The 57,671-nt window shown below is 43.5% G+C and carries 60 protein-coding genes and 2 riboswitches (1 of these 62 cut by a window edge); of the genes, 35 read left to right on the forward strand and 25 right to left on the reverse strand.

Features of this window, described 5'->3' with window-relative positions; translation table 11 throughout:
* Positions 1-519: 519 nt before the first annotated feature.
* The 7 genes from H0266_RS10770 (at position 520) to H0266_RS10800 (ending at position 9,188) form a co-directional block, all read left to right on the forward strand.
* Positions 520-1,032: a hypothetical protein gene (locus H0266_RS10770; RefSeq protein WP_181472393.1), complete on the forward strand. Its 513-nt coding sequence runs from the start codon at positions 520-522 to the stop codon at positions 1,030-1,032.
* A 1,415-nt stretch (positions 1,033-2,447) separates the two neighbouring features.
* Positions 2,448-3,380: a ParB/RepB/Spo0J family partition protein gene (locus H0266_RS10775; RefSeq protein WP_181472394.1), complete on the forward strand. Its 933-nt coding sequence runs from the start codon at positions 2,448-2,450 to the stop codon at positions 3,378-3,380.
* Positions 3,373-4,281, forward strand: a complete 909-nt coding sequence (locus H0266_RS10780) for a ParB/RepB/Spo0J family partition protein (protein WP_181472395.1) — start codon at positions 3,373-3,375, stop codon at positions 4,279-4,281. The genes H0266_RS10775 and H0266_RS10780 overlap by 8 nt, the downstream gene beginning before the upstream one ends.
* Before the next feature lie 92 nt (positions 4,282-4,373).
* Positions 4,374-5,546 carry a hypothetical protein gene (locus tag H0266_RS10785; protein WP_181472396.1) on the forward strand — a complete coding sequence of 391 codons (1,173 nt, stop codon included), beginning with the start codon at positions 4,374-4,376 and terminating at the stop codon, positions 5,544-5,546.
* 137 nt (positions 5,547-5,683) lie between these two features.
* A complete protein-coding gene (recD2, locus tag H0266_RS10790; protein ID WP_181472397.1) occupies positions 5,684-7,963 on the forward strand; it encodes an SF1B family DNA helicase RecD2 in 2,280 nt (759 codons plus the stop codon).
* Between the two features lie 148 nt (positions 7,964-8,111).
* Positions 8,112-8,264, forward strand: a complete 153-nt coding sequence (locus tag H0266_RS10795; RefSeq protein ID WP_181472398.1) for a hypothetical protein — start codon at positions 8,112-8,114, stop codon at positions 8,262-8,264.
* 72 nt (positions 8,265-8,336) lie between these two features.
* Positions 8,337-9,188 (forward strand): hypothetical protein, encoded by an 852-nt coding sequence (locus tag H0266_RS10800; protein WP_181472399.1) that lies wholly within the window; start codon positions 8,337-8,339, stop codon positions 9,186-9,188.
* Between the two features lie 117 nt (positions 9,189-9,305).
* Here the strand turns inward: H0266_RS10800 and H0266_RS10805 are convergent, their stop codons facing one another.
* From H0266_RS10805 to H0266_RS10815, 3 genes are all read right to left on the reverse strand, one after another.
* Entirely contained in the window at positions 9,306-9,509 is a 204-nt protein-coding gene (locus H0266_RS10805) for a hypothetical protein (RefSeq protein WP_181472400.1), read from the reverse strand.
* A gap of 415 nt (positions 9,510-9,924) precedes the next feature.
* On the reverse strand, positions 9,925-11,481 hold the full coding sequence (locus H0266_RS10810) for an LTA synthase family protein (protein WP_181472401.1): 1,557 nt from the start codon (positions 11,479-11,481) through the stop codon (positions 9,925-9,927).
* Positions 11,465-11,770, reverse strand: coding sequence for a hypothetical protein (locus tag H0266_RS10815; protein WP_181472402.1), 306 nt, complete (start codon positions 11,768-11,770; stop codon positions 11,465-11,467). The genes H0266_RS10810 and H0266_RS10815 overlap by 17 nt, the downstream gene beginning before the upstream one ends.
* 461 nt (positions 11,771-12,231) lie before the next feature.
* Here H0266_RS10815 and H0266_RS10820 point away from each other — a divergent pair, with 461 nt between their 5' ends.
* From H0266_RS10820 to H0266_RS10830, 3 genes are all read left to right on the forward strand, one after another.
* Positions 12,232-13,185: an LCP family glycopolymer transferase gene (locus H0266_RS10820; protein WP_181472403.1), complete on the forward strand. Its 954-nt coding sequence runs from the start codon at positions 12,232-12,234 to the stop codon at positions 13,183-13,185.
* A 493-nt stretch (positions 13,186-13,678) separates the two neighbouring features.
* The gene (locus H0266_RS10825) at positions 13,679-13,921 is read left to right on the forward strand and encodes a DUF6241 domain-containing protein (protein WP_181472404.1); all 243 of its coding nucleotides are present in this window, start codon (positions 13,679-13,681) and stop codon (positions 13,919-13,921) included.
* A 31-nt stretch (positions 13,922-13,952) separates the two neighbouring features.
* The gene (locus tag H0266_RS10830; protein WP_181472405.1) at positions 13,953-14,348 is read left to right on the forward strand and encodes an Imm50 family immunity protein; all 396 of its coding nucleotides are present in this window, start codon (positions 13,953-13,955) and stop codon (positions 14,346-14,348) included.
* A gap of 301 nt (positions 14,349-14,649) precedes the next feature.
* On the opposite strand, the gene H0266_RS10835 is transcribed toward H0266_RS10830, so the two are convergent.
* The gene (locus tag H0266_RS10835) at positions 14,650-15,780 is read right to left on the reverse strand and encodes a S8 family peptidase (RefSeq protein ID WP_181472841.1); all 1,131 of its coding nucleotides are present in this window, start codon (positions 15,778-15,780) and stop codon (positions 14,650-14,652) included.
* Between the two features lie 801 nt (positions 15,781-16,581).
* Here H0266_RS10835 and H0266_RS10840 point away from each other — a divergent pair.
* The gene (locus H0266_RS10840) at positions 16,582-16,923 is read left to right on the forward strand and encodes a hypothetical protein (protein WP_181472406.1); all 342 of its coding nucleotides are present in this window, start codon (positions 16,582-16,584) and stop codon (positions 16,921-16,923) included.
* A 245-nt stretch (positions 16,924-17,168) separates the two neighbouring features.
* Entirely contained in the window at positions 17,169-17,420 is a 252-nt protein-coding gene (locus H0266_RS10845) for a hypothetical protein (RefSeq protein WP_181472407.1), read from the forward strand.
* Positions 17,421-17,553: 133 nt separating this feature from the next.
* On the opposite strand, the gene H0266_RS10850 is transcribed toward H0266_RS10845, so the two are convergent.
* The 5 genes from H0266_RS10850 to H0266_RS10870 all read right to left on the reverse strand — a co-directional run bounded on the left by H0266_RS10850 (position 17,554) and on the right by H0266_RS10870 (position 23,825).
* A complete protein-coding gene (locus H0266_RS10850) occupies positions 17,554-19,053 on the reverse strand; it encodes a sodium:solute symporter family protein (protein ID WP_181472408.1) in 1,500 nt (499 codons plus the stop codon).
* Between the two features lie 93 nt (positions 19,054-19,146).
* On the reverse strand, positions 19,147-19,557 hold the full coding sequence (locus H0266_RS10855; protein WP_181472409.1) for a Zn-ribbon domain-containing OB-fold protein: 411 nt from the start codon (positions 19,555-19,557) through the stop codon (positions 19,147-19,149).
* Entirely contained in the window at positions 19,554-20,513 is a 960-nt protein-coding gene (locus H0266_RS10860) for a thiolase family protein (RefSeq protein WP_343063260.1), read from the reverse strand. Before H0266_RS10860 ends, H0266_RS10855 begins: the two co-directional genes overlap by 4 nt.
* Before the next feature lie 200 nt (positions 20,514-20,713).
* Positions 20,714-22,651, reverse strand: coding sequence for an acetoacetate--CoA ligase (locus H0266_RS10865; RefSeq protein ID WP_181472411.1), 1,938 nt, complete (start codon positions 22,649-22,651; stop codon positions 20,714-20,716).
* Between the two features lie 19 nt (positions 22,652-22,670).
* Entirely contained in the window at positions 22,671-23,825 is a 1,155-nt protein-coding gene (locus H0266_RS10870) for an acetyl-CoA C-acyltransferase (RefSeq protein ID WP_181472412.1), read from the reverse strand.
* Positions 23,826-23,897: 72 nt separating this feature from the next.
* Positions 23,898-24,005: riboswitch (SAM riboswitch) on the reverse strand.
* A gap of 73 nt (positions 24,006-24,078) precedes the next feature.
* Positions 24,079-24,182: riboswitch (SAM riboswitch) on the reverse strand.
* A gap of 228 nt (positions 24,183-24,410) precedes the next feature.
* Between H0266_RS10870 and H0266_RS10875 the strand changes: the two genes are divergently transcribed.
* Positions 24,411-25,451, forward strand: coding sequence for a lactonase family protein (locus tag H0266_RS10875; RefSeq protein ID WP_181472413.1), 1,041 nt, complete (start codon positions 24,411-24,413; stop codon positions 25,449-25,451).
* Between the two features lie 232 nt (positions 25,452-25,683).
* A complete protein-coding gene (locus tag H0266_RS10880; protein ID WP_181472414.1) occupies positions 25,684-25,881 on the forward strand; it encodes a cold-shock protein in 198 nt (65 codons plus the stop codon).
* A gap of 132 nt (positions 25,882-26,013) precedes the next feature.
* Here the strand turns inward: H0266_RS10880 and iadA are convergent, their stop codons facing one another.
* Both iadA and yfcC read right to left on the reverse strand, forming a co-directional pair.
* The gene (iadA, locus tag H0266_RS10885; RefSeq protein ID WP_181472415.1) at positions 26,014-27,177 is read right to left on the reverse strand and encodes a beta-aspartyl-peptidase; all 1,164 of its coding nucleotides are present in this window, start codon (positions 27,175-27,177) and stop codon (positions 26,014-26,016) included.
* A 15-nt stretch (positions 27,178-27,192) separates the two neighbouring features.
* Entirely contained in the window at positions 27,193-28,686 is a 1,494-nt protein-coding gene (gene yfcC, locus H0266_RS10890) for a putative basic amino acid antiporter YfcC (protein WP_181472416.1), read from the reverse strand.
* A 150-nt stretch (positions 28,687-28,836) separates the two neighbouring features.
* Between yfcC and H0266_RS10895 the strand changes: the two genes are divergently transcribed.
* From H0266_RS10895 to H0266_RS10915, 5 genes are all read left to right on the forward strand, one after another.
* Complete coding sequence (locus tag H0266_RS10895) at positions 28,837-30,825, forward strand: sigma 54-interacting transcriptional regulator (protein WP_181472417.1); 1,989 nt, start codon at positions 28,837-28,839, stop codon at positions 30,823-30,825.
* A gap of 237 nt (positions 30,826-31,062) precedes the next feature.
* On the forward strand, positions 31,063-31,260 hold the full coding sequence (locus tag H0266_RS10900) for a cold-shock protein (protein ID WP_181472418.1): 198 nt from the start codon (positions 31,063-31,065) through the stop codon (positions 31,258-31,260).
* 201 nt (positions 31,261-31,461) lie between these two features.
* Complete coding sequence (locus H0266_RS10905) at positions 31,462-32,238, forward strand: ion transporter (protein WP_181472419.1); 777 nt, start codon at positions 31,462-31,464, stop codon at positions 32,236-32,238.
* 623 nt (positions 32,239-32,861) lie between these two features.
* Positions 32,862-33,092 carry a hypothetical protein gene (locus H0266_RS10910; RefSeq protein ID WP_181472420.1) on the forward strand — a complete coding sequence of 77 codons (231 nt, stop codon included), beginning with the start codon at positions 32,862-32,864 and terminating at the stop codon, positions 33,090-33,092.
* Between the two features lie 319 nt (positions 33,093-33,411).
* Complete coding sequence (locus tag H0266_RS10915) at positions 33,412-33,609, forward strand: cold-shock protein (protein WP_181472421.1); 198 nt, start codon at positions 33,412-33,414, stop codon at positions 33,607-33,609.
* A 110-nt stretch (positions 33,610-33,719) separates the two neighbouring features.
* Here H0266_RS10915 and ymzB read toward each other — a convergent pair whose 3' ends face one another.
* Entirely contained in the window at positions 33,720-34,061 is a 342-nt protein-coding gene (gene ymzB / locus H0266_RS10920) for a protein YmzB (protein WP_246363863.1), read from the reverse strand.
* 203 nt (positions 34,062-34,264) lie between these two features.
* Here ymzB and H0266_RS10925 point away from each other — a divergent pair, with 203 nt between their 5' ends.
* A complete protein-coding gene (locus H0266_RS10925) occupies positions 34,265-34,948 on the forward strand; it encodes an LppM family (lipo)protein (RefSeq protein WP_181472423.1) in 684 nt (227 codons plus the stop codon).
* Between the two features lie 78 nt (positions 34,949-35,026).
* Here the strand turns inward: H0266_RS10925 and H0266_RS10930 are convergent, their stop codons facing one another.
* Complete coding sequence (locus tag H0266_RS10930) at positions 35,027-35,296, reverse strand: hypothetical protein (RefSeq protein WP_181472424.1); 270 nt, start codon at positions 35,294-35,296, stop codon at positions 35,027-35,029.
* Positions 35,297-35,579: 283 nt separating this feature from the next.
* Here H0266_RS10930 and H0266_RS10935 point away from each other — a divergent pair, with 283 nt between their 5' ends.
* Positions 35,580-36,386 carry a DUF4309 domain-containing protein gene (locus H0266_RS10935; RefSeq protein WP_181472425.1) on the forward strand — a complete coding sequence of 269 codons (807 nt, stop codon included), beginning with the start codon at positions 35,580-35,582 and terminating at the stop codon, positions 36,384-36,386.
* 228 nt (positions 36,387-36,614) lie between these two features.
* On the opposite strand, the gene H0266_RS10940 is transcribed toward H0266_RS10935, so the two are convergent.
* The 6 genes from H0266_RS10940 to H0266_RS10965 all read right to left on the reverse strand — a co-directional run bounded on the left by H0266_RS10940 (position 36,615) and on the right by H0266_RS10965 (position 43,510).
* Positions 36,615-37,916 (reverse strand): glycosyltransferase family 2 protein, encoded by a 1,302-nt coding sequence (locus tag H0266_RS10940; protein WP_181472426.1) that lies wholly within the window; start codon positions 37,914-37,916, stop codon positions 36,615-36,617.
* 178 nt (positions 37,917-38,094) lie between these two features.
* Entirely contained in the window at positions 38,095-40,038 is a 1,944-nt protein-coding gene (locus H0266_RS10945) for an ABC transporter permease (RefSeq protein ID WP_181472427.1), read from the reverse strand.
* Positions 40,028-40,789: an ABC transporter ATP-binding protein gene (locus H0266_RS10950; RefSeq protein ID WP_181472428.1), complete on the reverse strand. Its 762-nt coding sequence runs from the start codon at positions 40,787-40,789 to the stop codon at positions 40,028-40,030. The genes H0266_RS10945 and H0266_RS10950 overlap by 11 nt, the downstream gene beginning before the upstream one ends.
* Positions 40,790-40,888: 99 nt before the next feature.
* Entirely contained in the window at positions 40,889-41,893 is a 1,005-nt protein-coding gene (locus tag H0266_RS10955) for a sensor histidine kinase (RefSeq protein ID WP_181472429.1), read from the reverse strand.
* Positions 41,890-42,573, reverse strand: coding sequence for a response regulator transcription factor (locus H0266_RS10960; protein ID WP_181472430.1), 684 nt, complete (start codon positions 42,571-42,573; stop codon positions 41,890-41,892). Before H0266_RS10960 ends, H0266_RS10955 begins: the two co-directional genes overlap by 4 nt.
* A gap of 70 nt (positions 42,574-42,643) precedes the next feature.
* Positions 42,644-43,510, reverse strand: coding sequence for an alpha/beta hydrolase family protein (locus H0266_RS10965; protein ID WP_181472431.1), 867 nt, complete (start codon positions 43,508-43,510; stop codon positions 42,644-42,646).
* Between the two features lie 697 nt (positions 43,511-44,207).
* Here H0266_RS10965 and H0266_RS10970 point away from each other — a divergent pair.
* From H0266_RS10970 to H0266_RS11000, 7 genes are all read left to right on the forward strand, one after another.
* Entirely contained in the window at positions 44,208-44,981 is a 774-nt protein-coding gene (locus H0266_RS10970) for a transposase (protein WP_181472432.1), read from the forward strand.
* Between the two features lie 166 nt (positions 44,982-45,147).
* Positions 45,148-46,368, forward strand: a complete 1,221-nt coding sequence (locus tag H0266_RS10975; RefSeq protein WP_181472842.1) for a hemolysin family protein — start codon at positions 45,148-45,150, stop codon at positions 46,366-46,368.
* Between the two features lie 262 nt (positions 46,369-46,630).
* Complete coding sequence (locus H0266_RS10980; RefSeq protein WP_181472433.1) at positions 46,631-46,819, forward strand: hypothetical protein; 189 nt, start codon at positions 46,631-46,633, stop codon at positions 46,817-46,819.
* Positions 46,820-47,488: a DedA family protein gene (locus tag H0266_RS10985; protein WP_343063262.1), complete on the forward strand. Its 669-nt coding sequence runs from the start codon at positions 46,820-46,822 to the stop codon at positions 47,486-47,488.
* 8 nt (positions 47,489-47,496) lie between these two features.
* Positions 47,497-48,315, forward strand: coding sequence for an undecaprenyl-diphosphate phosphatase (locus tag H0266_RS10990; protein ID WP_181472844.1), 819 nt, complete (start codon positions 47,497-47,499; stop codon positions 48,313-48,315).
* 277 nt (positions 48,316-48,592) lie between these two features.
* Complete coding sequence (locus tag H0266_RS10995) at positions 48,593-49,285, forward strand: coiled-coil domain-containing protein (protein ID WP_181472434.1); 693 nt, start codon at positions 48,593-48,595, stop codon at positions 49,283-49,285.
* A 239-nt stretch (positions 49,286-49,524) separates the two neighbouring features.
* The gene (locus H0266_RS11000; RefSeq protein ID WP_181472435.1) at positions 49,525-49,677 is read left to right on the forward strand and encodes a hypothetical protein; all 153 of its coding nucleotides are present in this window, start codon (positions 49,525-49,527) and stop codon (positions 49,675-49,677) included.
* Positions 49,678-49,808: 131 nt separating this feature from the next.
* Here H0266_RS11000 and H0266_RS11005 read toward each other — a convergent pair whose 3' ends face one another.
* Positions 49,809-50,315, reverse strand: a complete 507-nt coding sequence (locus H0266_RS11005; RefSeq protein WP_181472845.1) for a DoxX family membrane protein — start codon at positions 50,313-50,315, stop codon at positions 49,809-49,811.
* Between the two features lie 273 nt (positions 50,316-50,588).
* Between H0266_RS11005 and H0266_RS11010 the strand changes: the two genes are divergently transcribed.
* From H0266_RS11010 to H0266_RS11040, 7 genes are all read left to right on the forward strand, one after another.
* Positions 50,589-50,972, forward strand: coding sequence for a hypothetical protein (locus H0266_RS11010; protein ID WP_181472436.1), 384 nt, complete (start codon positions 50,589-50,591; stop codon positions 50,970-50,972).
* A gap of 77 nt (positions 50,973-51,049) precedes the next feature.
* Positions 51,050-51,505: a hypothetical protein gene (locus H0266_RS11015; RefSeq protein ID WP_181472437.1), complete on the forward strand. Its 456-nt coding sequence runs from the start codon at positions 51,050-51,052 to the stop codon at positions 51,503-51,505.
* A gap of 23 nt (positions 51,506-51,528) precedes the next feature.
* Positions 51,529-51,780, forward strand: coding sequence for a hypothetical protein (locus H0266_RS11020; RefSeq protein ID WP_181472438.1), 252 nt, complete (start codon positions 51,529-51,531; stop codon positions 51,778-51,780).
* Between the two features lie 41 nt (positions 51,781-51,821).
* Entirely contained in the window at positions 51,822-52,058 is a 237-nt protein-coding gene (locus H0266_RS11025; RefSeq protein WP_181472439.1) for a DUF3953 domain-containing protein, read from the forward strand.
* A gap of 75 nt (positions 52,059-52,133) precedes the next feature.
* Positions 52,134-52,340, forward strand: coding sequence for a hypothetical protein (locus H0266_RS11030; protein WP_181472440.1), 207 nt, complete (start codon positions 52,134-52,136; stop codon positions 52,338-52,340).
* Between the two features lie 46 nt (positions 52,341-52,386).
* Positions 52,387-52,920 carry a hypothetical protein gene (locus tag H0266_RS11035; RefSeq protein WP_181472441.1) on the forward strand — a complete coding sequence of 178 codons (534 nt, stop codon included), beginning with the start codon at positions 52,387-52,389 and terminating at the stop codon, positions 52,918-52,920.
* Between the two features lie 122 nt (positions 52,921-53,042).
* Positions 53,043-53,891: an SDR family oxidoreductase gene (locus tag H0266_RS11040; protein WP_181472442.1), complete on the forward strand. Its 849-nt coding sequence runs from the start codon at positions 53,043-53,045 to the stop codon at positions 53,889-53,891.
* Positions 53,892-53,957: 66 nt separating this feature from the next.
* On the opposite strand, the gene H0266_RS11045 is transcribed toward H0266_RS11040, so the two are convergent.
* The 5 genes from H0266_RS11045 to H0266_RS11065 form a co-directional block, all read right to left on the reverse strand.
* On the reverse strand, positions 53,958-54,629 hold the full coding sequence (locus H0266_RS11045; protein WP_181472443.1) for a hypothetical protein: 672 nt from the start codon (positions 54,627-54,629) through the stop codon (positions 53,958-53,960).
* Positions 54,630-54,775: 146 nt separating this feature from the next.
* Entirely contained in the window at positions 54,776-55,276 is a 501-nt protein-coding gene (locus H0266_RS11050) for a hypothetical protein (protein WP_181472444.1), read from the reverse strand.
* Positions 55,277-55,458: 182 nt separating this feature from the next.
* The gene (ulaA, locus tag H0266_RS11055) at positions 55,459-56,823 is read right to left on the reverse strand and encodes a PTS ascorbate transporter subunit IIC (RefSeq protein WP_181472445.1); all 1,365 of its coding nucleotides are present in this window, start codon (positions 56,821-56,823) and stop codon (positions 55,459-55,461) included.
* Positions 56,824-56,857: 34 nt separating this feature from the next.
* On the reverse strand, positions 56,858-57,124 hold the full coding sequence (locus tag H0266_RS11060; RefSeq protein WP_181472446.1) for a PTS sugar transporter subunit IIB: 267 nt from the start codon (positions 57,122-57,124) through the stop codon (positions 56,858-56,860).
* Positions 57,125-57,137: 13 nt separating this feature from the next.
* A protein-coding gene (locus H0266_RS11065) for a BglG family transcription antiterminator (RefSeq protein ID WP_181472447.1) crosses the window boundary here: on the reverse strand, positions 57,138-57,671 show its end. The gene runs 1,578 nt beyond the window's last position; the window shows 534 of its 2,112 coding nt (coding positions 1,579-2,112); its start codon lies beyond the right edge, outside the window — the gene reads right to left on this strand; it ends in the stop codon at positions 57,138-57,140.

Consider the following 57,671-nt stretch of genomic DNA (forward strand, 5'->3'; position numbering starts at 1 on the left):
GAAAAAAGAGAGCGAGGGAGATTGGTGTTTCAGGTGTAGCTCCCGGTTGTTATGAGCGTTTTCACGAGTAATAATAGGACACGATCTCGAAAACCGTTAAGGGAATTCAATGAAAAAAGAAGTAGAAATCATTGCTAGAAGCCCTTTAGCCAGAAGCTGGCTAGTTTCCATACCGTGTTGAAGAAGCCCTCGTGCTTTTTGGGTAGCCCACACTCCTGTTGGTCAAACAAAGTACTAAGGTGGACGGGCTGTTTCTACCTCCTCTTTAATCACTTCCGATCCGGAATCGGTGCTCAGATAGTCTAAAAAGGACGAAAATGACAACGAGGTTCTATTAAATAACATGTCGTTTTTGCGAGTGATTGTTTGCAAAGCATCCAGCTACTCAACTACCCCCCATAGTTAGAATATGTTTATCACTGATACAATACATGTCTTACTACTCCTAAGGGAAAAAATATACATTTGGCAAAGTCTTCGATCTTGTATAAAATGACTTAATAATAGGAGTTGATTACCATGAAACCTAAATACTATGATGGAACAGTAATTGGAGAAACTTTAAACCTATACAGAGATTACAATATTATTGAAAGCTACTTAATAAACGTGATTGAGGAAAAGCCAATAGGTGCTCGAGATTTATTAGAATTTGAAAGTAAGGAATTATATAATGCAGAAGATTTGTTGCTTGCAGTTATTAGCGAAATGGGTGGGCACAATGGACATTACCACACAGTGATAGCATCAACAGAGTTGGATGACTTTCTACACAAAAAACTTAGTACTCATGAGATTGTCCAGTTTATTGAGGATGTTATTCGTGATGATGAAACGAACGATAGTTCTACTAACACAATCTCTATGGATATAGCAATACAATCTGCGATTTCAGATTTAAGAGCATTTAAAAAAGAAATGACAGGCGCTATCACCTCATTAAGTGGAATAGAAGATGAAATCGTTCCATTTATTCATTTTGATAATATTATTAAGGAGTTAAGTGATTTATATATGGAAATAAATCATTAATCCAGTGAAAATTTAATACTATTGAATGATAAGTGACAGTCTCTACTTTTAAAAGCCTGTTCCCACCTAGCTAACTATTCAGACAGGTGAGAACAGGCTTTTAAAGTTTAAAGATATATACCCTCATTAAATGAAGCAGTGTAGTTATAAACAATTTAGAAGTAGTCGCAGATGTTTTCCGCGTTGTTCTCTGCGAATGTGAGTGTACCAATTAAGAAATGGATAGAAAAAATATCATTTACAATCATTAGGTTATCGAGGAAAGAATTGGAGATTTCAAGAACTACTCAAACGAAGGGCATAATGAACTGGAAGTTGTGTCTTTCTTCAAGAATCATCATGAACTACAAAATCATTCATATCAAATGTCTTGATGTTGATGGGGGCGTACCACGGACTTACACATAACTTCCGTTCGTTTAACAAGAATGTCTGTTTTTCTCGCATCGTGCAGACGATGAATAAAACGAAGTCAACTCAGCCGGCAAACTTTATATTTGTAAGAAAACGCCGGGTTTTTTATCGTTACAATCACATCTTATGTGGTTTGCATCTGGGTTGAATGGTAGTAAATTAAAATTTAATTAAGAAGGCTTACGTCTGTCATTTAAGTGCCTGCCCCTACAATGTTGAACCATTAGCTTTGTGGTGCAGGCACTTTCATTACCGAAGCTCCAAGTACGGAAATATGAGTAAAAGTAGGAAAGACACTAACATGAAGAAGAGAGACACTGGTAGATCAGGAAAGACACTAACATGAAGAAGAGAGACACTAGTAGATCAGGAAAGACACTAACATGAAGAAGAGAGACACTAGTAGATCAGGAAAGACACTAACATGAAGAAGAGAGACACTAGTAGATCAGGAAAGACACTAACATGAAGAAGAGAAACACTAGTACATTAGGAAATACACTAAGCCAGTAACAGAAAGTTAGTTTACTGCATGAAAAGTATGTAAGAAATTAGATACCACTCCGAGAAAGTTGAATCTCTTCACACTCCTTCGTAAAGTTCCACTTCATTTTCCCTAATGTTATTTACCCCATACAAGTAGAGGCTTGCTCTACATAGATTATCACCTTCTCTATTTACACCAGACCATTCATACTATTACCCTCAAAAGATTGTTTGGATATTATCCTTACACTTACTAATACTCATACCAGCTAATATTATACTCTCGTTATTATTAGCTTTCCCAAATTAGAAGTGTGTTTAGAAGTATAGAGATAACCGTTGTTCTTTTAGTCTTTACTCAGTATATGTGGTTTTTTAACAGGTTATACCATTAATAGAATATGTATGATTTAGGTCCATGATTTACTTGTATGCAATAAATCTTATGTGCGATATCCTAAATTTGTTTCGTCATTCTAGTAAACAAAACATTAAAGATACTCAGGGGTGATAGGATGTATAGATCATACTTAGTATGGGTTGAGATTTCACATGTGAAACCAAATAAGCTCAATCCAAGAAAAGACAATTCAAGAGAGACAGAACAAATTCAGGACATTCTTCAGTCAAAGGGATGGGAAGAAGGATTAACTGGATATCAAGACACTGATGGCTCATATATTCTCTTAAGTGGTCATAGAAGACTACATGCAGCGAAAGAACTAGGATACGAGACTGTTCCAGTGTACGTTGTGGAACGGCCAGAGAATCAGCAAGAAGAGGTAGAAAGAATCGCGGATTTACAGAGTGCACACGTTGAGTGGACGAGGTATGAGTGGGCTAAATTTGCATATGAATCGTGGATCCATTGGGGAAGACCTCCTTTTAAGGACTTTAAGAAAATCATTCATATGAACGAAGATACACTCCAACGTTATATTGAAGTGTTTGAATACTTCCCTCAGCCAACACTAGAGAAATATGTAGAGGGTGGAAAGGCAAGCTTTGATAGCTTCATAAGTTTGAAGAGGTGGATGAGTCGTTTTCAATTAAATAGACCTGAACTCTTTAATCGACTGTCCAAAGATATGGTTATGGATTCTGTGATAGACAAGCTAATTCACAAGCGTGCAAAAAACAAAGCTTTGTATAATGATGATTTTATTGTCGTCGCTGATGATTCACAGGTGATGGATTTCTTGAAAAATAGAAAAAAGACACTTAGTGAAGCGCAATTGGAAGTTGGCACAGAAACAGGCATTCTTTCAAAAAATAAAAAAATAGAAAAAAGACTAGGTAATATCATTCGTGATGTTCCTTATATTAAGCCGAAGGACCAAAAAGAAGAAAAGTATCTTAGACAAGTCGTCCATGAATTGGAAGAGAAAATAAGTTTGGCTAAGAAACGCATTGAACAAAGTAAAGGAGGCGAAATTAACCATGGATAACAATAGTTCAAACCACAAGTGGGTTGAAGTTTATAATGTTGTGCCAAATCCATTAAACCCTCGTAAAGACCATTCCGTAAAAAGCGAGGAATTACAAAAGATCATTAGTAACAGGGGATGGGAAGAAGGAGTTACAGCATACAAGCAGAATCAAGTGTATGTGATTCTGAGTGGCCACAGGAGATGGTATGCAGCTAGAGAGATGGGGATCAAACAAATACCCCTGTTCATTGTTGAGCGTCCCAAATCTAAACAAGAAGAAGTGGAACGTATTGCTGCATTGCAACAAGCTAAAGTAGATTGGACTGTTTATGAATGGGCTAAGTTTACTTATGAATGCTGGCTTCACTACGGTAAACCCCCAGTTTGGAAATTAGCTGAGGTAGTTAGCTTCAGAAAATTAACTCTTCAAAGGTACCTCCGCATTATACAATACTTTGATCGTGAAGAAATTGAAGAAGGGTTAGAAGATCGCCAACTCAGTATTGATACTCTAACTGAGATAATAACTTGGATGAAGAAATGTAAAAAATATAATCCGCAGTTGACTGAAAGGTTAGGAGAATCATACATTCGACAAATCATGGTCAAAAAAGCCTTAAACAAAAAAGTCTCTAGAAACACTTTGTCCGGGGATTTCTTTGTTGAGAATGCAACAGAAGATCAATTAATGGACTTCCTTGTCATTGCAGCTAAGAGTTTAGTCCAAGCACAGTCAGAAATTCAACAACAGGGTAAAGAAGAAAGTCTATCTTTCAATACAGTCACGAGAAAGATGAAGTATATGGTTAAAGACCTTAACAATATACATCCTAAATCACAGAAAGATTGGGAGAACTACGAAAAGACTGTATTGAATTTAGAAAGTGTCCTACAAGAAGCGAAAGCAAATATGAAATAATCTTCTTTTTCTTTAAATGACTTTTACTAAATTGCTCTACTATGATGATGGATGAGGAAGTTTATACTCAAACAAGAAGGTGGTGATGTGAAATGACTATTACTAAAGAAAATTTACAGCATATCCAATTAGCGGAGCCTCTACAGCATTTATCAATTAGTGAGTTAAATGAGTTACTAGAAGACTATTACTCTCTTAAAGTCAAAGATGTTATTGAGAAATATAAGCTTTCAATTTCCCCTTCTTCCCTATACAATATTCTTCCTCCGCATGTGACAAGGTTTAGGTGTACTTATTGTGGTAAACAAATGTTACAAAAGAGGAAGACTAAATCCTCTTCACCTTTCGCAATTGATAAAGCACCTGTATGTCCAGTGTGTGCCTACGAGAATAGTAAGCGATGCAAGTGTTCTAAGTGTCTAGAAATTAGTAGGCAGCTTCAAATAGAAGAGAAAAGGATCAAAACACAATTAATCAATGCTGTACACTCATCGCCGATCCCTGTAGAAGAATTTGAACTTACCTTGACAACAAAGTATTATCTGGCTGTGCTATTGAGATTGGGACTAAGTGAAGATATGAGCATTATATATCCAGTTCACTCATATCAACAAAAATTATCTCCTACACCAGAGTTGAATAGGGAGGTGCTTATTTATTTAATTAATGAGAGAGTTATAACACCTGATCCTTCTTCTGAAATTCAAGCTTTTAGTAAAGAAAACTTCCCACGAAATTTCTATATCCATCAAGTACACTATCAATTAAATATTAGTCCCCCCGATGGAAATAAATCTGAAATGTACAAGAGGTTACTGTATCCTGAAAGAGAAATTTTTCTAGCAGATATTGATTGGAGCTATGACATGTGGATTAGAGTGGCTAAAGGAGAAGTATTAGAGTTCCTGGATTTTCAACTAAAGAAGTTGAACTTCGTCTTAAATTCGGGAGATAAAACTCATAAAGTCATTGAGAATCTACTTGAAAGTTATTCCACTGGGCAAATATGTTCTCTAATATATAGTGCTGTCAACAATGCTTCTCGGAGATATCAAGAAGGATCAATACCTAAGAAGCGAGCTGCCAACAGTGTTGTTACTTTAATGGAAAGCTATGGGGGAAAGGACGAAACTCAAAGTTGGGAAGTTCGCTCCTTTAGTAGGAATTATAATCTTACTGAATCTTCTATGAGTGAAGTTTTATTCAATAGTATCCTTAGAATTGGAGACTTGGGATTTCATATTCCACCATCGCGTAACCTATAAAGGCAGGGGGATTCCTATGCTTCTATTTTCATTACACAGGTAATACCAAGCGTAAATTGTGAACATAATTCAGTTCATAAAATTGGGAAGGAGTGCAAATATGAAAGAAAAAAACACAACATCAACCGACTATGTAATTGGAAAAGTTACTAGATATATATACAAACTTCAATAATCCTATGTCCCCCTATGTTATCTGTGAAGTACAAATACAAGAGACAAATATCAATACAGAGGGAGATAGTATAAGAGTGATTTTAAATATTGCTCCACCTGAAAAACAAACGCATGTATATAAATTTTTCGGATCTGTACAGGTAAACCGTAAGTATGGAGTCAACCTCAAATGTGACATGTATATCCGTAACATTCCAATTGATTCCACGAATGTAGTAGATTTCTTAAGTTCAGGCCTGTTTCATGGTGTTAGAAGAAAGAGAGCTGAAAAAATTGTTGAAACGTTAGGGGAAGATTGCTTAATTCAAATAGTTAATGCTCCAGAAGTTTTACGTGAAGTAAAGGGCATACCAGAAAAAACAGTTTTAAGTATCCAAGATACAATTATTAGAAATTTGGGAATGCAAAGCATTATTACAAAACTTTATGAATGGAATATCTCTCTAAAGCGAGCACAAAACATCTATAAGTTGTTTGGTGATGCATCAGTTCAAAAAATAACAGAAAACCCCTACGTCCTGGCTAATAATATATCAGGTATCGGCTTTCAAAAAGCAGATGAAATCGCTGATAAACTAAAAATACGTGGTGAGGACGGTCGTCGTATAAAGGGAGCAATTGAATATTGCCTTCACCAAATCTACGAAAGGTATGGAAGTACATTCGCGAAAAGAGACTATGTTATAAAAGTGGCTTCTCAAATATTATACAACCAAGATACTGTACATTACTCTTTAGACATTATAGAAGAAAACTTGAATGAGCTTGTAAATAAAGACGTACACAATATCGATGGTTTCATTACTGAGATTGGTCAAGTACGTCAAATGGATAACCGAATATACTTAGAAAAGTATTATCGATATGAAAAAGATATTGCAGAGAAACTTTCTTTATTGCATCATCATGGAGAAGAATTAGCGATTGAATCGGTTGAAGACTTGATCAAACGTTATAATAGAATGAAAGAAGACTTATCATTTCAATTATCTGAAGAACAAGATAAGTCTGTTCTTTTGTCGATGCTCAGTCATGTTGTTGTTATAACTGGAGGGCCTGGTACTGGGAAGAGCACAATTATTGAATCGATCTTGATGTTATATGATTTGATTCTTGACTTTGAAGACTTTGATGATTTTAAACGAAAAGTTATATTGTTAGCTCCAACTGGAAGGGCGGCAAAAAGAATGAAAGAGGTTACTGGGATCTCAGCCAATACAATTCATCACTTCATAAATTCACAGTCTCCAGATATACTTGAGAAATCTAGTCGATTATTTATTATTGACGAAATGTCGATGATGGATATAAGAACTATGAACCAATTTATGGATAAAGTTAAAAAGAATGATCGCATTATACTAGTTGGGGACAAAGAACAACTTCCTCCCATAAACGCTGGTAATGTTTTTGAGGATATTATCATATCCAATGTTTTTCCTACGGTCGAGTTAACAAGAGTATTTCGTCAAAGTCAACAATCAGCTATTAACGAGTTAGCAAGTACAATTCGAAATGGTTCCATTTCGAATAAAGTAATAAAGACTAGTCAGGATGTAAAGTGGCTTGATAGAAGCCGAAATGAAATTGTCAGTACAATATATACAGAGATTCTATCTAGACTTTCGCAAAACATACCATTTGATGACATTCAGATTATCGCCCCATCTCATAAGGGCGGGCAAGGGATTACATTTATCAACAAGGCTATACAAGAAAGTTTAGTTGACCAAAAGATACCGTCAGACAAAGACTTTATACCAACAGGTTTCTGTAATAACTTATACAACTTTTATATTGGGGATCGTGTGGTTCAATTGAAAAATAACAATGATAAAGAAGTGCTTAATGGTGAGTTAGGTAGAATTGTAGGTGTTGAAACACCAGTTGAACGTGTAGAAATTAATAATGAAACAAATGAAGAGGAAATCGTGTTAGGTCCACAGACGTTGGTAGTCCTATTTAATGAAAAAGAGATTTCATATTTCGAAGAAGAAATGGATGAGCTAGCTCTCGCATATTGTTTTTCAGTCCATAAATCTCAGGGCTCAGAGTTTCCACATGTAATGCTACCTATCTCGGGTGCACATAGGGTTATGATGAATCGTAATCTACTATATACAGCAATCACACGTGCCAAGAAGGAATTAACAATAATCGGAGAGTTAGAAGTTTTTATGCGCGGTATTGAAGAAAAATCAAAACCACGCTATACCTTTTTAAAGGAATTGCTGATTTAGTATAAGAAGCACTGGGGACCCTTAGTAAACTTGCTACCCATATAAATGATGCTTTACTATTCATCAGGTAAAGTATTGAATAAGCAAACAAGGATCTCTAAAAAACAGAAGAAAAGTTCATTATTTCTTTTTAATTGAGGAGAACTTTATGAGTCATAATGGACACGGGACGATTACATATAAGCACAACGTAGAAGAGACTTTACGGAGTGCGAATCTCTACACTTGGAAATTAAAATACTCTGATGATAAAAGGTTTTCTCTGTTGCTGAAGATGGGGCAATTGGTTGCAGCTAAATAATAATGAGGTTAAACTATAATTTGACAGAAACTAGACGTTTTTTGTTGTATTATTGATTACAGGAGGGGAAAAGTGACGAATCATTTAACAAAGGGGATAAGCTTTGCTTATTTTACAGGAGCCGTAATTGCTCTTTTTTCAAATGCGTTAAATTCCATATTCATCATTTTTGCAACTATTATTGCAACACTATTGGCTATTCCAGAACTGAAAAGGAAGAATAATGAAAAATTAAAACAATGGTGTGCAATTATTTCTGGTGTATTACTAATAATTCCATTTTTTATACTTAAGTTAGAAAGTGTGTCTAAATTGCTGCAACCTTTTTCAGATTCATTTACACTTTTGGGATTAGGGATTGTTGTGTACACAATTACTAAAAAACAAGAGCTAGAAGGAAGTTTGCACGAAGTAGCACAAAATCCATACGATAAGCAAGTAAACAACTATGCATACTTGCAAGCTCATATGGCTAAATATGAATATGAAGTTGCTTTTGAGATTAGCCGATATATTGAAAAGATTGGACAGTATGATAGGTCAGTACTTGGGTGGGGGAAAGTTCATAATGGGTGGGCTAACTTGTATGATTGTTTGGCTAATCACTATTATCCTGAACATAGACAACCATTCTATGATAGCTATCTAAATGAGAAATTTAAAGAATTTCTTGAAGTGTTTGGAAAGTCTTGTTCCAAATTTGGGGCTTTATCAAACCCTGATACTCACAAAGTTGTTGGCAGTATGGATATTTTTAATGTAGATCTTGATGTAATCTCGTTTTCTATTTTGCAAAATAATCATAGTCAAGAAAAGCTTGAAAGTGGAGTAAGTGACTTAAAAGAAGCATTAGAGATATGGAAAGAAATCAAAGAATCTACATATTCAAGCTATGAAAGGTATAATGTCGATGACGTTGTATGATTAAATGATAATGTGGACCGGTTCTCTTGTTTGGTTTTCAAACAAGAGAACCGGTCCTTTGTTAACTGGATTTCTCCAACAATACGTTCTCCTCATTCTCTTTAGGTGTAACCACACTTACACAACACCCATGATGACAAAGGCGGCAGCTGCACTGAAGAACATGGCGATAAAGATATTGCCAATCAAGTTGAGCGTTGTAAACGCGACATATAAGGAAGCGCCCGTAACGACGGCCGCGATAGCGCCGTATTGATTGGCGCGGTTCCAGAAATACCCGAGCGTGATGGGTGCGATATGATGGTGCCTGACCTCCGCCACGTTTAAGAATCTCGGGGACGGTTCCTGTACTTCCTAAGCATATAAATTATACATAATTGTTCTATATGTAAAGATTTGAACAATCGGAAGGTAGGTCTCTATAAAAAGAAGCAAAGTTCATTTTGTAATATCAACCAAAAGATCTAATTTTGCTTCATGATACACAGGGACGGGACTAGAAGAAGCACTAGAACCGTCCCTGCTCTTACGTCGCAATTAAATGTAACTCTTTCACCCTTCTCTGTAATAATTAAAAAATCTTGGACATTTCTATAATATGACTCGTATGAGCTAATAGATAATGAATGGTTATCGGCGTCATGAAACAAAAAAAACACCCCGATTATGGGCATTTTTTAACAATGTCCATAATTCGGGGTATAGCTCAGAAAGGTGACTCATCTCTTTTACACTTTTAGTCTTCCTTATTTGCTTCTTCTAACAATTCCACATAATCATCTTGTAGAATCCTCGTGTTGTAGAAGCTGGAATTTGCTTCTAATTCTTCAGAAACATGCTTTGTTCCGTATTTTTCTAGTAAGGTTTCACGATCTGAATAAAGGTTTGTTCCTAAGCCCAAGCGGTCTCCTTCAATAGTGACCCCTATACTTGATAGGATTGTAGGATAAAAATCCAGTGGAGAGAATATCCGGTTCTTATCATTGGTAAGAGGATCAACTTTTGAATTGATAAATGCGTTATATAAAGTCCTTTGATATCCTTCATCTAAATGTTTAGGGAAATATTCGCCACCTTGCATACTGAGATGATCCCCAATGATGACCAATGTTGTATTATCATAAAAATCTTGCTGTTTTAGCCAGTTTACAAAATCATCTACTTGTTTGGATGAGTAAGCGTACACATTTTCGTATTGGGTATCATAATTGTTTTTTGTTTCGCCCTCTACGTATCCGTCATGGGCATGTGTATTAGCTGTTAGAAAGGTGAAACTGAAAGGCTCTTCTTGCCCTGCTAACGTTGTGACTTCTTCTTTTGCCCATTTGAACAAGTCGCTGTCATCAAACCCCCACCACACTTGCTCATCTCTACTCATCTTTCCTTCTTTAATGGCCGTATGCACATCAAAAATTTTGTAACCTCCATGAGTTTCATATAGAGTTTTACGACCGCCAAACTTTGCATCAGAGCCGAACATAGCAGATAAGTTGTACTCTTCTTCACTTAATACGTCACCTAGAGTATAAGCACCACTAAGAAATTCACCAGTTGAATTATAATAGTTTTGACCTACAGGTATTTTTAAAGGGAGGCCGGATGTAGTCGCAACTAGCGATGCTACTGTCCACTCTGTACCTGGAAGAGGAAGTGCCCCGCCTATTTGATCATTATTAGAAAAGTTCGTGTTGTTTTGAGCTAAATCAGTTAATTCAGGGATTACATTATAATCCCATCCTCCGCCATTTTCTTGGTCAATAAAGGAGTTTTCCATAGATTCCAGATACAGAACAATCAAGTTCCTCTTTTCTTCTGGAAACGTAATCGATACATCCTCCCCATTTACATAATGATTCTCAATAAAAGGGGAATAATCCGTTAACCGATCAATATAATCATCTACTCCCAGCATCTTATATACAGAGAATAAACAAAGAATAGTGACCGAAAAAGCGTAAACGAATCTTAATTTTTTTAAAGGGAACAGATGTATACGAAAGAATTTCTTTCTGACGTTCACTGTGAGAATATTATCGGTCCTTGTGAATCGTATAACAGGGATTATTAATAGAGTGGATATGATCAAGAATGGTAAAAGCATATTTGTAATGGCAGTGATAATGACATCGTCAGAAGTTCCCTCGACCCCATTCCCCATATAAAATAGCATTTCATCAATGTTTTGGTCCGGAAAGCTCTCCGTTATATAATTTGTTAGACTGAATAAAAGCGAAGATAGAATCAATAGTAATACCGTTAAGAAAGTAATACTGCGTTTAATTATTTTTTTCATTCTTTGACTCAACTTTCATATTAAATGTGACATTCAACTCGATAAACCTGTATAGGGTTGCTACGATTATCGAAATGATTGTGGCTAAAACACTATATTTCATAGTGAATGCGATAGAGAATAAGAGACTCTTCGTATCTAATATGTAAACGAGAAGTGCGTAAAGTGCGGCATTGGTAATGAGAGAGAATAAAACGAATAGACTGAATGTTTCATACCACGTCGTTCTTTTCTGTTTTACTTTCGTATAGAAAAAAACCGAGATAATAGAAGGCATAATTAATGCCATAATTTCATTGAATAACATCTGATCACCCTTTAATGAAAGTGGAATAATGAATGGAAAGAGCAGTTCTATAAACTTTTATTTTATAAATGGAATAGGGCATAATCCTAACTTGTTAGACGAAGGGTAATGTAATACTCAAGGGGATTATTAAAACTATTCTATCTTTATGGTATGTTAAGATAATGTAAATTTCAAATTAAGCCAATGTAAATTTAATTCGGTGCCTGCCCCGCACTACGTTATAACAAAATACAGAATCGAAAAAAGCAAAGTCAATGATGTATCGTTGACTTTGCTTTTTTCGATGAGTTCTTTACTGGGCCCGAAACATGACTCGAATCATTGTGGGATTATTTGATATTATTTACATTAAATAGTAATGTGTAGGTAGTTTAGTGGTAATTAATGGATGTTATTTGCAAACTGCACAGTCACGACTACATAATTGGAGTGAAAAGCAAATGGGGCGTTTATTTGGATATCTAAAGGAGAAAAGCAGGTTCTGGAAAATACCGTTGATTGTATGTTCTCTTTTACTAGTAGTTGGGGGAGTTTATGCTTACAGTGTGTACAGTGATGCTAGAAGTATAGTGGATGAAGACATGAATCAAGAGGTTGCATCGATTGACCATGAAGTGACGAAAAAGAAGATAGAAAGAAAAGAACCCTTGAACATTCTATTGATGGGAGTCGATGAAAGAGACGATGACCAGGGACGGTCAGATGCGCTGATGGTTTTATCTGTAGATCCTAATCAAGCTCGTAGTCAACTCATCAGTATTCCTCGTGACACGAGGACAGAGCTGGTCGGGGATGCCCCTGAAGCAGGCAGACAGGATAAAATCAATCATGCTTATGCATTTGGTGGAACCGATATGGCCATTAACACTGTAGAGAGTTTATTAGACTTTGAGCTTGATTATTATGTCAAAATGAATATGGAAGGTCTTTCGGGAATGGTAGATGCTGTAGGGGGAATAACCGTAAATAATGAGCTAGATTGGTATGATACGGGGCATTATGAAAAGGGATTCCACTATGCAGAAGGGGAGTTGGAAATGAACGGTCCTCAAACAATGGGCTTCGTTCGTATGCGGTATCAAGATCCTGATGGGGATTTTGGCCGCAATGAACGCCAGCGGAAAGTGATCCAGGCTGTCATCAATAAGGGTGCCAGTATTAAATCTGTCCATAAAATTGGTGATATGATGGATGTTCTGGGTACCAATGTCACCACCAATATGAATTTCAGTACGATGCAGGATCTTATCATAAATTACCGAAGTGCTCGTGAAAATATGACAACTTACCAGATGTCGGGTACAGGAACGGAAATCGATGGTATATACTACCTGCAAGTATCAGATCAAGAGATCCGTGAAGTCAGTAAGATGATTGAAGATTATAGTTTCTAAACCGAATCTGCTTTTAAGATGGGACGGTTCTCTTGTTTGATTTCAAACAAGAGAACCGTCCCCATGTGAACTGCCTTTGTTAACTGGATTTCTCCAACAAAACATTCTCCTCATCCGCTTTCGATGTAACCACACTCACAACACCCATGATGATGAACGCCGCAGCTGCACTGAAGAACATGGCGATGAAGATGTTGCCGATACTTGTCGTGATGCCTAAGTACAGACTTTCGGTTCTGGATAAAATTCCCTGTAAGCGCGAGGGCGGTTCCGACGCATCCTATACATATATAATAACTATTCATATGAAATATTGAGCAATAGAAGGCGAAGTCTTTACAGTGGTTGAATAAATGAGTCGGATTAATCAGTGCTTAGCAATGAACTGAAATTTAAGTATGGCCTCATAGTGCACAGAGACTTCTTTAAATTGTAAGGGATACTTTCTTAAATCGTGTGCCTAAACCTTGCTGGAAATGTTAGATGTATAGTATTGGAACAAACTGACCGCTTGCTCGGAATACTGAAGTCAGTTGTAGAAACCGAAAATCATTACGAACATTTCGATTTTTACAAGGAATCGTTGGAAGCCTGGGACAAAGGTGACTTCACCAATGCTGTGACTGTTCACAATACACTCTGGGAGTGGCAAAACGGAGTAATCGGAAGGGCGATGGTACTTATGAGCGAAGAAGAAGAAGATTTCGAAGCGCATGGACGCTTCGAAAAGCACTAAGGAACATGATCCTTTCCGACTAAGATAGGGGATGATTATAATTTGGTACGAAAATCTCGACAAAAATAATTTTCTAATCAGACTATATGAAGAAGTTCCAAAAATCCTAAATGTTAGGTTTTCGAATGTGAGAATTGAAGATGAAGGACAAATGGTTTGTTTTTCATTTGATATGCCTAGATTTGCTGATAATCCACCTGCAAAATGGAAGGAATTAGAGGATAACACTGTGCATGTTGAAGTGTCATTTTCAGCAGTTGAAAAATTAACCTTAAAAGGTTTGAAAGAAGATTATATCGGAGATTTAGCTATTGATATAGATAACTCTGGTCTGGTTAATGCAAAAATAACTGGCACATTTGACCTGTCTATAATCGCAGAATACGGATTCATTGATTCTGTATCTGGCTATAAAAAATTAAATTAAAAAATAATACTACTATTAAGAAGCGCGTCGAGGGTTCTTATGCTTCCTCTGTTTCTAGTGTGTATATAGGCGTCGGAAACGGAAAATCTGCAGCTATTTGAAAGTCCCTCTCCCTGTTTATAGCCCCCCTTTAAAGATAGCTGACTAATATTCAAGGGGAGAGGAAGCACTGGTAAAATCCTGTGCTTTTTTAGGTGTATTTACTAAGAGGAAGCGCTAGAACCGTCCCACGCTTCTTTCAACGACATAATAAAAAGCATGAATTGTAATAGATACAGATTCATGCTTTTTACTAGATTCATTATCTTGTAGCCTCTAACACATCGATTACGCCATTACCATAATAGAAGGAATCACCAAGTGGTTTGGCTGTATCATTAAGCTTTTGACGAACCTCAGCGTTTGATAAGTTGGGGTTCTCTGCCAAGATAAGCGCTGCTGCACCAGCTACGTGAGGAGAAGCCATAGACGTACCATTATAGCTTGCATAGCTATTACCAGGAACGGAACTTAAGATATCAACACCTGGAGCCATGACTTCTAGTTCAGATCCTACGCTTGAAAATGAAGCGCGGTTGTTGTTGGAATCTACTGCACCGACGGCCATTGCAGAATCATATTTTGCAGGGTAACCGATCGTGTTAAAGACTAAGAACGATCCTTCATTACCAGCTGCCGCAACAACTAACACACCAGAGTTGTAAGCATTGTCAACTGCATCTTTGAGTGCAGCTGAACCAGTCCTGCCGCCCAAACTCATGTTGATTACATCCATATTGTTATCAACTGACCACTCAATTCCTTGAATGATGCCACTGTATGTTCCGCTACCAGCGCCATCTAGTACTTTTACAGCGTAAAGGTTAGCAGATTGTGCTACACCCAGAACACCAACGTTATTATCTAGTCCAGCAACTGTTCCTGCAACGTGCGTACCATGGCTGTTCCCATCATTGAATGGATCAGGCTCACCGGAAACGAAGCTTTCACCGCCGGTTACGTTAAGATCTTCATGGCTCGCGTCGATTCCTGTATCTAGAATTGCAACCTTAACACCAGAACCAGTGTTTCCAGTCGCATGAACTTGATCTGATTTGATGTGAGGGATGCCCCACGTTGTTGTTTGTCCAATCGCATGTGCCATTTGATCTTCTTCTACGTACGACACATTCGGGTTCTTCTTAAGAGCTTCAGCAGCTTTTTCAGGCAATGAAACCAGCATTGTGTCCATAAATTTATACTGATGCTTAACCTTTCCGCCTAACTTCTTGATGTTTTTAATTTGACCTTGTTTAATGTTTGTATCAAAACCAACGAGAAAGTCTTTCGGTCCTTTGTCTTGCGCTGGAGAGGCAGAAGGTGAAGAGAATCCAGCCAATAAGGATAGAACGAGAACCATGCTAAGAATAATACTGAGTTTTCTAAATGTCATTTTCATTTCTTTTCCTCCAATCATGATTTATAACAATCAAACTGTGTACTCGTGATGCTCATCTCCCGGGCCCAGGTTCACATGTCGGAAAAGTTCGACTATTACTTGTTTAATCGTAACATGGACAATAAGTTTATAATATTGGGAAATGTATGGTTCGGAATGAAGGTTAACGGTGTAAGAAATACAGCACTTTCCCAATAAACATCTTTGAAAAATAATGTTATTATGGAAGGTTGAAATGAAAAAAATGATTTGGTGATAAATATGACGAAGGTATTAACCAGAGGCTAGATTATAGTAAAAGTTTAAGGTAGAAAGGGGTGTAGTGATGGAAATGATAATTGAGCCTTATATAGGTGTAGGTCCATATTATGATAGTTGAAATAGCGAGACTATAGCCTTTGCCTTTTATGGTACAGGCTTATATTTTTCTAAATAGCCTTACAGGATATTCAATACAAGGAGAGAAACAATGGGAATTATCCGACTTTTTATAGATGTGGATGGAATAGTAGACTTTGTTGGATTTTCAAGGGATTACGTAGATTTACTTTTTGTAAGCGAAGATCTAACTATGGATTTGTATCGAAAGGTTTGTTTATCATAATACCTCAATATCTTGGGAATCAATAAACTAGATACAATCCGTTTTATATAATATTTTGAGTTATTTTAATAGATAGTCGCTTTATTCAGTTCCATAATAGACTACTGAAATAAGGTGGATTTTACCAATATATCTCCTCATCCTCCTGATGTTAGAATTTCTGATGGAATCTATTTGTGGGAGGTTATCAAGTGGAGTATTTATTTGCACTTGCAAGCATCTTAGCTGTTGTAGGCGTTTTTTTCGCAGGCAGCAGAATGTTCGACACGTTAGCGGAGGGTTCGTTTTCACAAGCGGACATTCAAAAAGCCCAGACAAAATTCTTTCTTACAGCAGCGATTGTGGAGGCACTTCCGATCTTCATTATTGCTGCAACCTATGCGAACCTTGTAGCTGGAGAGGTCACAGGTCTTCATATGTATATGTCGATTGTGATCATCGTCGTTTTTTGGCTGATCGGCCTGGCTAAACTGTTTGTAAAAGGACAAGAAGGCACTTCTAACGTGACCAAGGAAAATCAATCACAGGCATAAGCCGTTGTTTTCATATCCTTGGCCTTTATGAGCGGAATTCCTGTTGCTTCTATTATGATGTTACTGAATGCTTAATTGATGTGGGGACGGTTCCCTTGTTTGATTTCAAACAAGGGAACCGTCCCTTTGTTAAATCCTGCGCAAAAATGTTTCGAACGGTTGTGTGAAGTGAATGGAATATATAGAAATCACGAAAATGGCAGGTGGACTCACTCTTGGATGTCTGCCAAAAGGAGGATGATCGAATGGACAAGCAGGTGCGTGCATATTTCTATACAGAAAACGATGCAGAAAGCGCTAAGGCTGATTTAGAAAGTTACGGCATTGATGAAGAAAGGATTGAACCTTTTCAAAGTGATGAGGGCATTAATCTGAAGGAAGTCTTCAAACTGACAGATGAAGACAGGATTACGCATATGCTTTATTTCCGTGTTGATAATAAGTATATGACTGAGGTTAAGGAAACAATTAAAGCCCATAATGGTCAAATGGAATAGTGCAACGAATGCTTTTGTTGCTGAAATGACAAATACCCACTGATCTTTTATCAGTGGGTATTTCTTATGTAATACAGGGGGCGGTTCTCTTGTTTGATTTTCAAACAAGAGAACCGTCCCCATGTGAACTCCCTTAACTGGATTTCTCCAACAAAACATTCTCCTCATTCTCTTTAGCGGTCAACACACTCACCGCGCCCATGATGATGAACGCCGCAGCTGCACTGAAGAACATGGCGATGAAGATATTGCCGATCAAGTTGAGTGATGTAAAGGCGACATATAAGCTAGCTCCAGTAATCACTGCGGCTATAGCTCCATATTGGTTGGCGCGGTTCCAGAAATACCCGAGCGTGATTGGGGCGATGATGCCGGATATGATCGCTGAGAAGCTGAATTGGATCAAGAACGCGAGCGACTCTGGTCGTTCTAATGAGAAGTAGAGCGATAAGAGTCCTACGACGATAAGGGATCCTTTGGCCACTTTCAAAGACTTGTTGTCCAGTTCTTCTGCTGACATCTTTCTTGCGGTCAGGAGCGGCGCGACGACGCGGTACAAGTCGTTGCCGATACTTGTCGTAATCCCTAAGTACAGACTATCGGTACTGGATAAGATGGCTGAGATGATGCCGACGATCATGATGGCTGCGATAACACTCGGGAAGGCCTCGATCACATAGGTCGGAATCGCGGCGTCCGCACTTTGCAAGCTTGGGAACAGGACGCGGGCGGCGAGTCCACCGAGGACCATCAAGGTCGAAATGACGCATAGCACGAGCCCTGCGGATAAGGTGAAGGGAGCCAAATCTTCTTCTTTTTCAATCGAAAGGACTTTGTTCAACAGGTGAGGCATCAACACGAAACTGAATAGAAGAAACTGCACGGCCATGATGGCGAGTGCGCTGTTATAGGGACCGCTATTTGCGATGGCTGCAGTAAGGTTCGGGTCGATGGCGTTCAGGCGATCGGTCAACACACCGAATACGTTCCATCCTCCGCCGATCGTCCAGAAGAAGGAGACGACGATGAAAATAGAGGTGATCGCCATCAGGATGCCTTGGATGCCGTCGGTGATGATTTGGGCGAAGGCGCCGCCGAGACCGATATATAGAATCGTGATGGCCACCCCGATGATGATGCCCCAGAAATACGGGATGCCGATGACGGTTTCGAAAATGGTCGCAAGTCCGACATTTTGTCCGACGATATAATAGACATTGAATAAGATCAGAAGCGAGACGATGGCTTGCAAGGCTTTCGAGTTATAACGTTTGCCGAGCCACTCTGGAAGTGTCGACACGCGACCGAATTTTTTCCCGTAACGCCAGAACGTTTTGGCGAATAAAAGGAGTCCGACCCAGGAGACGCCGAAGCAGCCGAGGGTGTACCAGAGCACGGCGGTTCCGTGTTCGTAGGCGAGTCCGGGGACGCCGATGAACAGGTTGGCACTGGCGTAGGAAGTTGCGAAGCTGGCACCGACGAGCCAAGGACTCACTTTTCCGCGTGCGGTCGCGAAGCCTGCCATCGACTGGCTGTGTTTCCTCCCTTTTTTACCCACCCACGTCACAGCGGCAAAGTATAGGGCTAATAAAAAAACAACGGTCCAAAGTAATACGCTTGAGCTTGTCAGCATCTTATCGTTCTCCTTTCTTCGTTGAGTAAACATTTTTCCAAATGACTAATCCGAGTAACCAAAATAAAGCGACAGCGATGAAGTACGTCAAAATCATATCGTTTCCTCCTGTTTTTTGAAAAATGGCAAGGGATGCGGGCCGATGTGACGGATGTTGAGCTCGACGTTCATGTTATAGGCGATCTCGTCTTCCTCGATAAGTACATGTGTCAGTAGAGAAGGGCCTTCTTCAAGGGCAACCACACCGACGACATAGGGCGTAAGTTCCTGCCAAGCGGGATGGCCGGCACGATGGATGACGCTCCACGTTTTCAACTTGCCTTTTCCCGATGCACGCTTCCATGTTAGCGAGTTGTGAAAACAATGGGGGCAGTGGGCGCGAGGGTAGAAGATGGATCGCTCACACTGCTCACATTGTTGAAGACGGAACTCCCCGGCTTTTATGCCTTCCCAAAATGGCTCGCTGATGGGGGTGATCGTTGGTCCTGGTAATGATATGTTCATCGTTCTCCTCCTAACACGAGCGCCGTCGTCTCGCTTAATGTCGCTCCGTTCCCTGTCACAAGGGCTTTTCTGGCATTCGGGACTTGCCGGTTTCCGGCTTCGCCCCTCAGTTGATGGACCGCTTCGATGACATGCGACATGCCACCTGCCAAGTCTGCCTGCCCGAATCCGAGTTGGCCGCCATGGGTGTTCAATGGATAATCTCCGTTATGTCCGAAGGTGTGGTTTCGGACGAATTCCCCGAACTTGCCTGGCTTACATAGACCTGCACTCTCAAGCGTTGTCGCGACGACGCTCGTATAACAGTCATATAGTGAGAATAGGGCGATGTCTTCGACGTTCGTCTCGGCTTGCTCCAAGGCCCTTGGAATCGAAGAATAGAAGGGCAGGGACTCGAGTGCCGGTGCCTGACTGACCGCGCGGTGAGTGATTTTTTCACCGGCTCCTTTTAGGTAGACGGGTTTGTGCTTTCCGGTTGCTGCTTTGTCCGCTGACGTGACGACGACCGCGGCTCCCCCGGCGACCGGCATGACGATTTCGAGTAAGTGTAGCGGGTCGGTAATCATCGGGGACGCGAGAATATCTTCGACTTCGGCGGGCTTGTTATAAAAAATCGCATTCGGGTTGAGCTGGGCATTTTTCCGTGCCCAATACGCGATCGTTGCAAAATCTTCTTGGGTCGATCCGTACTCTTCCATGTGCTGTCTTTTTAAAAGCGCATAGGACGTGTTCGCGCCGGATGCCCCGAACGGCACGTCGAATTCGCGGATCGGATTGCGGTTCGGGGAGCGTAATGAATCGCCTTTTTCATGCTTGTTGGCTAAGACGCAGACGACGGTGTCGCACATGCCGGCCTGGATGGCGGCGGAGGCTCTCCAAATCATCCCCGCTCCAGAGGCTCCGCCGAGGTCGACCGTGTTGGACATGGTGGGATCAATTCCGAGATACTCGGACACCGTCGCCGGCACATGTTGCGGCGTTTCGCCGACTTGTGGTCCGACGAGGAGGCCGTCGACGTCGTCCTTCGAGATGCCGGCATCCTGAATCGCGAGACGGACGGATTCTGCGATTAAGCTCAATGTCGTTTGTCCGGTGGAATACCGGACGGGCTTCAGTTCACTGATGCCGATGATTGCCGATTGCGCTTGGGTGGCCATTACACGAACTCCCTTTCTGACAGCTCTCGAAACGCTTGTAAGCTTGCTGGGTTACGTAACGATGCTTCGTTTTTGACTTCCTTGCCTAACGCAGCGGTTTTGGCTGCTCCTTCGACTTTCTTCCCGTTGATCGTGTGGGGGATGGCCTCCACTTGATAAATCCGTTTCGGGACGTGCCGCGGCGACGCTTTCGCCCGGATTTGCTGTCGTATTTGTTTTGCTAAATCATCGGTAAGGTGTTCCGTGACAACACAAAGGACGATGTCTTCATCATGCTCTTTCGGCCACCCGAACACGACGGAATCCCTGATTTCTTCTATATAATCCACAACACCATAAATCTCAGCTGTGCCGATCCGGACCCCACCTGGATTCAGTGTCGTATCGGCGCGACCATAGATGATCATCGATTGATCGATGGTTTGTTCCGCTAAATCGCCGTGTGTCCAAATACCCGGCCTCTTGGAAAAGTAGCTCTTGCGGTAGCGTTCGTCTCCGCCTTCCCCGAAGAAGGTGAGCGGCATGCTCGGGAACGGCTGTGTACACACGAGGTCGCCTTTTTCTTCGTACACGGATGCCCCTCGCTCGTCTAAGACATCCACCGCCATGCCTAACGCTTTGCCTGAGATTTCGCCTCGCTTCAGCGGGTGAACGGGCGAGCCCATCACGAAACAGCCGATGATTTCGGTTCCTCCAGAAATCGATGTGAGGAACACGTCCGGTTTGATGGTCTGATACACCCAGTCGTACTGCTCGGCCGCGAGAGGAGCGCCGCACGATAACACGCTCTTTAACGCTTGGAGCGAGTGGCTGCTTTTCAAGTGGATCCCCGATTTCATCAACGTATCCAAATACTTCGGACTTGTCCCAAAATGAGTGATGCCGATTTCATCCGCCACGTCCCACAAATGGGTGAGGGCGTCCTTTCGTATGGGTGAGCCGTCGTACAACACGATGGCCGCTTCGCTCGCGAGCGCTGAGATGAGCCATGGATACATCATCCAGGCGGTGTTGGTGTACCAGAACAGCACGTCTCCCGGCTTGATATCACAGTGGAACTGATGCTCTTTCACATGTTGAAGCAGGGTCCCGCCGGTAGAATGGACGATCGCTTTCGGGAGTCCCGTCGTTCCGGAGGTGTATAAAATGTATAACGGATGATCAAATGGAACGGGCTGGAACGTCGGTTCTTCAGCTTCATTGTTGCAAAGATCGTTCCAAGAAAGAGCGTCTTTTGCGTAAGATTCGCCGCCGAGTGTGATGAGAGCGGAAAGGCCTTCAAGGTGCTCCGTCGTTTCCTTAATTTTATCTTCGATATCGAATGTCTTCTGTTTATATTGATAGGTGAGAGTCGCGATCAACACTTTCGGTTTCACCTGACCGATGCGGTCGACGATGCCTTTGGTGCCGAAGTCAGGGGAGCAGGACGTCCACGTCGCGCCGAGGGAGGTGGTCGCAAGTAAAGCGACGAGCCCCTCGATATCGTTCGTCGTGACGCCGGCGACACAATCACCTTGTTGGACGCCGAGTCGCTTCAACCCTTCTTGAGCTTTGGCGACGGATTGTCTGAGTTCGTGTAGAGTAATGCTCCGGCTGACGCCTGACTCATTCGCTTCATAGGCGACGGTTCGGTCAAGCGAGCCGCGGAGTAGGTTTTCGGCGAAATTCAACTGGGCTTCCGGGAACCACTGGCTGTCGGGCATCGAAGCACCGGGGATGTGTATGCGCTCGCCTTTATGTCCTATGATGCCGGCGTAGTCCCACACGGCTGACCAAAATTCCGACAGGTGAGAAACCGACCAGCGGTGGAACCGTTCATAAGGGAAAAGGGGCTGTCCGGTATAGTCAGCAAAAGCTTTCATGTGCGATTGTTCGATTCGTTCGTTTGACGGTTCCCAGATGGAAGGGGAACGCTTGGCTGTGATGGGTGCGGTCATTGGTATTGCCTCCTTTTCGTTATGTACGGGGTACTTCTATCAAAATCGCCATGCCTTGTCCGCCACCGCCGCAGAGGGAGGCGATTCCTTTGCCTCCGCCGCGTCGTTTCAGTTCATGGGCGAGGGTGAGGACGAGTCGGAATCCTGTGCCGCCGAGCGGATGGCCGAGCGCGATGGCGCCGCCGTTGACGTTCACACGGTCGTAATTTAGGTCGAGTTCCCGGCAGCTTGCGATGACGACACTGGCGAACGCTTCGTTGATTTCGAATAAATCGATATCGTCTGTCGTTAAGTCGTGTCGGTCTAATAGGGTTTGGATAGCCTGTGATGGTTTCGTTTGTAAACTAGGATCGGGTCCGGCGATCTCTGACCAACCGATCACTTCGGCGAGCGGATCCTGTCCGAGTTCGTCCGCTTTCTGTTGTGTGGTAACGATCCCGACGCTCGCCCCGTCCGTCATTTGCGACGCGTTTCCGGCAGTGATGGTGCCTTCGCTAGAAAAAGCTGGGGCGAGATGGGATAGCTTTTCTATTGTCGTTCCTTTGCGGATGCCTTCGTCTTCTTCCAAGATCCCTTGGATAGGAGCGATTTCAGGCTGCAGCCATCCTTTTTCCTGTGCAGTCGTGGCGCGTTGCTGGGAAAGGGTGGCGTATTCATCTTGTTCTTTACGAGTGATGTCGAAGGATTGGTTTTTCTCATCGGTCAGGGCTCCCATCGAGACATCGGATAGGGCGCACCATAACCCGTCGTTCAGGAGGGTGTCGGTTAGCTTGGTATGGCCGAGTCCTGAAGATGTTCTGACGGGAGCGGTATGAGGCGCGTTCGTCATCGAGTCGAATCCGCCGACGATGTATAAATCGCCTTCGTTCAGTTGAAGTCTACGGGAGGCATCGGCGATGGTCGCGATGCCGCCTAAACAGACGTTGTTCAGTGTGGTGGCGGGTGTCGCGATATCAACCCCTGCCTCATAAGCGACTTGTCTGGCTGGATTTTGACCGCCGCCGGCTTGGATGACTTGGGCAAGTAGGACGCCATCTGCTTGTTTGGCGGTTGGGTTTTTGTCGAGCAGCGCACTGAGCGCCTTGGATCCAAGTTCTGTTGCGGTGTGTTTTTTCAAGGAACCTTTCCACTTGCCAAACGGGGTACGGATGCCATCTAATAGTACGGTTTTCATGTATATAACACTCCTTTTGTTGAAATATAAAGAGCCCTCTTCATACGAAATAAGAAGAGGGCTCTAGGGCTCTTCTTATCTTCCAGGATCATCTCCTGCAGGAATTAGCACCTTATCAAGCGGTTGCTTGATGGTTGCCGGGCGTCAACGGGCCAGTCCCTCTGCCTCTCTGGATAAGAATTCATTATTTAGTTGGGAAAACAAGAAACCCTCTCTACTTTTGTTAAATAGAGAGGGTAAGAGACTCGAGATTCTCTTATCTTCCTGAGCTATGCTCAGTAGGATTTGGCACCTTGCTATCAATATAGCGGTTGCCGGGTTTCACAGGGCCACTCCCTCCACCTCTCTGGATAAGATGTTCATAACGTTTATTTGGTTATGTGCTATGTTAGCAAGGTGAAGGATCGGTGTCAATGGATTTTATGGAAAAGTCTGAATTTTTTGTGGGGACGGTTCTCGTGTTTGAAACCAAACACGAGAACCGTCCCCACAAAGACTTGTCGTGTGAATAGAGAAGGATGTTATGAGATAATGAACACAGCCTGCCGAACGGCACAATCATACTTTTCTAAAAGGAGCATTCAAATGGCAAAACGAATTGGATATGTAGGAACGTATACGAAACAAGATAGTAAAGGCGTGTATCAGTTTACACTGGATACGGACAAGAAAGCGTTGAGCGACGTGACATTAGCTGCTGAATTAAGTAACCCGACGTATGTGACGGTGAGTGATGATCGTCAACATTTATACGCGGTATCGAAAGAAGGGGAGAATGGTGGCGTTGCGGCTTTTTCCATTGATGAGGAAACGGGTGCTTTAACCAAATTGAATTCTCAATCTGCCGCAGGTTCGCCTCCGTGTCATGTAAGTGTCGACCATGAGACGAAAACGGTTGTAACGGCGAATTATCATACGACGAATATCGTGTCTTATCTGACGAATGAAGATGGATCTTTGAATCCAGCCCATTCTGTGGTGGAACACGAGGGGACGGGCCCTCATGAGCGACAAGAGAAACCTCACATGCATTACGCTGGGTTCACACCGGATGAAAAATATGTGATCGCGATCGACCTTGGAAGTGACCGTGTCATCACGTATGCTGCCGATCAAGGAGAGTTGACTCAAGTACAAGTGTTCAATACGGCTCCTGGCAGTGGCCCAAGACACATCACATTCCACCCGAACGAAAAGTACGCCTATGTGATGACAGAGTTGAGCTCAGAAGTCCTTGTGCTTCACTATGATGAGAAAGATGGTAGCTTTACACAACAGCAATCGATCAAAACGATTCCGGAAACGTTTACGGAAACGAATGATGGAAGTGCGATTCATATCTCTTCTGATGGCCAGTATGTCTATGCCGGTAACCGCGGGCATAACTCGATTGCCGTTTATAAAGTGGATCAAGATTCCGGTCAAATGACGTTTGTCGAGTGGACGTCGACAGAAGGGAACTGGCCACGTGATTTTGTACTGGATCCTTCTGAAGAATTTCTTATTGTGACAAACCAGAAATCAAACACGATGACATTGTTTGAACGCGACTTGACGACTGGGAAGCTGTCTCTTGTTCAATCGGATGTGCATGTTCCTGAACCCGTTTGTGTGAAATTTAAATAGAGCTTGGGCTTGCCGATCGTAGGGACGGTTCTCGTGTTTGGTTCCAGGGGACACAAAAAAGAATCACTAATTTAGAGCGAAAGTTTGACAGATAGGAAAAAACAGGGTATAGTAATAATTAATTATTCTTGTTCGTTTATGAATAGAGAAAAAAGTTTCGCAACTTTCACTTGAATTTCTAGAGCAAAAATAGTAATACATTGTGGAGCAAATCCACGCAGGAGGTAACATTATGTTACAAGGTACAGTTAAATGGTTCAACGCAGAAAAAGGTTTCGGATTTATTGAAGTAGAAGGTCAAGACGATGTATTCGTTCATTTCTCTGCTATTCAAGGTGAAGGTTTCAAAACTCTAGAAGAAAACGAAACAGTTTCTTTCGAAGTTGAAGAAGGAAGCCGTGGACCACAAGCAGCTAACGTTCAGCGCTAAGCTTTGCTTGATATAAAGAGGAGACTCCCGACTCGGGAGTCTCCTTTTTTGTGTGCAATTTGGCGTAGGGACGGTTCTCGTGTTTGATTTCAAACACGAGAACCGTCCCCACGAAAGAGCGCCTATGAAAGATTATTCGAATGTTCCGCGGACGATGGGGGTGTTGTGTTCGACCATTTTGGTTCCGCGTGCATAGACTGATTCGATTTCCAGTGTATCGGGATCAAGCAATACGAAGTCGGCGTCTGCGCCTTCTTCAATTCGGCCTTTTTGTTTCAGGCCGAGAACGGAAGAGGGATTTGCCGTGACGGTTTGGAGTGCATCTGTGAACGGGACGTGATGTTTGTGGACCGCTTCCACAAACGCTTCGTAAAGCGACTGGACGCGGCCGACTTTCATTCCGATGTAGCGGCCGTCCTGATCAAAATCAGGCAGGCTCCCCTGGGCATCAGACGTCATCGTGATCCGGTCGATCGGCACGCCGGCGTCAACCATCCGTTTGATGGCGAGCGGTGCTTTGACTTCCCCATCTTCAAGAAACTTCGGAATCGTACTCGTCGTGAAATCGACGTACCCGCCTTTCTTCGCGTATTCGATGCCGGCTGTGAATAGCTTCTCGTTCCGATTGATGTGCGTCGGGTAAAACTGGGTGATCGGAACATTGGTCGTGTCGACTACCGCATCAATCAAGTTTAAACCATCAGAACCGTCCCCGAGATGAATATTTACGACACCATTTTTGCCGGAAAGCATCCCGCCGATCCGGGATTCGGACGCGACGGTTGCGAGTTGGTCTATGGTAGGTTGCGAAGAACGGTGGTCGGCGATCGCGATTTCGCCCGTTCCGATGATCAAATCGATCAAGATCAGGTCGTCTTCGATTTTACCGGTCAGGGTGCGGACGGGAATCTGGTAGGACCCGGTGTGAATGTAGCAGCTGAGTCCTTCTTCGTTCAGCGCTTTGGCCTTCGCGTACAGGTTCGTCATGGTACGTGTTGTTCCGTCGGTTCCAATGACCCCGACGACGGTCGTGACGCCGCTCATCGTCGCATCCGTCAGTGTGAGTTCAGGAGTGCGGGAGCGGAAACCGCCTTCTCCGCCTCCTCCCGTAATATGAACGTGGCCGTCGATGAGTCCTGGAATCAGCCGTTTTCCGGCCGCATCGACCGTTTCGATCCAATCGACCGGCTCGATGTGATCGGCGATCTTCGCAATGCGCTGATCGGCTATCAGTACGTCCTTTTTCCCGAGCGATTCGGGCGCGTAGACGTCGGCGTTTTGTATGAGTGTAAGCATGATGTCATCCTCCTGTTAGCTAAAATTGATGAAGACGGCAAGGATAATGAAGAAACTCGCCAATCCGAAAAGAATCAGTTGGAACTTGATGATGAACTTGAACCACGTGCCCCAGTCAAGACGAGCGGCACCGAGCGTTCCCATAAGTGCGGCTGAGGTGGGAACGATGATGTTGGTCAGTCCGTCTCCAAGCTGAAAGGCAAGCACAGCGACTTGGCGCGTCACGCCTGCGATATCAGCAAGTGGCGCCATGAGTGGCATCGTGAGCGCTGCTTGTCCGGACCCGGATACGACAAAGAAGTTGAAGATCGACTGGAAGAAGAACATCAACCAGGCCGAGAATACTTCCGGGACGCCGTCCAGCAGCTGTCCGCCAGAATAAAGAATCGTGTTCAACACAGACGGCGAAGCAGGATCGTCGCCACCTAAGATGATGACGATCCCTTTCGCCATCCCGACGACAAGGGCCGCCGGCAGCAAATCTTTCGCCCCTTGAGCGAAGCCTTCTGCGATATCATTGACGCGCATTTGGTTCAATTTGAAGATGGCGCCGATTATTCCCGCGACGAGTCCAATCGTGAAGAACTGACTGGCGATTTCAGGGATGTAATACGCGTGCTCGACCACTCCCCAAATGATCCAGGCCACCCCGGCAGCGACGGTCAGGATCACGAGCGCATGTCCAGTGCGGAAATTCACGTCGAGGTCGGTATGCTTGAAGTCTTCTCTGAAATAATCATCCGATCCATACGATAGCGATTTTTCTGGATGCTTACGGATCTTCTGAGCGTAGCGCCACGTGAAATACGTACCGACAGCGGTGAAAACGAACCACATCGCCATACGGAAGGGTGTTCCGGAAAGCACAGGAACGTCTGACACACCTTGCGCGATGGCGACGCCGAACGGGTTCATCCATGATGTTCCGAAGCCGATTTGCGTGGCGACGTAGGTGATCATGATGCCGGTGATCGCATCATACCCGAGCGCAATGACGAGCGGGACGAGGATCATCGCGAAGGCGATCGCTTCTTCGCCCATGCCGAACACCGCGCCGCCTAACGAGAAGAGAAAGAACATGATCGGGATGATCAGCACTTCTTTTCCTTTCGTTTTATCGATGACCGCAAGGATTCCTTCTTCAATCGCTCTCGTGCGCATGATGATGCCGAAAGCTCCGCCGATGATCAGGATAAAGGCGATGACGCCGACAGCGGATCCCCATTTATCACCCGAGACGATTCCTTCAAACACATAGTTCAAGAAACCGACTCCGCCACCAGGCTCGAACAGACTTGTTCCCTCTGTCGCTTGGCCTTCTGTCGAGAAGCTTTCTGGAATCAGGACGGTCCGTGTTTCCTCGCTTCCGCCACTTTCATACGTGACTTCCTTCGTTTCGAACGTTCCGGCCGGGATGAGATACGTGAGTACCGCGGCCAACATGACAACAAAAAAGATGATGACGTACGTGTGGGGCATCTGGAACCCCGATTTTTTCTTTTCTTCCATTGCATTGTTCCTCCTTATGATTGTCCTTACCTATGTACATGCAAGAATCGTGCCAACTTTATTATTCTGAATTTTCTGGGGTTTTGGCGTTTATTTGGTTCTCATTGGTTGTTATAATGTAACCAATAAACGACGGAAAAGGGTGACGAGATGAATCATGATGTGACGTTGATTACAGGGACGGAGGAGACGAGGCAGGCCCTACATAACCAATTGACCGATTTGCTCGGCGGGACGCTTGAAATCCGGAGTTTTGCCGTAGATGAACAGATGCCATATAGAATCGAAGAAGGGTTGTTGATTTACTCTTCCAAGCTGGTAGAGATGGAGGCTGCTCATGTGAAGGGGAGTCGCTGCCATACGATTACGGCGGAACGGACGATCAATTTTGAAAAGATCGGCCGTCTATTCGAAATTCCTCAAGGGACGGAGGTGCTCTGTGTCAACGATACGAGGCAGATGGCGGAGGAAACGATTGATACGCTCCAAAAAATCGGCATGGATCATCTATCGTATACGAGCTACTACCCGGGAGCGAGGACGCGTTCGGGGTTCTCCACGGCCATCACCCCAGGAGAAATCGCGGTCGTGCCGCGCTCGGTGGCGAGTGTCGTCGATATCGGGGTCCGGTTAATCAATATTAGCACGCTCTTTGAAATTCTAGAGCATTTCCATTTGAAACAGCAGCTCGGCGGTATCCTATCCAGCCGCTACACCGCTAAGATCATTGAGCTCAGTCAAAAGCTCGCCGAAGTGAACAGGCAGACGGCTTCGATGAACGAACGGTTGATGCAGGTTGTCGACGGGGTGAATGAAGGCGTGATGGCCGTTGATTCTAGCGGAAAAGTGACTGTGTTCAACTCTTTGATGGAAACGTACACCGGCTACCGGTCGTCCTATGCCACGGGCAAAACGCTCGATCAAATATTTTCGGATGGTCGTTTAGTGCGCTTTTTGCAATCATCCACTGAGGAGGCGGAGTTGTTCACGTTGAACGGGTACTCCGTCATGGTCTACCGGTTTCAGTGGGACGCCGGGGAAGATCTGCTGCTCGTTTTTAAAAATACGGATGAGACGATTTCGATGGAAAAAGCCGCCCGGCGCCAATTGAGGGAAACGGGATATATTGCGAAATACGGGTTCGACGACATCATCGGAGAGAGTCATCCGATCGAGGAAGCGAAAGCGATTGCGTCGAAGTTAGCCCGGACGGAACTCCCGATTTTGATTGAGGGAGGCAGCGGGACGGGGAAAGAACTGTTCGCAAGCGCCATCCATAACGATTCCGCGCGTCGTCACGAACCTTTTCTGGCGGTGAATTGCAGCGCGCTTCCGGAAGACTTGCTTGAGAGTGAGCTATTCGGATATGAAGAAGGGGCGTTTACGGGCGCGAAAAAAGGTGGCAAGAAAGGACTGTTCGAGCAGGCGGACGGGGGCACGCTTTTCCTTGATGAAATAGGCGATATCAGCTTGAAGCTCCAGGCACGTCTGCTTCGAGTTATTCAAGAAATGGAAATCCGGAAAATCGGCGGCACGAAGAATGTCTCGGTCGATGTGCGCGTTTTAGCTGCGACGAATAAGGACTTGCGTGGATTGATTGCGACGGGCGATTTCCGGGAGGATCTTTATCATCGTCTCAGCGTTCTATTTTTGCAGATTCCTCCTTTAGTAGAACGAATCGATGATTTGGAGTTGCTGATCGACCACTTTCTGATGGAATCTCATCAGGCTGATAGGAAAATCAGTCCGCAGCTGATGGAGCGGCTTAAAGGCCATTCGTGGACCGGCAATGTGCGAGAGTTGCGCAATGTCCTGTCGTATTTGATTACGGTAGGAGAAGGAGAGTGGCTGACGCCGGATGACTTGGCGGGGCAGCCGTTATTCAGGAAGTCTGCCCCTGTGACGATGGTGGAGGAAGAGAAGCATCGCGCGATTTTGCGTATCATTTATGAATTGAACCGGGAATCCGGCGGAGCGAGCCGGAAGCGGATCAGTGAACGAAGCGAGGAGAGTGATCATCCCTTATCGGAACAGCAAACGAGAAAGGTCATTAAAGAACTGGAAGAGAAGGGGCTCGTCGTGGTGAAACGAGGGCGTGCGGGAACGGAACTGACGAAAGCTGGAATGAGGTATTTGTGACTTGCTCTGCGTGGGTGCTCTGCGTGGGGACGGTTCTCGTGTTTGGTTGAGGAGACCGGACAGAAGAACCGTCCCCATATCAAGTCATATGGTTGACGCATAGAAATAAAGGGCGTATAGTGGGGGTTAATTATTCTTGTTCGTTGATGAATAAACAAAGTTTCGCAACTTTCACTTGAATTTCTAGAGCAATAATAGTAATACAATGTGGGTTTATTCCACGCAGGAGGCAACATTATGGTACAAGGTACAGTTAAGTGGTTCAACGCAGAAAAAGGTTTCGGATTTATTGAAGTAGAAGGTCAAGACGATGTATTCGTTCATTTCTCTGCTATTCAAGGTGAAGGTTTCAAAACACTAGAAGAAAATGAAACAGTAGATTTCGAAATCGTTGAAGGCGACCGTGGCCCACAAGCCGCTAACGTTCAAAGATAAGTGATCTTCATGAAGAGAGACTTCCGACTCGGAAGTCTCTTTTTTTGTGGGGACGGTTCTCGTGTCGGGTTGCTAAACCCAAACAGAAGAACCGTCCCCACGCAGATGTTATAGAATATCCATTGACTAATAGGTAGGAATCCTATATAAAGAAGACGGTTCTATAAAACACACAGCATCAAGAGTTGAACTACATAAGGTGTGGAAAGCGGGGAAAATATCATCAAGCTACAACGAATAGTCGAAAATAAATGGTTTACTAGGTTCATTCTGGCGGTGATCCTCTTCAATGCCGTCCTGCTTGGTCTTGCGACAGATGAGCGGATTTATTCTCAGTATGAAGAGATCTTCGTCGCACTTGATATCATTGTGTTAGTCATTTTCACGATTGAAATTCTCATGAAGCTTGCGGTCTATCGATTCCGTTTCTTCCAGGATGGATGGAACATCTTTGATTTTGTGATCGTGTTCGGAACGCTTGTCTTATACAACAGTCATTTTATTGCGGTGCTTCGTATTTTGCGGGTTCTCCGAGTACTGAGGGCCATCTCTGTCGTCCCATCGTTACGCCGTTTGGTAAGGGCGTTGTTCATGGCAATCCCGGCAATCGGGTCAGTTACGGTGCTGATGGGGATCATCTTCTACATTTATGCCATTATCGGTACGAGTTTCTTCAGTGATTTGGCTCCTGAATACTTCGGAAACGTCGGGTTAAGTACGTTGACGTTGTTCCAAGTGTTTACGCTCGAAAGCTGGGCGAGCGGCGTCTTCCGTCCGATTTTCGCTGAAGTCACATGGTCTTGGATCTATTTCGTGTCGTTCATTACTATTTCCGCCTTCATCATCCTCAATCTCATCGTCGGGGAAATCGTCAACAACGCCCAGCAGATATCTGAGCATGCGGAAGAGGAAAGCAAGGATATGGAACAAATTAAGCAAGACTTGCAGGAATTGAAGCAAATGCTTCGAGATAAATAAGACGTAGGGACGGTTCTCCTGTTTGGCGTAACAACCAAACGCGAGAACCGTCCCTTTGTTTGACCTTAGTTTGCCTTCGTGAATAGAGTCTGGTGAAAACTGGAATACTAGCATGTAAATCGAATTTCTAAGATTCATATGATTTTCATGTGAAGGAAGCGAAGGGGTCGAATGAGATGAGGGATGTTTTCTGCTATTACAAGAAGTCTGTGACGTCAGTGGGGGGAAGCTCGCCTGTTGAGAGAATCGCTATCCAAGATAAAATCTTTGCTCATTACTGTATATCAAAAAAGCTCAGAATCGTAAAAAAGTTTAGTGATTTGGGTTATTTAGGCCCTCCTTTTCGACGAGAGGAATTAATGCAGATGAGGAAGTTAGTAGAGAAACCTACATGTCCAGCCGATTTGTTAGTCACGTACAGTGTTCTTGATGTTAGAAATGATATCGAGAGGAATAAAAATCTCCTCTTAGAAAATGTGAAGCGAATCGGAAACATATATTTTTATAAGCAAAACTTTACATTGGATTATGAACATTTTCGTTTTGTGTTAAAAGGACCAGAAACAGATTCTGTTCCTTTTCAAAAGGAAGGGTAGGGTCTAATGTAATCTAGTATTGAAACGGTGATAATGGCTTTGAAGTACAGGAGTTTCCGCGGAGATGTTTATTATCTGCAAAGTAAGAAGACGAAGAAAGGGAACACGACTTATTTTGCTTCGAAGAAGAAAACGGGTGCGGGAGCGGACATGGACGAGCTGCCTGATGGCTATGAAATCTATGAAGATCCTAGTGGAAAAGTATTTGTACGTAGGGAGTTAAAAGTGTTATTTCATGATGACGAAATTGATACTTAGGTGGGGTAGATGACTGGATGTACTTGGATAGCCCAAATGACTTAAGAAAACTCGTCAAAGAATATGTCTGTCATCTGGGACAGGAATCGTTTTATGATTTGATGTAGGGACGGTTCTCGTGTTTGATTTTCACAACTGAACACGAGAACCGTCCCAACGTTTGGTCGTATGGTTGACACATTACAATATGGGGCGTATAGTGGGAATTAATTATTCTTGTTCGTTGATGAATATGAAAAAAGTTTCGCAACTTTCACTTGAATTTCTAGAGCAATAATAGTAATACATTGTGGAGCAATTCCACGCAGGAGGTAACATTATGTTACAAGGTACAGTTAAATGGTTCAACGCAGAAAAAGGTTTCGGATTTATTGAAGTAGAAGGTCAAGACGATGTATTCGTTCACTTCTCTGCTATTCAAGGTGAAGGTTTCAAAACTCTAGAAGAAAACGAAACTGTTGACTTCGAAATCGTTGAAGGCGACCGTGGACCACAAGCAGCTAACGTTCAAAGATAAGCTGTTTTGTAAGAGGGACTTCCTAAATAGGGAGTCTCTTTTTTTATGCACAAATTTATCGTGGGGACGGTTCTCCTGTTTGTTTTCAAACAGGAGAACCGTCCCTTTGTTCACTCTTTCTCGATCGTGTAGGTTCCACGTTCTGTGTTTAGAGTGAAGCGGTCATTGAGGTGTTGGTACCTGGTCGAATCCTCCAGCGGTATTTCGTAATATGGAGAAGGAAGCGGTTGAGCATTTTGTGCGCCCGTTTGCGTTTGTCCTTGCCCGTGCAAGAATAATAAATGCATTGGCGTGTATTCGTCCAAACGCCGTGTATTCGACTCGTACGAGATTTCCTTCAGATTCATCGTTACCGTGTCCTCATCGCGCAGTTCATGCTTTTGAATACGAATGTTCTCACCCTGCCATTGTTGTAAGAGCTGGTTGAATTCTTCTATCGTCAAATCGGTCATGTTCATCCCTCCTGCGATTATCTTTTCCACTGGAGCGGTTATCATGCAACGGGCAGTCCATTTATATCCAACATTTTACTGATGAATGGTAAAATGGATAAAGGAGTTTTGGTTTGGAAACTGTGAACTTTTCATAGGAAAAAGGTTTACAACATATAGTTGAACTAGATGGAAGTTGCAGCTTCAGAGAGGTGTGTGTACCGATGCATAGAAAAGGACTAGCGTTGTCGATACTGCTATTATCGCTGCTATTGACGGCTTGCGTGGAAGGGGATTTCAAGTTAGAGGTCAATAAGGATGGAAGCGGAGAGCATACGGTGACGATCGGAATCGAGGAAAAGACGGTCGAGCAGTTCGGTAATCGTGCTGAGGGGATGGTAGATAATGCCACTACACAATTGGAGGAGCAGGGCTATAAAGTCGAACCATACGAAGAGGGCGGCTACATTGGTTTTCGGGCGATGAAGAGCTTTGAAGATATTCAAGAAATGGACATCCTCCCTGTTTCGGGAGATCTATCCGGAGCACAAGCAGCCTCGGCAATCGGAGGGTCACCGATAGATATGACGACAGAGCGCGGGCTTTTTACCAATACATATAAAGTCGAAGCGGAGGTCGACCTTTCAAATTCCGGAGTTCTTGGCGGAATGCAGGCGCTCGTTGCCGATCAGTTGGATTTGACGTTCACACTCGATCCCCCTTTGTCGCCTAAATCTCATAACGCGGATCGTGTGGAAGGTGATGTCTTGCAATGGGATATCCAGGAGGCGGGAACGACGAACGTGATGGTCGAAATGAGCGTGCCGAACGTTCGGAATATCGCAATACTCGTGGGAGTGCTTGCCGTAGTCTTAGGTGGCATCGGGTTTTGGCTGTTCAGAAAATAAAACGTGGAAAATAAAACATAGGGACGGTTCTCCTGTTGGGTTGTGAATCACAACCGAACAGGAGAACCGTCCCTATGTTCAAGATGTTTGAGATAAAGTCTTCAGCTCAAAGTGGTCGGCTACCGTATCGAAATCACGGACGACGTTGAACAAGTGCCAATCAGAGAAATTATTGGTACTTTCCCAAACATGAGGACCGATTGTGAAGGTATAGTATTCTCCTTCTGTAAATAAGCAGTGATGGGGTTCGTCCAATAGTTTCTTGAAGGCTTCTTCGTTCTTGGCATCGTTCAGTTGTATAGGTGTTGTGCTCATGATACTTTTCTTACATTTGGCTTTGATCTGCATAGTGAACACCTCTTTCTTTGAATGTGGTCTTGTATGATTATCTTATCCAAATAGTCAGACAATTATAACGAAAATACTAGATTCATATAAAAAACTCTCATTCTATCTGAGATGAGAGTTTTGGAACATGGGGACGGATCTCTTGTTTGATCACGAGACTCAAACAAGAGAACCGTCCCTATGTTTTGGTTAAAATGGAAGGATTAAACTTAACTATGTTAAACTATATCCGAATGTCTATCCTTAAACGGGTTGATGTTCAAATTATTGAAGGAGGTCGATCATGAGTCAACACACTTTATCATTCATCAGCAAGACAGCTCAATCAGCTATGCTCATCGTTATATTCGTCATAGCGATAGCGGCTCCGGTTCAAGCGGAATCTTTGCAATGGGAATCCAAGGACAACGTGGATCTGCAAAAGGAATGGACGATTACATTCAACGTTGAGATTGAAGATTCGGTGGAAAACAAGAGTCATTTTGAAATAAGGAGGGCGGACGGAAGCCTATTCCAGACTGAGGTTACATTTGAAGGGAACAAAGCTATCGTTACACCTGGTTCCTCAGGTTACTTACCAGAAACGACGTACGAACTACATATTAAAGAGGGCGTTACCTTTTCAAATGGAGAGCAGTATCAAGACGTTTTGACGATGCCATTCTCTACAAAGTCTGAATCATATTTTGACCAAGAATTAAAAGAATTGGTCTATCAAGGCAAGGTGAAAGATGTCCCTTACACAATCGGGGATTCGATCAACGATGTCATCGCGGACAGAGGGGAGCCTACCAATGAGTTCGGTTATTCAGGGTTGAAATATATCTCCTATCCTGATAATTATTGGTTCGGAACGAATTTCGGGGATACGACGTTGAGAGCGATTGGTGTTCCTCTTCAACAAGACCGCTACACGCTGGCCGATTTTGAGAAGGTATTCGGAGAAGCAACGGGGTATGGACCCCCAGGTGAAGGGAGCTCGAATTACTGGGCTTATTTCAATCTTCCAGGGTATAAATTGGTACTGCATATAGACGGTGATTATAGAACATCTCCAGTCAGTGACTTCATTTTAGCTGAAAGACAATAAAAACGTAGGGACGGTTCTTCTGTTTGAATGTAATCAAACAGAAGAACCGTCCCTTTGTTTACCTTTGTTTACCTTTGTTTTATAGATCGCAGGAATACCATGAGAATATGAATGCACAGCAGCACGATCATAAGGAAGAGAAACAGTCTAGAAAGAACCGTTCTTAAACTGAGTATTTTTGTATAAAGGTCAAAGTGCATTTTTAGGAAACGAAAACGCTCCTAAGAGTTACCCCCAGATTCTTTTAAGCTTAAACCATTCTTGAAGATAGCCCCACACAGACACAGGTGCCATGATAACTTGATAAAACAACACAAAGAACAAAAATCCATGTATGTTTTTTCTAACTCTTAAGTTCAAATCTTTGAAGACCTCTTTTTGATATTTGTATAAGATACTATAGCTGATAAGTGTTAAAGGTAATACAAGAAGTGTCATAGGGCCAACTATCCAATAAACTCCAAAGAAGGCTAGAATTACACCGGGCAACCAGAAAAAAGTGTAACAGAAATCCAAAAAGGGCATGATTAAGTTGATTCCGGTTAAATACTTTGTATAAACCATAGGTTGATCCCAAGGTTTAGTTTCCTTTAAAGCTTCAATCATTCCTCTTGCCCACCGGGAGCGTTGAGTAATAAATTCCTTCAAATTTGACGGCACTTCCGTGAAGGCGACAGCTAATGGTTCGAAGAAAACCTTTTGATCACTGTACAGCATGTTCCATGTCAGAACGATGTCTTCTCCAATAGCGTCTGGCCAACCTCCTAGTTCTTTTATTGTTTTAGTTTTATATAGACTGAATGCTCCTTGAGCAACGAGGGTACCCTGGAATAAGCCTTGTAATCTCTTAATGGAAGCAATTGCAAGGAAATAATCCCATTCCTGCATACGTGTTATTATCGTTTCTCTGCTGTTCCGAACTAATACAGACCCAGCGATAGCACAAACGTTTTCTGGAGATGTGATTATCCTGGCTACTAAGTACTTTACCGCTCTTGAGTGTAATAGCGTATCTGCATCGAGTGTAATGACGAATTCTGTCTCCACGTATTCCAGCCCTTTATTCAATGCGTTGAATTTCCCTGGATTTTCTTCTTGTACAACTTTTCCTGATAGGTCTAGTTCTTGCAACGTATTTTCTGCCTCTTCAGTTGTTTTATCTGATGATCCATTATCAACAATAATGACGCTAATATCTGGGGAGTATTTTTGACTCTTTATGTATGTCAGCGTATTGGCAATTTGACCTTGCTCGTTACGACAAGCCATTAAAATGGTTACAGGCTCTTCTAGGTATGCTTCTTTCAGAGGAGGTTGCTTGTCTGAGATTATGGAGATGATGAGAAAGGCGTTCATATAGCCTGGTATATAAGCAATCCCACTAATTATAAATATAGAAAAGGGTAGCGATACCACTTCTGCTAAATCTACAACCCAAGGAACAGATATGTATATTGCGAATGACGTCCATAATATAGCAAAAATATGGCCGACCCAAAACTTGGCCTGGACAGGTATGTAGTAGTTCATGTTTATTTCATTCCTTTTAAGTATTAAGTGGCATGTAACTTTGTGCCTATTAGGTAATACCCTACTTGATTCAACTCAACACATCATCAAAAAACGTAGGGACGGTTCTTCTGTTTGAATTTAATCAAACAGAAGAACCGTCCCTGCGTTTGGGCCAAACACGAGAACCGTCCCCATGTCAAAGCGCTTCTTTGATGATTTTCTTGTAATGGAGGACAGAGAGTAGGCCGAATATGGAATAGAGGGCGGTGTAAAGGCCCATGACGATGAACATCGGCGCCCAGAGCTCTGTTCCGAAGAAGAACCAGCCGGATTGCACGGCAAAGTAGCTGTGAAGCAATCCAACCAGCAAAGGAATCCCGAAGTTGAACAGTTGCTTGCCTTGAATTCCTCGCAATAGATCGCCACGCGTGAAGCCGAGCTTTCTTAAGATCGTATAGCTTCCTTTTTCATCTTCCCCTTCGTCCATTTGCTTAAAGTAAAGTACACACCCTGATGTAATCAAGAAAGTGAGGCCTAGAAAAGCGACGATGAACATGATCATTCCCATGTTTTGTTTTTGGGCATTGGAGGTGGCCCACTGCGAACCATTTGCCCGTCCCTCATCCAGTCCCATTTGAGTAAAGACCGCGTAAGCCTCTTCCTGCTTACTATCGTCCTCCAAGTTTACGCCTGTGTAGAGAGGGGGTGCTGTCTGCAGCTCGGAATCTAATTTTTGGCCGAGCTCTTTGAACAACGCCTCATCAACGACGGCAATCGGTAGCCCGCCTGCAACATAATAAGAGGACAATACATAATCTTTTTCAAGTCCCTTGTAATCAAGCGTGCGCCATTCTCCGTCCATGAGGATTTCAGACGTCCCCTCTTTTTGCAAAGAAATGAAGGATTGCATCAGGTCTGTATAACCCGTCAGCATCATTTCTTCCTTTTCCAGGTTCACACCGTCTACCACACCTTCATGAACGACGGGTAAACTCGTTTGTTCCGTGTTGAAGTTCAAGTCATCGATATTCGCATCCAGAATGTCTTGTACATCAAACTCTGCTTGATAGACTTGTATCTGTTTTTTTGAAAAAGCGATATCTTCCTCTTCTAAACGGTTCATGAACTCGCTCGCCATTGCAGGTTCCGTAATGGCAAAATCGTCCGGAACCGAGTTCTCAGCTGACTTTTCTGCAGAATAATAAGAGATGTAACTGAGCGACAGTAAACTGATCGCAAGGGCCGACACCGTGGTGATCACCGTCAGTAAAAAAGCGTTCGACTTCATCCGGAACATCACCGACGATAGTGACAACACTTCGTTGATATTCAAATAGCCCTTTTTCTTTTTACGAATCATATTGGAAACAAAACGCACCGACCCTTTATAAAGGAAATACGTACCGATGATGACGACAGCCAGGACGAAAACCATCGCGATAAACAACCCGTTGATCGTTGTGATCGTCCCTTCGAATAATTGGGAGGAAACATAGTAGCCTGAAGCAATCAAGGCAATGCCGAGAACCCCCATGACGTGCTCCCACACCGAAAGCTTCTTCACCTTTCCTTGTGATTTTGAAGTGACACGGAACAGGGCGAGTATCGATTGTTTTTGGATGAAAAGATAGTTGGTCCCCATAATCAATAGATAAATACCCGCAAACACAAGGAGCGTCTGTCCGAAAGCTTGATTCGAAAAGTTCAGGTTGGCCATTTCATCGACCCCGACAACTTGGAAGAAGCTCATCAGAATCAATTTTGATATAGCAAAACCGATGAAAATTCCGATTGCCAAGGAACCGAAATAGATGATCAGATTTTCGATACTCAGAATCCGGAAGATACGGTTCTTGGTCATCCCAATCAGCTGAAATAAGCCGATTTCCTTACTGCGGCGCTTCGTGAACAAGGCGTTCGCGTACAACAGGAATACCGCGACGATCGCAATTAGAAGGATCGAAGCGACTCGGACAGCGGCTTCCCCTTTGATGGAGCCGTCCTGACTCATCGACGGGTCGTACTGTAAGGTTACAAAAGAAAAGTAAAGAGCAACACTGAAAATAAGGGCGAATACATATAGGTAGTAGTTTTTCAGGTTCTTTTTCAAATTGCGGAAAATCAGTTGATTAATGCTCATAATGTACACCGCCGAGAACACCTTGCGTTTTCATGATGTCCTTCAAAAAGGTTTGCCGTGTTTGATTGCCCTTGTTCAACTGCGTGTAAATCTGTCCATCACGTATGAAAATGACACGGCTGCTGTAGCTGGCTGCGACAGGATCGTGGCTGACCATCGCAATCGTGGCCTCGCGCTTAGCGTTCATATCGTTCAATTTGTCGAGCAGGTCGGAAGCGGATTTGGAATCGAGTGCCCCCGTCGGTTCATCCGCAAAAATGATGCTTGGTTCGTGAATGAACGCTCTTGCTGCTGAGGTGCGTTGTTTTTGACCACCGGAAATTTCATTCGGATATTTATCTTGGATATCCGCGATTCCGAGCTCGTCCGCCACCGCCTTGAATTTTTCCTGCGCCTCTTTTTTCGATACCTTTGAAATCGATAAGGGCAGTAGAATATTTTCTTTTACCGTCAATGTATCGAGCAAGTTGTACTCTTGGAAGATGAAGCCGAGATGGTGCTTGCGGAACTCCGCGAGTTTTTTATCTTTTTGACTCGTGATCTCCTGCCCATCGATATGAATCGTGCCATGACTGACGTGGTCGATCGAAGACAGGACATTGAGCAACGTCGTTTTTCCAGACCCGGATGCCCCCATGATGGTGACGAATTCTCCCCGTTCAATCGAAAGATCGATGCCTTCCAAAACGTGTTGCTTCATGAATTTATTCCCGTAACTTTTATGAATTTTCTTCGCTTGCAGTAAGCTCATTTCATAACCCCCTTCGTTCTATGACTTCATTCTATTCGCTTTTGTCACGGTTTTCCTTCGATTCATCTAACAAAATGACGAAAGCATGTGACGGTTTTGTCACATGCTCCGAAGCTTCGTAAATTCATTCTGATTTGGAAAAATCAATGTGAAGGTGGTCCCTCCTCCAAGTTTTGATGCCACCTCGATTTGGATCTTCATCGCCTGTCTGATCCGGTCGGCTAAATATAATCCCATGCCTGTTGCGGCTGCATGCTGATGGTCGGTTGTAGAGGTGAACCCTTTTTCAAAAATCCGCGGAAGGTCTCGAGGATCGATGCCCCGGCCGTGATCTTTTATCAGCAGGTGGGTGCGTCCCGATTTTTCAAAACTTGTGAGGGTGATATCAGATTGCTCGCTATATTTAATGGCATTGGTCATCAATTGCCTGAGGATGAACGCGAGCCATTTCGCATCGGATAGCACCTGTTCTACTTGCAAGTCAATATCGAAGCCGATGCCTTTTTGCATACACCACGACCGCAAGGATTTGATTTCATCGACTAACAACGGTTCGAGCTCGACTTCTTCGATGTACAAGTCGTTCTCGATAAAGGGGATCCGCTTCTGATGGAGCTGCTGATCGAGGAGCAGGTCGATCCGCATCCATTCGAAGGTCAGTTGAGATTTCAACTTATAATCATCGATACGATCGATAATAAGACGCATGGCTGTCATCGGAGTTTTCACTTCATGAATCCAGGATAAAAGATCATCTTTTTCCTCTTCCAATAAGTTTTGGTTCCGTGACAGTTCCTGCTTCAATCGATCGATCTGTTCACGTACATTTGTTTCGACCACAGATTCGAACGGGCTGTCCGCTTCCGGGAAGGTGGTGAGATCCAGGTCATTATCCCGTTCTTTCATTTCAGCATAAAAGGGCGTTTCTTTTCGGTAGCGTATGAATAGAAAGATGACCATCAGGATGCATGATAAAAACACGTAGTATAGTGCAGACGAAAGGGAAACGGTTTGGTCGACTAGCGCTAGAAACAAGGAAAGGACTTGTAGCACGACGAAGAACACGATCCAGCTGATGCGTTCGAGCAAAAAGGTCCGGATCATGATTCTTCCCTCGCGACATACCCTTGACCGACTTTCGTTTCAATCGCATCTCCGAGACCGATATCGATGAGCTTTTTCCGGAGACGATTGACGTTCACGGTCAGCGTGTTGTCGCTGACGAAGCGCTCATCTTCCCAAAGGCGATGGATGATTTCTTCCCGGCTGACGATTTTACTTTTCTTTTCGATCAGCTGCTTGAGAATGAGCATTTCATTTTTGGTCAACTCGACGAAGCCTTCGTCATTCTTGACTCGATTGCGTTCGTAATCAATCGTTGCCCCGAGCCATGTTTGGAGTTCGCTTTTTTCCGTATTGTAATTGTAAACGCGCCTTAGAATCGCTTGTAACTTGGCGATCAATACATCAAAGTGAAACGGCTTTTGGACAAAATCATCGGCGCCGAGATTCATCGACATGACCATATCTGTCGGATGATCCCTGGATGATAAGAAGATGATCGGAACCTTGGAGTGTTCGCGGATCATCCGGCACCAGTGGAATCCATCAAATTTAGGCAGCTGGATATCAATGATGACAAGGTGAGGGTCCACAGAAGTGAACACGTCCATGACACGACTGAAATCCTCGATACCGTGGACATCATAAGACCACTGGGCAAGTCGCTCTTCCATCTCCTGGAACAACGTACGATCATCCTCAATCAATAATAAACGAAACATGTGCGACACCACCTTCTGTGGGGACGGTTCTCGTGTTTGGTTGTGCCAAACACGAGAACCGTCCCTTTGTTCAATCTATATACTTCTGGAACCATTGATGTACCTTCTCTTTATATTCTTCTGAATGATTGGAAAGATCATGGTCATCGTTTTCATATTCGATGTACTCATAATCTGCGTTTACTTCTGACAATTTCTCACTTAGTTTGCGTGCTCGTTCGACAGATACTCTCCAGTCGTTTTCCCCGTGCAGGATCAATGTAGGAACGTCGATTTCGTCAGGCCAATAAACAGCGGAGCGATCTTTGTAGGCTTCAGGGTTATCCGATGGCGCACCAATTAGATCGATCATCATCCTTTTCATACCTGCTCCTCTATTATCGAATCCCAATGTTAAATCTGTAGGGCCTGCCACGATGGCAGCGGCCTTCAGCTCCATCTCGTTTTTTATGGCTAAGTAGGTCATCATGCCGCCTCTCGATTTCCCGACCATGACCGTATTGTCTTCGTCAACGTTTGGAATTTCTTCCGCGACACGCGCAAGATTCAATACGTCGTTCACATCAGACCCACCATACTCTTCTTTTCCTTCGCCGCCGTCATTTCCACGGTACTGAGAAGCGAGCACAATGTATCCCTTGTTCGCCCAATAGGATAAGTAGGTGGCGAGGGTTTGATCATTAATCTTGCCTAATTCCTGATTCCCGCCTCTATTGTAAATGAGTAAAGGCAGTTCTTTGTCGACCTCTTTTGGCTTCACCATGTACCCGACGACTTCTAGCCCGTCACTCAAGTATGTAAATCTGTGCGTTTCAGTCGTTTCTGAATGGGTTGTTTGAGGGACGTCGATCTTTTCCTGACTGACAATGATGCTTTCTGCCCCTGCTTCACATCCTACCAACCATAATAACACGAGAACAAAAAATAGCTTTTTCATTATGTAGACCCCTTTCTTGCGTGGGGACGGTTCTCTTGTTTGGTTCCTATTCACAAACAGTGGAACCGTCCCTTTATGACATAAATCATTTGAATACGGAAGAGAATAAGAGTGAAGGGAGGAATCAGAATGGCTAAAGGAAATAAGAAACTTTCGAATAAGAACGCTCAACAGCACGACCGTAAAGAAGAGAAACAACCGAGAAAGAACAGGTCATAAATAAGTGGTGCAGGGGTTATCATGGGTTATCATGGGGACGGTTCTCTTGTTGAGTGAGGATGACCAAACAGGAGAACCGTCCCCATGTTCTCCCCACCAATGCCAAAAACCTTTAAAAGAGTATGAATGTAATGCCCTGCTACTCTGTACGAATATCCATTAAAAAAGTTTCAGCAAACACCGGCTTGCATGGATGTGATCATGTGGGGACGGTTCTCGTATCAAGAGAAACCTGGCTTTTCAATTATGATTTTAAATGGTTTGCGATGGGGGGGGATGACCATACAAAAGAACCGTCCCCACATCAAAACTTCTGTTTTCGTTATATAGGAGTGTGACAATTCGAGTGTTTTGTTAGGGAGAAGGTTGATTTCGTCTTGGTGGGGTTGTCTGAAAATACATAAAGCCCTTTTCGTATTTCTTCCCTTGTGCGTGTAAACTGTTCTCAAACTTGCTGAGTAGAGAGGTTGGGTGAGGTATGCCAAGGCATGCAAGGAGAAGAAGTACAAGCGGTATTTACCATGTCATTTTACGTGGAGCGAACCGGCAGGAGATTTTTCATAAGGAGAAGGATCGCATCCGCTTCCTATATACACTAAACCGGTATAGGACCGAGATCGGAATTCAGGTGCTGGCATGGTGTTTGATGGATAACCATGTCCATCTTTTGTTAAGAGAAAACGAACATAACCTTTCCGATCTGATGAAGCGGCTCGGGATCAGCTATGCGTCTTATTACAACTGGTCATACGGAACGAACGGTCATTTGTTTCAGGACCGTTTTAAAAGTGAAGTGGTCGAATCGTACGGCTATCTTGTGCGGGTTGTGCGCTATATTCACATGAACCCTGTAAAAGCGGGTCTTTCCCCTAAACCAGAGAAATATTGGTGGAGTAGTTGTGCGAATTATTACGGGCTCAGTAGGGAATCATCTGATTTGCTAGACCAGTCGATCGTACTCTCTTATTTTCCTTCAGAGAAAGAAAGTGCACAAACGAAACTCAAGCAATTTCACGAGCTTCAGTGTGATGATGAATGTTTACGCGCTTGGGCTGGTAGACGGTTAACGGATGAGCAGGCACGGATTGAAATTATAGAAGTGCTTGATGGGGTGCAGATTCCTCAAGTGAAAACGCTGGAGAAAAAGGAGCGAGATCCGCTAATCAGGATAATAAAAGAAATTGAAGGCCTGTCGCTCCGCCAAATAGCAAGGATTCTTGGTGTTTCTGTTTATATGGTTAGTCGAGCGTAGGGACGGTTCTCGTGTTTGGGGCAATGACCAAACACGAGAACCGTCCCCACGAACGCATGCACGAACGTATATGTTTCTCACATGCAATGGAGGGTATGGACAAGGTATAATGACAGTACTTGATAAAAAGTTCATGCTTTTACATAGTGTAGGGAGGAAAATTGTTTTGATCATTGCTATCATCTTTTTATTATTTGTTTCATTATTCTTCTCAGGAAGTGAGACGGCCTTGACGGCTGCGAACAAAATGAAGCTGCAGTCTAAGGCGAATAATCAAGATAAGAAAGCGGAAAAACTTTTAAACTTAGTATCAAAACCGAGTCAGTTCATCACGACGATTTTAATAGGAAATAACATTGCGAACATCCTGCTTCCGACGCTCGTGACGACGCTTGCGATCCAGTATGATTTCAGTGTGGGGCTTGCTTCTGCAATTTTAACGGTGACGATCATCATCTTCTCAGAGGTGATTCCGAAGTCTGTCGCTGCAACATTCCCTGACCGTATTTCACTGGCAGTCTATCCGGTTATTCGGTTTTTCGTCATTTTATTCAAGCCGATTACGCTCGCCTTAAACAAAATGACCGATATGATTACGAAAGCTCTTTCGAAAGGACAAGCGCAGGAGGCGTCAGTGTCGAAAGAAGAACTCAGGTTGATGGTCGATATTGCCGATTCAGAAGGGACATTCAATCCGGTTGAATCGGACCGCATTAAAGGCGTACTCGACTTTTACAATCTGAATGTGAAAGATGTTTTGAAAACACCGAGGGTCAATTTGAGCGCTTTACCGAGTGATGCGACGTATGAAGATGTCCGTGATGTGGTTCTTCAAAGCCCGTACACGAGGTATCCGGTCTACCATGAAGATATCGATGACATCGTCGGCGTGCTTCATTCGAAGTATTTGATTGCTTGGTCGACAGAGCCGGAAAAACCATTAAAAGAATTCTGTGACCTGGATCCCCTCATCGTTTACGAATTCCACTCTATCGAACGCGTCTTCCGCACGATGACGACCGAGAAAAAACACCTCGCGATTGTCCTCGATGAATATGGAGGAACAGAGGGGATTCTGACGCATGAGGACGTCATCGAAGCGATGATCGGGCTGGAAATTGATGATGAAACGGACCTCGAAACGAATCGACTCGTTGATGAGGTGACGGAAACGAAAATCATTTGTGATGGGAAGATTCCACTTCGCCAATTGAATTCGATTTTCGACACGGAAATCCCGGAAGAAGAAGATGTGCTCGCTGGATATATATTGAGTGAGCTCAACGATTTCCCGGACGTCGGGCAGACGATGGAACGGAACGATCTGACCTTTAAAATACTGCAAGTCGAAGGTCGTACAATTCGAAAAGTGGAGATCATTAAATAATTTGACGTGGGGACGGTTCTCGCGTTTGGTTTTTAAGACCAAACAGCAGAACCGTCCCCACATTTTATTTTTCTCAACCTGCTATCTTTTTGTGAAAAATTGGTATAATAAACGAGAAGGGAGGAGCGGAAGGATGCAACGAGAAAGAGTTGTGTTTACGAAGCTTTGAGTACGAAAGGGTTTATTCATATCGAACAAAATCACTCCAACTATCTCTGCCCCATCATGCATATTTCACATCAAACTAAAGGAGTGCAAACACATGAAAGTGCGCTGGGATAGAGAGATCACCGAGTATTATATTATGACGATGGTGATCATGATTTTGTTATTCGGGAGTATATATATGGCAGGATGGTTTACAGGTGTCCACTGGAGTGACTATATGATTCCGTTTTCTTGGGAAATGGTCAACGTGGACGAGTTGAAACAAATCATCTGGATGAAGTGAGTGAGAACAATCGAGGCTTATCCTACAGCCTCGGTTTCTTTTATGGAGGAAAATATGAACAATTGGATCACAGAAATTATGGAACAGTATGGGTATGTCGGAATTTTTGTCATGATGTGTTTAGAAAATCTTTTTCCCCCGATTCCATCTGAAGTCATCCTTCCGTTCGGCGGATTCATGACGACGACTTCTTCGCTCGAGTGGTATGCCGTCATAATCGTCGCGACAACGGGATCCCTGACCGGAGCGTTGGCGCTCTACATGGTGGGCATCTTGGTCGGTCGTGAAAAAATCGAGGGGTTTGTGCTTCGGTGGGGGCATATCCTCCGCATCCAATCCAGTGACCTTGCCCGCGCTGACGCCTGGTTTGAGCGCTATGGTTACTGGACCGTATTTTTGTGCCGGATGGTTCCATTATTACGCAGTTTGATCTCGATTCCTGCGGGGATGTGGAAGATGAACGTCACCCAGTTTGTCCTGCTGACGACAATTGGATCGCTGATTTGGAACACCACCCTTATCCTGATGGGGGTGTGGCTCGGCCGGTCGTGGACGCATGTGTTGGACTTTATGGAGCTGTACTCTACTTTTTTATATGCTTTGGTAGCGATTGGTGCTTTATACGTGTCCGTTCGTTGGATGCAGCGATATCGTAGAAGTTGGAAGTGAGGAAAATGATGGACTTGATCGAATTATGGAAAGTGATGCTGCTCGGTATGTTTGAAGGCTTGACCGAGTTTGCGCCGATTTCTTCGACAGGGCACATGATCATCGTCGATGAAATGTGGCTGCACTCGCGCGAGTTTCTCGGGGAACAAGTGGCCAATACGTTTAAAGTTGTCGTCCAGCTTGGTTCCATCTTAGCCGTTGTCGTGTTGTTCCGAGAACGGTTTGCTTCACTTCTTGGCATCAGTAGAAAAATAGAGGAACGACGAAAGCTGAAACTCAGCCAAGTCGTCGTGGGCTTGCTGCCAGCCGTGGTGCTTGGTCTGTTATTCGAGGATTTCATCGATACGTACTTGTTCACCGTAGAAACAGTCATGATCGGACTCTTGCTCGGTGCTATCCTTATGATCATCGCCGATACAACGGCATCTAAAACTCCTCAAGTGGAGACGGTAGATCAAATGACGTATAAGCAGGCCCTCCTCATAGGATTAGTCCAGTGCTTTTCCTTATGGCCTGGATTCTCACGGTCAGGATCGACCATCTCAGCAGGAGTCATGGTAGGCATGAGCCACCGCTCCGCTGCTGACTTCACCTTTATCATGGCGGTGCCGATCATGCTTGGCGCAAGTACTTTGTCATTAGTGAACAACTGGCAATATTTCACCCTGGATGCTCTTCCGCTTTTCGCCGCCGGTTTCGTAAGTGCCTTTTTCTTTGCCTATATCACAATCCAATTTTTCCTACGGCTGATCAACAAAGTGAAACTGATCCCCTTCGCCATCTACCGCATAATGCTGGTCGGCGTACTTTACCTACTATATTTTTGATGGGCTCCACTCACCATGGGGACGGTTCTTGTGTTTGGTTGTCTACCTGAATTTTGTTAGATCATAAGAAAGCCATGTTCTAATCTGAAAAAGAACGTGGCTTTTTTATTGTCATTAGAGCAAACAGGAGAACCGTCCCCACGTTTGTAATTTGCAGGAATGCTGTGTCATTTGGGCGAATATTATTTTTATATGTACGGTGATGACGAGTCTATCATTCATTTCTAGTTAGTGGACTAGAGAGGGGTCTTTTTAAAAAGGGTGAGGAGGAACCACATTGAAGGAAAAAGGGCGGTCTCCATTTTTTAAAAGTAAATGGTTCTGGTTGAACGCTGGCATTTGTGTGGTCGTATTCGCAGTTGCTTTCTTCCTTGGCTCGTCACGGATGAATGCACTGTTAGACGGAGAGTTGCTGAAATATGATGAACTGGTTGTCATGGCCGAGGATAAGGATAAAGAAATCCTTGAGAAAGAGAGTTCTGTGAAGTCTTTGCAAGGGGAGATCGATGGTATGAACGAAGAGAAAGGCCAGCTGAATGAACAGATTCAATCGAAGCAGAAAGACCTTGAAGAAGTTATGGCACTTATAGATTCAAAAGATCAATTGAGTGAAGAAATCGCGGGTTTAGAGGAACAGAGGAATACGAATCAAGGCGAATTAACTAAGTTAACCGAACAACTAACTGTCAAAGAAAAAGAATTAGCATCAGTCACGGGTAAAATCATAGAGTTGAAGGACAAACCAAAGGTACTTCCAGCAGGATTTTTCACGGTCGGTCAGGATATTCCGGCATCAAGGTATAAAGTAACACCGAATGGAAGTGGCAACTTCTTTGTGAATGACGGCATGAAAGTCAATGTAATAATCGGGCAAGATGACTCTTTCTATTTGAGTGAGTATGTTTTCTACGCGGAAGAGGGGGACTTGATTGAATTGACCACCCCTGCTACGTTTCAACCTGTTCAATAATAGAAGAAAAGCGCCCGATCACCGGGCGCTTTTGCTATTTTCAACTAACTACTATAGAAAAAGGTTATAATCGCCCCAAAAAGATTCAGGGATTTTATGAGTATGAGATTGCATGTAAAGAAGTATAAGTCGATTCAACCCTTTGAATTACATAAATTGGATTAAATGAAACGGAATGGCTCATCAATCGTATAGATAGGTACAACGAAATGTTAAAGGAGCGATTGGGGATTTTTCTAGTGGTTATTTTTTGTGTGATAGCCGTTGTGTTGGCATTTGCCATGATGTTCGACCGAAATAAACGCGTGAATAAGTTAGAAGAACAAATCGAGTATAATGAAAGACGTACGAAGGCTTTCGACGAAGTGACTCGCTACAACAATATGAACTAAATGCAAAGAGCTCCTATTTGATGGAGCTTCTTTCGTGGGGACGGTTCTCATGTTCGGTTAACATTCCCGCTCAAACACAAGAACCTTCCCCACAAAAAACGCACTGGCACCCAGTGCGTTTTTTGTATTTTCTATGCATGGTTCGGGAGATGGAGGATCTTTCTGATCGGCGTTTGTTGTCTAAGGTAAGGCATCACCCATCTGTCTAATCCGTATTTACCGGCATTCGCACCAGCTACAATGAGGAAGATGGTCAAGATCACCATTTGCGGGTTTGTGCTCGTTGTGCCACTTAATAGGAAGGCGAAGTTCATCAATATGCCAGCAAGTGCTGCAAAGTTTGTAAATAATCCGAGTATGAGTGCGATTCCGACGAGAACTTCTCCCCACATGACGAGGAATGTGAATATTTCATGGTTCGGTAAAGCGACTGTTTCTAAGAATGCTGCCCACCAAGGTTGAACTGCGGGGTGTACGCCTTCTGCTTTTCCAATCGCTGCTTGTAAGAAACCGCTCGTTTCAAATCCGCCTGTCACTTTTCCGATTCCAGCCATAAGCCATGTGTACCCTAAGTAAATCCGTATCACTGCTAAAACCATTGCCACTTTGTCGTTGTTTCTGAGCCATTGATTCATTATTCTCAACCCCTTAAAGTTTGTTCACCATTTCACATGATGTGATATGAGTGGTGGTTTTCTTTACACTTTAAGTATATGTCGGGCAAGCATTTTTTGCCATACTTTGTGAAGTTTTTCACAATTTGTGCATATCTTTGTGTCGGTATTGTGAATGGGGACGGTTCTCTTGTTCGGGTTTTAACCCAAACAGAAGAACCGTCCCTATATCAAATTTGAAAAATGCGTGGTTACAATATATGGTTGGTTTAATTGGGGATTACATGGGAGGGAAATATGAATAAGAGAGAAGGAATGATGGTTGCCTTTTTTGTGTTGGCATTTATCGGTTTTTTTGTTTGGTACGATTCTGGCTCGAAACATATGAATGGACAATCTGACAATTGGTCAGGAAAGTACATGGGTCATATAGAAGATGGGAAGAAAGTGAGGGAGTTCACCCTAACTTACGAAGGAGAGGGTGACTTGGAGGGGCTACCAGTCACTTATAAAATGCATGCCCCCAATGAAGTGAATAATCAGGGCACAAAACTTCTTTCAAACAGTGAGGTTAGGGTTGAAGTAACATGTTCAGTCTGCAGACTTCCCTTAAAAAGTGAAGAAATCAAGATACATATAGAATGGGATGGGAAAGAAGAAGAATTCGTGTTGACGGATTGAGTCTATCTTTTAGATGAAGTAGAGGGTCTGTTAAGAGATTCATAAAGCCATACCATGAATTAGAAAGGGAGAATCTAATGGGTGAAACAGTTTGGAATCTACGAAAAGTGAAGCATTTAAAAAAGAAACAATTAGTCCTATACAATCTTTTGATGCTGTTCATCGCTTTTCTAGCATTTTACATAGAGAACGACTGGTCGATATATGTGCTTGCAGGTTTAACTTTAGTGATGTCCTGGTCTATCATTGCTAATATGGTGTACACCTTAAAGACAGGAAAGGTCTTAGGGACAAAAGCGAGTCGTCGTGTCCAGGCATTCGACAGAGATTACTTAGGTGAAAAACGCTGGAAAAAAAGAAAACAAATAGGAACGGTCATCATGATACTTTTCAGCATTGGGTTTACAGCATTCCTATTAAATATAGACCTTAATTCTATGGATATGGATTTCCCGACTGACGCCCTACCTCTCTTTGGGGCTTGGGGAGGTTTTAATGCTGGGGAAATTAATAGGGTAAGAAAACTTCAGTGAAGAATTTTGTGAGGAGGGTTTTCATGTGCAAAGAAGATGAGGCGAAAAAAGCAAGGAACAATGGGAGAATCCTGCTCGTATTATTAACCGCTATAACCTTTATCATCTCCACAATTGAAATGTTCTTTTTTGAGATCTTTTCAGGTAAAGCTGAGTATATTTATTGGTATCTGGGCAGTCTGGTATTCTCCGTTTATTTGGTATTGAATAAGTTCTACATACTATTCAGCTTGTTTGTGATTGGTATGGGGACGGTTCTCTTGTTTGGTTCTTGAATCAAACAAGAGAACCGTCCCCATAAAGGAGGTGAGAAAAAATGAAATTAGCCAAACTTATCTTAGGTATTGTGGTGTTCAGTTTAGCGGGGTACGGATTGATTATTGAGGATCCGGCAGATGTCATGCCTTACACGATGCTGTTTTTAGGTTGTTATATGCTCGTAATGGGTGTAGATGAATTTAAGAAAATGCGTCATTCATACATAGGTTACGCGCTGACCATTATCGGTTTATTCGGTTTATTTGTTTCCGTCCAAGCTTTCCTGGTGACTTGATCATAGGGACGGTTCTCATGTTTGGTTGAAACAACCGAACAGAAGAACCGTCCCCATGTAAAAAGGAGGGGTTATATGTTTACTTTCAGCAGGATTTTGAAGAATGAAAGGGTGGGCCTCCTTCTAGATATTGCGATTTCTATTGTGTTTCTGATCGTTTATAATGTGTTGTATTTGTATGAGGTGGTTAGTTTAGCTTCGGTCATCATTTTGAATCCTTTTGCTATTGCCTTTGTTGTGTATGATCTGTACCGGCTCAAAGAAATAAAAGAAAGCCAATAGTAGAGTACAACAATACTAAGAACTTTTAAATGGTTTGAAGGATTATATGTATAAAGTAGTTATTCCTGTAATCTTGCTGTCTGTTCTCGTTGGCGGATTTTTAATTCAATCCAATAAGAGTACCGAATTATATGGGAACAACAAAGAAAGCATAGTAGAAGTCATCCATTCAATTGAAGGATATGAAGATTACGCGGTGGAAATTTTGCAGGTCGACGACATGAATCAAGATCGAGTCGTGAGCTTCCTTGCAGATGGCGATCCATCTTATATTCAATTTAAGAAAAATGACGATGGTGATTATGAATGGAAGCTGATCATGGTTGAATCAGACGAAAATTTTGCCTCCTTTATGCCAAACTTAAGAAGCGTAAACGAGCGAAGTTTTTTATTTGTGAAAAATGGAGAAAGCAGGGTTTCCCATATGAAAGTGGACGTCAATAATCAGGAACTCGAGCAATCTTTCCAAGTGAATCAACCTGATGTGCAGTGGATGGATTTACCCCACACTGATGAGGATAGCTATTCGTATTCAAACCACCGATACTACTCAGGTGAGGGCGAACTTATTGATCCTTAACAGAACGAGACAGGCAGGCATTATGTGATGTCTGCCTTTTTGCCTGAAAAATCCCATGAATAGAATTCTATGCTGGACTTGATTAAAATTAGTGTAAACCTCAAAGAATGGATGCGGATACTATGCCAAAACAAAGCACAAGAAAAACCGCTCTCGTTACCGGTGCCAACTCCGGCATGGGACTAGCTACTACTGTTGAGTTGTTAAAAAAAGATTACCACGTCGTGATGCTTTGCCGAAACGAACATCGGGGAGAAGAAGCCTTGCAAAAAGCGAAGCAGGAGAGCCGGCGCGATCATGTGGATTTGATGCTGTGTGACCTTGGTTCACTTGAGAGTATTCGTCAATTTGCTGATCGATTCAATCGTCGATTTTTAAAACTGGATGCCTTGATCAATAATGCGGGCGTTGTTACGACAAAGCGAACCACTACGACCGATGGATTCGAAGGGATGCTCGGCATCAATCATCTCGGTCATTTCTTACTGACCAATTTGCTTCTTAATACCATCAAGCGTTCTAAAGATGGTCGGATTGTCACCGTTTCCTCAGGCGCTCACAAAGTTGGGAAGATTCATTTCGAGGATCCTCATTTGAAGAAGAGATTCAATGTTATCAGAGGATATTCCCAATCAAAGCTTGCTAATATTCTCTTTACAGTTCAATTGGATGAACGGCTTGAAGGGACGAATGTTAAGGCAAACAGCGTCCATCCTGGAGCGGTCAGTACGAGTCTCGGGGTCAGCCGGGAAAGCGGCTTCGGCAAAACGATTCATGCCATGCTGCGTCCATTTTTCCTAACGCCGGCAGAAGGTGCGGACACGGCTGTTTATCTTGCAACAGCACCAGACCTTACCATCAGCGGTGAATATTTTTACAAACGTAAAGTCGAACCCCACTCGAAACGAGCGCAAGACCAGGAGCTTGCCGAAAAGCTATGGCACTGGAGCGAGAAGGAAGTGGGAATTTAGCGCAGGGACGGTTCTCGTGTTTGTCTGCCATAACCAAACACGAGAACCGTCCCCATCTACACCCATCTACAAGTCTGACAGTTGCAGGACTTCTCCTGTATGCGCATCAACGGCGTGGGCAGAATCGAGTTTACCGTGCAGGTGATAATGACCGGTTTGTTGCCGATAAACATAAACAGGGGTTAGAGTCAGTGTATCTTTGAGCTTTTCGTACGCTTCCTGCATCGTGATCTTTGCTGCTGGGGCTGGTTTGAATTCCTTTATCATATCCATCATCCATTGGGAGTCGATGGCATTCACCACGTCCTGCCCGTCAGACTGAAGAAGCAACTTCATCTTTCCCGTGAAAAGGGACCAATCCTCTTTTTTCAATAAAGCGACCAAGTGACCATTCTCCCTATACAAAGAATCCCACATCCACAAACCAGAATCATCAGGGTATTCCATCCGCATAAATCTGTTGATTGCGACAGCGGCTTGCTCAATCACCTGATTCGTTATCGGAACCAGGTCAGGGTGAGGTTCACGAGCGAGCGCTTGGTCTTCACTCACTTCCCTTTCTAATTTCAACGGTTTTCTGTGGAACTCCTCAGGTAGAGGATCCTCGAATGTGATGACCTGATTGATGGGTGTATCACTGTAACGATCCCCGATGGCAAAGGGCTGTGTTGATGTTGCATCATTCGATACATAGATCTCTTCTACCGCATAGGATGGGACGATTTTCTTTTGTTCCATCACTGGAAATTCAATCAGTTGAACCTGTCTCTTTGCCCTTTAGTGACCGATGCTTATGGAAATTATAAGATTACGGATATTACGATTCATGAGTGATTTTTCTTTCTGAAGTAGCTCTTTCGGCAATGAACCGAAGGAGCTACTTTTTATTTTTCAAAAGGGACGGTGGTTTCTACGCGGCTTTGATCAATCAGGACATTCTCCACCTTTTGTAGTTTATCTTTTTCAACTTCGAGCACAAAAGTTCTTGGTGTTGCATCTGATGTGCAAGTTCCGCCTGAACTCTTCAAGGAAGTGCTAATCGTTTTGCTCGCTGATGCGAAGTCAATGTTCTGAATCTCGTAAGGACAACTTCCTGACTCTTGAACGCCTATGAATACAACTCCGTTCTGTTCAAAGTCAACGGTTGGTCGTTCTCCTTTAAATCCGTATGATTTCCATATTTGTTCAAACTCTGATTGATCCATTGCTTTATCGACTAAAAATCGAAAATAGGGTGTTTCCTCTCTCTTGAATGCCACTTCATTGAAGTTGGGTGGCCACGTTTTCTCACTTGCAATTACTTCGGCATCTTCCGTTCCAAGGCTACACCCTGCTACCAAAGATAGAACGAACGTGAGAGCAAGAATTATGTTCATTTTGATCATACACTCTCCCTCCTCACTATTATTAGACGTTTACCCCCATGAGAGGTTTCATATAATTTGGGCATTTCATCTGGGCATTTCATTTGGGGACGGTTCTCTTGTTTGGTCACCAAAACCAAACAAGAGAACCGTCCCCACGCAAAAAGCCCAAACCATCAAAGGTTTGGGCTTTGTAATAGAGATTAAGCTGCATCTTCTTGTGGCTCTTCTTTGCCTCGTGTCTTCCATACAATTCCGAACAGGATAGCAAGGATGACAAGAATCATCGCAACCGCTAAGAAGTTCGATTGAACAAGACCGATGACATTTCCGAGTACGATACCGACAATACCGAAGTCTGCATCACCGAACGTAGTACCTTCGAAACCGAGGGAACCAAGTACCGGAAGCAACATCGCAGGCAGGAAGCTGATCATGACACCGTTGGCCATAGATCCGAATACCGCACCGCGTCGTCCGCCGGTTGCGTTACCGAATACACCGGCTGCCGCTCCTGTGAAGAAGTGAGGAACTAGGCCTGGTACGATGACTTTCAACCCGAATAGGGGAAGTAAGAACATGCTGAGCAGTCCAGCGACGAAGCTACATAAGAATCCGATGATGACCGCGTTACTTGCGAATGGGAAGATCGCTGGTGCATCAAGGGCTGGCTTAGCGTTTGGAACGACTTTGTCCGCGAAACCTTTGAAGGCTGGGACGATTTCACCAAGCAACATACGAACACCGGCAAGGATGATGTACACCCCGGCTGCGAAAATCAGACCTTGCATGAAGGCGAAGACTAGGAAGTTCTGTCCCGCGCTTAGTTCCGTTTCAATGAACGATGGACCTGCGAATAAAGCGACAACGAAGAAGAGGAGCACCATCGTCAAGGAAACAGAGACGGAAGTGTCTCGCAAGAACCCAAGTGATTTAGGAACGGCGATTTCTTCAGTTGATTTAGACTTTTTACCAACGGCTTTTCCTACTAGAGAAGAAACAAGGTAGCCGAAAGATCCGAAGTGTCCGATGGCAAAATCATCTGAACCTGTGATTTTGCGTGTGAACGGTTGAAGGATGGCTGGGAACAGCACCATCAAAGAACCTAGGATGATGGATCCGACAATCACCATCGTCGCTCCTGTCAATCCACCTGTTGTCAAAATGACGGCGATCAAGCACGCCATGAACATCGTGTGGTGACCTGTCAAGAAGATATATTTGAATGGAGTGAAGCGGGCGAAGATGATATTCGCGACCATACCGAACAGCATGATCATCGCTGTTTCGGTACCGAAGGACTGCTGGGCAAGGGCGACAATCGCCTCGTTATTCGGGATGACACCCTGCACAGCAAATGCTTCATCGAACATGCTGCTGAATTTTCCAAGTGATTGGACAAGAACCGTTGCCCCGGCATCTAGGATGACAAACCCCATCACGGTTTTCAACGTACCGGATATGACATCCGCGACGTTTTTCCGTTGGGCGATAAGACCTATGAGTGCGAAGAGACCGACTAGGATAGCCGGGGTACCTAAGATGTCCTGCATGATTAAGTCGATCATGTGAATTCCTCCTTATTGTAAAACTTGTTGTCGATTAAAGGCGTTGTTCTAGTGCTTCACGCAATTCGTTTTTATCCATCAAGTTTTGAAGCTGAGCGACATTACGGCTGCCGTCATCAAGAGATCCTACGATATCTTCAGATCCTAGATACAAATCAGCTTGTTCCGTTTTGGCTGTCGTTAAATCAGTGTGAGAAACCTCAGCATCTTTCCCCATATCCTTCAAAATCGCTTTTACGTTCATCTCCACGATCATGCTGCTTCCTAGACCATTTCCACATACGACTAATACTTTTTTCATTTTAAATTCCTCCTTAGTTTTGGTGAACGGTTTGGCTTTGGATCAATTCCATCACTTCTTCGTTCGTTTCCATTTCAATCAGTTTTGTAATATTTTCTTCATTCGACAAAATTTCTGTCAGTTGAGATAACGCTTTCAAATGAGTTTGATTGTCGATCGCTGCCAGTACGAAAACGAGCTGCGCTTTGTGTTTCTCTTTTTCAGAAAACCACACGGGTTCTTTCAACCGCAGCAAGCTCATGGAAAGTCGGTTGACGCCGGCTTCCGGTCTTGCGTGTGGGATCGCGATTCTCGGGGCAATGACGATATAAGGCCCTAATTCGTGAACCGTATCAATCATCGCTTCGACATAAGATTTTTCGATGGATTGTTGTTCGAGTAATGGGGCTGCGGCGATGCGTATCGCTTCTTCCCAGTTCGATACTCGATCTTTTGCTAATAGGTTTTCTTTGACTAGCAACTCCGTAAGCATCGGTTGATCAGGCTCCTTTACTGATGAGGTCTTTTGTTCGAAAAATTGACTGAGTTCTTCTTTTAAACCGGCTCT

It is taken from the genome of Halobacillus locisalis, from assembly GCF_013694105.1.
GTDB lineage: Bacteria > Bacillota > Bacilli > Bacillales > Halobacillaceae > Halobacillus > Halobacillus locisalis.

What these genes read in the sequence shown, in the direction of transcription:
- H0266_RS10870 (WP_181472412.1), bottom strand. Translation starts at nt 23,825, where the DNA reads ATGAAAACCGTACTATTAGATGGCATCCGTACCCCGTTTGGCAAGTGG.
- H0266_RS10940 (WP_181472426.1), bottom strand. Translation starts at nt 37,916, where the DNA reads ATGAACTACTACATACCTGTCCAGGCCAAGTTTTGGGTCGGCCATATT.
- H0266_RS10950 (WP_181472428.1), bottom strand. Translation starts at nt 40,789, where the DNA reads ATGAGCTTACTGCAAGCGAAGAAAATTCATAAAAGTTACGGGAATAAA.
- H0266_RS10795 (WP_181472398.1), top strand. Translation starts at nt 8,112, where the DNA reads ATGAGTCATAATGGACACGGGACGATTACATATAAGCACAACGTAGAA.
- H0266_RS11035 (WP_181472441.1), top strand. Translation starts at nt 52,387, where the DNA reads ATGTATAAAGTAGTTATTCCTGTAATCTTGCTGTCTGTTCTCGTTGGC.
- H0266_RS10900 (WP_181472418.1), top strand. Translation starts at nt 31,063, where the DNA reads ATGGTACAAGGTACAGTTAAGTGGTTCAACGCAGAAAAAGGTTTCGGA.
- H0266_RS10785 (WP_181472396.1), top strand. Translation starts at nt 4,374, where the DNA reads ATGACTATTACTAAAGAAAATTTACAGCATATCCAATTAGCGGAGCCT.
- H0266_RS10855 (WP_181472409.1), bottom strand. Translation starts at nt 19,557, where the DNA reads ATGAACATATCATTACCAGGACCAACGATCACCCCCATCAGCGAGCCA.
- H0266_RS10865 (WP_181472411.1), bottom strand. Translation starts at nt 22,651, where the DNA reads ATGACCGCACCCATCACAGCCAAGCGTTCCCCTTCCATCTGGGAACCG.
- H0266_RS10820 (WP_181472403.1), top strand. Translation starts at nt 12,232, where the DNA reads ATGGGGCGTTTATTTGGATATCTAAAGGAGAAAAGCAGGTTCTGGAAA.
- H0266_RS10875 (WP_181472413.1), top strand. Translation starts at nt 24,411, where the DNA reads ATGGCAAAACGAATTGGATATGTAGGAACGTATACGAAACAAGATAGT.
- H0266_RS11020 (WP_181472438.1), top strand. Translation starts at nt 51,529, where the DNA reads ATGTGCAAAGAAGATGAGGCGAAAAAAGCAAGGAACAATGGGAGAATC.
- H0266_RS11010 (WP_181472436.1), top strand. Translation starts at nt 50,589, where the DNA reads ATGAATAAGAGAGAAGGAATGATGGTTGCCTTTTTTGTGTTGGCATTT.
- ymzB (WP_246363863.1), bottom strand. Translation starts at nt 34,061, where the DNA reads ATGACCGATTTGACGATAGAAGAATTCAACCAGCTCTTACAACAATGG.
- H0266_RS10830 (WP_181472405.1), top strand. Translation starts at nt 13,953, where the DNA reads ATGATTATAATTTGGTACGAAAATCTCGACAAAAATAATTTTCTAATC.
- H0266_RS10880 (WP_181472414.1), top strand. Translation starts at nt 25,684, where the DNA reads ATGTTACAAGGTACAGTTAAATGGTTCAACGCAGAAAAAGGTTTCGGA.
- H0266_RS11060 (WP_181472446.1), bottom strand. Translation starts at nt 57,124, where the DNA reads ATGAAAAAAGTATTAGTCGTATGTGGAAATGGTCTAGGAAGCAGCATG.
- H0266_RS10960 (WP_181472430.1), bottom strand. Translation starts at nt 42,573, where the DNA reads ATGTTTCGTTTATTATTGATTGAGGATGATCGTACGTTGTTCCAGGAG.
- H0266_RS10990 (WP_181472844.1), top strand. Translation starts at nt 47,497, where the DNA reads ATGGACTTGATCGAATTATGGAAAGTGATGCTGCTCGGTATGTTTGAA.
- H0266_RS10780 (WP_181472395.1), top strand. Translation starts at nt 3,373, where the DNA reads ATGGATAACAATAGTTCAAACCACAAGTGGGTTGAAGTTTATAATGTT.
- H0266_RS10845 (WP_181472407.1), top strand. Translation starts at nt 17,169, where the DNA reads ATGGACAAGCAGGTGCGTGCATATTTCTATACAGAAAACGATGCAGAA.
- H0266_RS10955 (WP_181472429.1), bottom strand. Translation starts at nt 41,893, where the DNA reads ATGATCCGGACCTTTTTGCTCGAACGCATCAGCTGGATCGTGTTCTTC.
- H0266_RS10935 (WP_181472425.1), top strand. Translation starts at nt 35,580, where the DNA reads ATGAGTCAACACACTTTATCATTCATCAGCAAGACAGCTCAATCAGCT.
- H0266_RS10775 (WP_181472394.1), top strand. Translation starts at nt 2,448, where the DNA reads ATGTATAGATCATACTTAGTATGGGTTGAGATTTCACATGTGAAACCA.
- H0266_RS11040 (WP_181472442.1), top strand. Translation starts at nt 53,043, where the DNA reads ATGCCAAAACAAAGCACAAGAAAAACCGCTCTCGTTACCGGTGCCAAC.
- yfcC (WP_181472416.1), bottom strand. Translation starts at nt 28,686, where the DNA reads ATGGAAGAAAAGAAAAAATCGGGGTTCCAGATGCCCCACACGTACGTC.
- H0266_RS10895 (WP_181472417.1), top strand. Translation starts at nt 28,837, where the DNA reads ATGAATCATGATGTGACGTTGATTACAGGGACGGAGGAGACGAGGCAG.
- H0266_RS10970 (WP_181472432.1), top strand. Translation starts at nt 44,208, where the DNA reads ATGCCAAGGCATGCAAGGAGAAGAAGTACAAGCGGTATTTACCATGTC.
- H0266_RS10770 (WP_181472393.1), top strand. Translation starts at nt 520, where the DNA reads ATGAAACCTAAATACTATGATGGAACAGTAATTGGAGAAACTTTAAAC.
- H0266_RS10815 (WP_181472402.1), bottom strand. Translation starts at nt 11,770, where the DNA reads ATGGCATTAATTATGCCTTCTATTATCTCGGTTTTTTTCTATACGAAA.
- H0266_RS10925 (WP_181472423.1), top strand. Translation starts at nt 34,265, where the DNA reads ATGCATAGAAAAGGACTAGCGTTGTCGATACTGCTATTATCGCTGCTA.
- H0266_RS10850 (WP_181472408.1), bottom strand. Translation starts at nt 19,053, where the DNA reads ATGCTGACAAGCTCAAGCGTATTACTTTGGACCGTTGTTTTTTTATTA.
- H0266_RS11050 (WP_181472444.1), bottom strand. Translation starts at nt 55,276, where the DNA reads ATGATCAAAATGAACATAATTCTTGCTCTCACGTTCGTTCTATCTTTG.
- ulaA (WP_181472445.1), bottom strand. Translation starts at nt 56,823, where the DNA reads ATGATCGACTTAATCATGCAGGACATCTTAGGTACCCCGGCTATCCTA.
- H0266_RS10915 (WP_181472421.1), top strand. Translation starts at nt 33,412, where the DNA reads ATGTTACAAGGTACAGTTAAATGGTTCAACGCAGAAAAAGGTTTCGGA.
- H0266_RS10965 (WP_181472431.1), bottom strand. Translation starts at nt 43,510, where the DNA reads ATGAAAAAGCTATTTTTTGTTCTCGTGTTATTATGGTTGGTAGGATGT.
- H0266_RS11025 (WP_181472439.1), top strand. Translation starts at nt 51,822, where the DNA reads ATGAAATTAGCCAAACTTATCTTAGGTATTGTGGTGTTCAGTTTAGCG.
- H0266_RS11015 (WP_181472437.1), top strand. Translation starts at nt 51,050, where the DNA reads ATGGGTGAAACAGTTTGGAATCTACGAAAAGTGAAGCATTTAAAAAAG.
- iadA (WP_181472415.1), bottom strand. Translation starts at nt 27,177, where the DNA reads ATGCTTACACTCATACAAAACGCCGACGTCTACGCGCCCGAATCGCTC.
- H0266_RS10810 (WP_181472401.1), bottom strand. Translation starts at nt 11,481, where the DNA reads ATGAAAAAAATAATTAAACGCAGTATTACTTTCTTAACGGTATTACTA.
- H0266_RS10835 (WP_181472841.1), bottom strand. Translation starts at nt 15,780, where the DNA reads ATGACATTTAGAAAACTCAGTATTATTCTTAGCATGGTTCTCGTTCTA.
- H0266_RS10930 (WP_181472424.1), bottom strand. Translation starts at nt 35,296, where the DNA reads ATGCAGATCAAAGCCAAATGTAAGAAAAGTATCATGAGCACAACACCT.
- H0266_RS11030 (WP_181472440.1), top strand. Translation starts at nt 52,134, where the DNA reads ATGTTTACTTTCAGCAGGATTTTGAAGAATGAAAGGGTGGGCCTCCTT.
- H0266_RS10945 (WP_181472427.1), bottom strand. Translation starts at nt 40,038, where the DNA reads ATGAGCATTAATCAACTGATTTTCCGCAATTTGAAAAAGAACCTGAAA.
- H0266_RS10980 (WP_181472433.1), top strand. Translation starts at nt 46,631, where the DNA reads ATGAAAGTGCGCTGGGATAGAGAGATCACCGAGTATTATATTATGACG.
- H0266_RS11045 (WP_181472443.1), bottom strand. Translation starts at nt 54,629, where the DNA reads ATGGAACAAAAGAAAATCGTCCCATCCTATGCGGTAGAAGAGATCTAT.